Origin of the sequence: Streptococcus sp. HMSC065E03, from assembly GCF_001815045.1 — a bacterium.
Lineage (GTDB): Bacteria > Bacillota > Bacilli > Lactobacillales > Streptococcaceae > Streptococcus > Streptococcus parasanguinis_AD.
In genome coordinates this window covers 484918-530081 of the sequence record NZ_KV818853.1, presented here as the reverse complement: position 1 = coordinate 530081, position 45164 = coordinate 484918, and the positions used below count along the sequence as shown (strand labels likewise).

Below are 45164 nucleotides of genomic sequence, written 5' to 3'. Positions count from 1 at the left end.
ATGAGCCAACAGGGGCGCTGGATTCCAAGTCTTCGGCAGCTTTGCTAGATGTCTTTGAAGATATCAATACCATGGGGCAAACCATTCTCATGGTGACCCACTCGACAGCAGCAGCAGCTCGGGCCAAGCGCGTGCTCTTTATCAAGGATGGGATCCTTTACAACCAGATCTTCCGCGGGGAAAAAACAGAGCGTCAGATGTTCCAAGAAATCTCGGATACTCTGACGGTCATGGCAAGTGAGGTGGAGTAGATGTTTCGATTAACCACTAAATTAGCTTGCTCTAATCTGATCAAGAACCGCAAGCTCTATTATCCCTTTGCGATTGCGGTCATTCTTGCAGTGACCATCGCCTACCTCTTTGACTCCCTGACCTTTAATCCCCACATTTCCGAGCTTCGAGGGGGCGATTCCATGATCTTTACCCTCGTCTTGGGACTGTTCGTGGTCAATGCGGCGGGAGCTATCATCGTGCTCTATGCCAATAGCTTCGTCATGAAAAACCGCTCTAAGGAGCTGGGAATCTACAGCATGCTCGGCCTTGAGAAACGCCATCTCATCAGCATGATCTTCAAGGAACTCTTGCTTTTTGGCTTGCTGACTATCTCAGCCGGAGTCTTGATTGGAGCCCTCTTTGACAAGCTGATCTTTGCCTTTCTCTTGAAACTCATGAAGATGAAGGTCCAGCTAGTATCCACCTTCCAACCTGGAATTGTCATCTTGGTCTTTGTCACCTTTGGTCTCATCTTTGGACTTTTGATTCTTCTCAATGCTTGGCGCATTCTCCGTTTGAATGCCTTGCAGTTGACGCGTGAGAAGGCCAGTGGTGAAAAGAAAGCCCGCTTCTTATGGCCTCAAACCATCCTGGGCTTAGCCTCTCTTGGTTTTGGCTACTACCTAGCTCAGTCTGTTAAAGACCCCATCATTGCACTTGTGACCTTCTTTCTAGCGGTTATCTTGGTCATGATCGGGACCTACCTGCTCTTTAATGCGGGGATCACCGTCTTCTTGCATCTGCTTAAGAAAAAGAAGAGCTACTATTACCAGCCCAACAACATGATCTCGGTCTCTAACCTCATCTATCGTATGAAGAAAAATGCAGTGGGGCTTGCGACCATTGCCATCCTCTCGACCATGGTGCTGGTGACCATCTCTGCAGCCACCAACATCTATGTCGGTAGCGAAATGGTCAAGAAAATCATGGCGCCTCATGATTTCTCTGTCCAAGGAAAAGGGGTCGATCTGGAGCAGATCAATCAGAAATTTGATGAATTTGCCTCTGAGCACCATCTCGAGATCAAGAATCGCGACCTGATGACCTATGCCAACTTTGGAGTTAAATCACAAAAGGGGACAGACTTCACCGTCTATCCAGCTGATGAACGCAGCGTCACTCCTAAAACTGTCTTTATGGTCTTTGATGTAGCTAGTTATGAACACATGACAGGCGAACAAGTCGATCTGACAGGCAACCAAGTCATCCTCTTTGCCCATAACGAGGCTCTTAAGGGGCAAAAGCAGTTTACTATCAACGGGCATGACTTCCAAGTCAAGGAAGAAGTGAGCAAGGATTTTATCACCGATCACGTGCCCAATCAGTTTAATATGCTGACGGAGGATTTCAACTACCTGATCGTGCCGGACCTCTCAGTATTTGTCGCTCAGTTTCCGGATCTTGCCATCAATACCAATATCTATGGTGGCTTCAATGTCAATGTTGACGAAGACCAGCAACTCAAGCTGGCAGCCAGCTATGACAAGATGATCGATGAATTGAGTAGCCAACAGGCCCAAGGAACATTTGTCTATGGGGGGAACCGTGCCAATGATGTGGCAGAGTTGAATAGCCTCTTTGGCGGCATCTTCTTTATCGGAATTTTCTTGTCACTGATCTTTATGGTCGGAACGGTCATCGTCATCTACTACAAGCAAATCTCAGAAGGCTATGAAGACCGTGACCGCTTCGTCATCCTCCAAAAGGTGGGGCTCGATGAACACGAGGTCAAACGGACCATCAACCGTCAAGTGCGGACCGTCTTCTTCCTCCCCCTCATCTTTGCCTTTGTCCACCTGGCCTTTGCCTACCATATGATCCGCCTCATTCTCAAAGTGCTCGGTGTCATCAATAGTGGCCAAGTCCTCGTCGTCACCCTCAGCGTCTGTGCTGTCTTTCTCATCACCTACCTAATCGTCTTTTGGATCACCTCTCGGAGTTATCGTAAGATTGTGCAGATTTAGGAAAAGAAACTCAAATTAAATTAGAAACTTTCCTTAGGTGAGTACGGACGTCAGCGAACTTCGAAGAAGTTCCATGACTAATTATTGAGCCTAAGGTCTCAATAATTCCGAGTGCCTGAAACATAATTTTTTCAGGCACTTTTCTCACAGCGGAAAGTTTCAATATACTCTAATAATAATCAGATATTATTTGGATATTTTTGCACAATAATCCAGCATAGGTTATTCAAAGAAAAGAATTGTCAATTTTTTTAGCTTGCTCATAGCGGGCTTTTTTGTACGAAAACCGACTGCGATTGTTTTTGTTTTTCAAAGGGATACACAAAAAAGACTGAACCCGTAGAGTTCAGTCTTTGTTCACTTTCTATTAAAGTGATGTAAGGAAAGTCAATCCCCCTAGGATGACACCTGCCGAATTCGGAATGATCAAAATCCAGTCTTTTTTAGGTTCCTTTGTCCAACCATAAATGACCCAGATCAAGCAAGAAATAGCAGCTGACAAGGGTTGGAAAGGTTGGGCCTTATTTCCCTGTAAATTAGCAATAATTTGTGGGATGTAGGCAATGAAAACGATAATCCCAATAAAGGCACCGATCGAGCCAACGATTTTGTTGATTTTTTGTTTATTCATAAAATTTTACCTCTGTGTATTAAAATAGCATAAGTAGGAAGAAAATGCAATTAATTTGCATGCTACGCAAAATGAAAACGATCACATTTGCAAAAGAATTAGACAATGTGTCAAAAAATGGCAACTAGAGAGAAGATCCCCTTGAGAAGAAATCCATCTTCCTGCAAAATCACAAGATTGTGACACTTTACAGTTCGGTAACATTTGAAAAAAAGACTTGAATTTTAAGAGGGCAAGCGTTAGAATAGTGCGTACTTAAAAAACGAAAGGTATCATGAAAATGAATGAAAAACAAATGAAAATTCTTGGTTGGGTTGCGACCTTTATGTCTGTGATGATGTATGTCTCTTACTTCCCACAAATTATAGATAATCTCGCTGGTCACAAAGGAAACTTTATTCAACCTCTTGTCGCAGCCATCAACTGTAGTCTTTGGGTCTATTATGGACTTTTCAAAAAAGAACGCGATATCCCACTTGCTGCAGCTAATGCACCAGGGATCATCTTTGGTTTGATCACAGCGATCACAGCCTTGTAATTAATTAAAAAAGCTGGACAAAAGTCTGGCTTCTTTTTTTATGACTTCACTCATTTCCATGGTATAATGGGAGGACTATTCATAGAGAAGATCAAAAGGAGACACGAGTGGATCAAAAACATCACTGCCAAGTCCTATGGGCGAAAAATAAATACCTGGTGCTGAGTCATTCCAGCAACATCTATAAGGAGATCCGGGAATACCTCAAGCAAGACCAGGTGGAGGTCAGCCACGTCGAGGACCTAATCCAGCAAGCGCTAGCCCTGCCGGAAAATCGTGGCCAAGTCTCCAATGCCTTTCAGCATATTTGGGGCTATTTCAAAAAGCAGGCGACTGCAGAGGAAAAGGCGGACTTTATGTTGCTACTTGAGAAATACCAGCATGGGCAAGCTAGCCAAGAGGATCTCATCAAGGGGATCCAAACCCTCCTTGAGCGCTATCCCAATCGCTACTTGCAAGACTCGACACTACTAGGAGGTCAATAAATGAGACTGTGGCACCAAGACTTGATTCGCAAACTCCCTCGTCCCCAGCTCCTCGGCCAACACCGGGAATGCTGCGCCCTTCGAGGCAATGGCTGGGGCAAGAAGCACGCGACGGTCAACTATGTCTTTGACTACTCGCCCTATCGCCTCTATGCCTATCACCGCCTGATCATGGAGGAGATGACCGCTCGTGGCTACAAGGTCAGCCCAGAGTGGTGGGAGCCAACCTACCGAGGCAAGACCTGCCTAGCCTATCCAGGACTGAAAGAGGAAGCCTTGAGAACCCCTATCTATCCAGAGCATCAGGACACTTACCTCCAAGAATGCCTAGACAATCTAGCAGAAAAAGGGATTCAACTAGACTAAGAAAAAACGGACCAGACCAGGTTCGTTTTTTTGCGCGAAAAACCAACAAAATGCTTTGAAAGCGTTAATTTCTTTCCCAAACATGCTATAATAATAGGAGATTATGTACAGGAAAAGGATAGACGGATGAAGGCAGTAGCAACTCCAGAACTTGAGATTGAAAGACAGTTGATCCAGCAGTTGACATCAGGGGAGAGTCAGTGGACCTACCGAGAGGATCTCAAGAATGAAGACCAGTTGTGGGATAATTTCTTTGATAAGCTAGCGCAAAATAATGTCGCCGTGCTGGCGGACCATCCCTTGACTGACCAAGAAAAGCGTCAGATCAAGAACCAGCTTAACTTTGTCAGCTATTATGAAGCAGCTAAGTGGCTTGCTGGTGAAAATGGCATCGCCAAGGTTGAAGTCCAGCGTGAAGATGCTAGTCTAGGCACTATCCGTCTCGCGGTCATTTGGCGGGACAATATCGCTGCTGGTAAGTCGAGCTATGAAGTGGTCAACCAAGTTGAACGCGACATGGCCTATCCGCTAGACCAGGATCGGCGACTCGATACGACCCTTCTGATCAATGGCCTGCCTCTCATCCATATCGAACTCAAGAGTCCACGAGTGGCCTTTCTGGATGCCTTTCACCAGATCAAAAAGTATGACCGCGAAGGCAAGTTCCGGGGCATTTACTCCAGCTTGCAGATGTTTGTCGTGACCAATAAGGTCGACACACGCTATATTGCTGCAGCGCGGGAAAGCAAGCTAAACAAGCAATTCCTGACCAAGTGGGTGGACAAGAACAACCAGCCCATGATCGATCTCAATAGCTTTGCCCATGAGGTCCTCTCCATCCCTCGGGCCCACCAAATGGTCATGCAGTACTCGGTCATCGACGATAGTAAGAAAGCCCTCATCCTCCTGCGTCCCTACCAGATCCATGCCATTGAGGCTGTACAGGAAGCCTCTCGCCGTCAAGAGTCAGGCTATATCTGGCATACGACCGGTTCAGGCAAGACCCTGACCTCTTACAAGGTAGCGCGCAATCTCTTACAGATTCCAGCGATCCAAAAGACCATCTTTGTCGTCGACCGCAGAGATCTGGACCAGCAGACGACTTCATCCTTCCTCTCTTATGCGGCCAATGATGTCATCGACATCGACGAGACCGACAATACCCATGAGCTGGTCAAACGCCTAGGGGGAAATGATAAGCGCGTGGTGGTCACGACCATTCAGAAAATCACGACCATGATGCGTAAGTTCGAAGAAGGGAAGTACCAGCGGGATGCTGGGAAGATCAAGGACCTGCGCGTGGCCTTTGTCGTGGATGAGTGCCACCGGGCGGTCACCCCACAGACGCAAAAGGAGATCAAGGCCTACTTCAAGAACTCTCTCTGGTATGGCTTTACAGGGACTCCGATCTTTAAGGAAAACAAACGCAAACAAGTGGGAGATCTGGCTCAGACCACCCACCAACAGTACGGTGATCGCCTACATGAATACACCGTCAAGGAAGCCATCCATGATGGAGCGGTTCTAGGCTTTAAGGTAGACTACCGCAATACCATCATCTCAGATCTGCTAGAAGAAGAGATCCCAGACCAGGCCTATGAGGACAAGGAGCATATGCTAGAAGTCCTGGATGCCATCCTCAATAAGAGTCAGCAACAGCTCAATATCCCTAAAGGGGTCGGAAAGAGCTATGAAGCTATCTTGACAGTCAAGTCCATCCCACGAGCACAAGCCTATTACAATCTGCTCAAGAGCATACTCGCTGGCAAGGAGCGGGTCAAAGTTTCCGAGCGGGTCAAACAATACCTACCAGATTTTCCAAAGTTTACCATCACCTACTCAGTGTCTGAAAATGAGGAAGAGTCTATCGGCTACCAAGACCACATGAAGCAGGTCATGGAGGACTACAACCAAGAGTTTGGAACGCATTTTAGCCTAGCGGATCTGCGGGGCTTTAACACCGATGTCAACAATCGCCTGGCTAGAAAGCAGGATAAGTACCTCTACCGCAATGAGCAGTTGGATTTGGTCATCGTGGTTGACCGTCTCTTGACTGGCTTTGATGCTCCTTGTCTTTCTACACTCTTTATCGATCGCAAGCCCATGCGCCCACAGGACTTGATCCAGGCCTTCAGCCGGACCAATCGGATCTTTGATGACAAGAAGCACTTCGGCCATATCATCACCTTCCAGCGTCCTCAAGCCTTCAAGGAAGCTGTCGACAATGCCCTCAAACTCTACTCTAATGGGGGAGAAAATGAGGTCCTAGCACCAAGCTGGGAAGAAGAGAAGCGCAACTTCTTAAAAGCCTGGGCAGAGTTTAAAGGCCAAGTCACAGACTTCGAAGAAGAAGGAGTCGCCCTCGAGCAGGCCCCGACAGCCCAGCTCCGCAAGGTTGCTAAAGCCTATCAGGTCTTTGACAAGTACCAAGCCTCGATCCGCGTCTACTCAGAGTATGATAAGGAAGAGATCTATCGGGAAACAGGCCTCAGCGACAGTCAGCTCGAAGACTATCTGGGCCTCTATCAAAATATCCTAGCGGAGATCAAGAGCAGGGATCCAGAAGTGGACAGCCAAGATGAGCTGGATATCCACTATGAACTGGAGTCTGTCCAAGTCGATGAGATCAACTATGCCTATATTCTGATGCTGATCCAAAGTATGATCCAGCAGGAGGAAAATGACGAGCAAGCCCTCAGTGACAAGGATATCGCAACCGTGGATAGCTATATCGAAAGCCTGAATCGGACCAATCCAAGCCTCGCTGAGATCATCCAAAACCTTTGGACCCAAGTCCAAGAAGAGCCCGAACGCTACCGAGGACAATCCATCACCGGAGTCTTGGACCAGATGATAGAATCCGTCATCGATAGCCATATCGTAAGCTTTGCCAAACGCTGGTATATCGGAGCTGACGAACTCCGCTACTATATCCAACACTACCGCAAGGGTGCCAAAAAACAAGCCGGCGAAAGCCAGCTGACCAAGAGCCAACGCTACAAAGACTACAAGGCAGAAGTAGCAGATGCCCTCAACCCACTCAGCTACAAAAAACAAATCAAAGAAGCCTATACCCAACTGATCGAAGAGGTGATTGAACCACTGAGAGTGGGGAGGTAAGAAAAAGGAGTATTATAAGATGAATAAAATAACTATTTATTTTCAATTAATTAACAATAAGGTAATTGCTTTACATACAGAACAAATTAACGAATTATATAGTGAGTGCCTTGAATCAGAGAGTCTGGATGGAATTATTCAAGAATTTCAAAATAAAGGATACGAATTAACTGATGAACAAAAAGAAGAATTATCTGAAATTTTTAACGATGATATTTCGTCTGCTAATGAAAGTGATGTATTTCAAGCTGATGGATTTATAATAAAGCACTGGGTAAGTAATAGGTCTTACGGAGAATTAATTGATATGTATGATTTAGGAGAAATAAAAAAACCAGAGATGCAACGAGAATTTGTCTGGAATTCTGCAAAAAGTTCAAGATTTATCGAATCTATCATATTAGGTCTACCAATACCACCGTTATTCTTATTGGAAGTGAAAGATAACGAATACGAAATAATTGATGGATTTCAACGGTTAACAACATTATTTAACTATATAAAAGGTTATCCTTGGTCAGGAAAAAAAGATTCGGGAAGAAATTTGCCTGCTAGGTTGTCTAATAGAAATATTAAAGAGAGCATCGCAGGAAAGAAATTTGATGATTTAGAGCCTATTTATCAAAGAAAAATTAGAAGAAGTACAGTACCTCTAATGGAGTTTAAACAGATCTCACCTGGAGATTTCACATCAAAATATTTAATATTCGAAAGAATTAATACAGGTTCAGAAAAATTAAATTCAATGCAAATCCGTAAATCGTTAGCATATGGTGAATTTATGAACGACTTATATGATTATGCAAACTCTGATGAAGTTTTTATATCTCTATTTTCTGCTACTCAAGTAAAAAAGGATATTCATGTTGAGGCACTTCTACGCACTTTAGCAATCAGTGATGCATACTATAAAAAATATAAATTTTCAAAAAGAGGTATAAAAAATATGCTGGATGAATATTGTGAAATTTATCGCAATAACAAAATTGATGTTAACCGAATAAATTCAATTTTCAGTGTTATAAAAGAACTTTGGGATTTGTTTGGAGAAGATATTTTTAAAAGAGTAAATTCTGAAGGTAAATTTGAAGGTATATTAAATATTGCAATATTAGAATCTTTAGTTGGAGTTATTGTTGAGAATGATTATGCTATAAATCAAGAATTATTCCAGAAATATAAACAAAAAATGCAAAAAGTCTATGAAGATGATGTACTGGATACTGAGAAAAGTCCGTTTTCAGCAAATACAGGAACGTATAGATCAATTGAAAAAAGGTATGAAATTTGTGAATCTATATTTGGAGTATAAAGATGTTTAAAAACAGAGATTACCTAGATTATTTTGAGAGGTTAGAAAAAATTAAGAAAGAAATTGAATATGCTGAAATGATGCAGGCTAGTCTTTCAGAATTTCGTTCGGAACATAGAGAATTTGCAATGAGTATAGATTTAGATTTTAAGGTGTTACAAACGGCGTATGATTTCTATAAACCTAGCTTACTAATCTCCTCTTATACATTTTCGGAACAATTAGTTAAATATTTTATATATTCAATTTTGAATATGCAAGATGAAGATTTTATTGAAAACCAACATCTTGCTAAATTTGTTGAGAAAAAAATTCCAAAAAAAAGGTTTGTACCAAATATAAAGGTGAAAGATATATCTAACTTATTCAGTGAATTTATTCAATTTGATGAAGGTCAAATTATAAAATTACTAAAAATTAAGGAATTTGAAGATAATTATAAGTCTTATGATCTTATGATTGAAAATAGACATTTGTTTGCTCACAGTGGTGAAAATCAAGGATATGACTTGGATACTATTAAAGAATCATTTCCTGTTTTAGAGTTATTAATGGATGAAATCTATAATATAAATAATAGATTCGAAGCGAGAGTAAGTTTAGAGAATGAACTGATTCAAATAAAAAATTTGATAAATAGTTTTTTTGAAAAAAAAACAAGGAAAAATGGTAAAAAAGTGAAGGCTTTGTTAAAGGTTTTAAAGAAACATTCTAAGAAATCGTTGAAAATTTTGAAAAGTTTACGAAAGGAATCGGAGATTTATATCTTTTTATATGATACATTGGAATGTATTTTAAATATAGATGGAAGAAAAAATTACGAAGTACTATTATGTAATATAGAAAAGTTGAATTTATAGTGGGTAGTAAGATGTCAAAAATGATTACGTTTATTCCTAAAATAAGATTTAAAGATTATTTAAATGATTGGCTATATACAGAATTAAAAGAAGTTAAAGATGTTAGAGATGGTACTCATGCTTCTCCCAACTATTTTTTTTCAGGTTATCCTTTAGTAACTTCAAAAAATTTAACAGATTCTGGATTAAATTTAAACGATGTATCATTGATTTCTGAGTCGGATTATAATGAAATTAATAAACGTTCAAAAGTAGAAATAGGTGATATTTTACTTGGGCTTATTGGTACAATAGGAAAGCCGGTTTTAATTGAAGAAGCCGGATTTGCAATTAAGAATGTAGGATTAATAAAAAAGGATGGACAATTACAAAATCAATTTTTATTACAATATTTAAAAACTGACTTGTTCAATAAATACATTCAAATTGAGATGGCTGGGAATACTCAGAAATTTTTGGGGTTAGAAACACTTCGAAAAACAAAAGTACCTGTTCCTAGTCAGAAAGAACAATCCGCTATCGGCACCCTCTTCCGTACCCTCGATGATCTTCTGGCTAGTTACAAGGATAATCTTGCTAACTACCAATCCCTCAAGGCGACCATGCTCTCCAAGATGTTTCCAAAAGCTGGACAGACGGTGCCTGAGATTCGTTTAGATGGATTTGAAGGAGAGTGGAGAATTATAAAATTAGGTGATGTATTATCTGAGTTAAAAAGTGGCTTGTCGCGAGAATTATCAAATGATGATATTGGCCTTCCAGTTATTAGAGCTAACAATATTAGTGACGGAAATTTGAATTTGGATAGAGATATAAAATACTGGTTTAAGGTAGATCCTAAAGGGGCTAATACAGCAAATTATTTTGTAAAAGAGAATGACATATTGGTTAATTTTATAAATAGTGAGGCAAAAATGGGAACTGCTGCAATTGTGTCAAGAGAACCAAATAGAGAGACAATATATACAACAAATATATTGAAATTAACCGTAAAAGAAGACTACTATCCTTATTTTATATATTTAATGACTTTCGTGCAAAGTTATCAAAATTATATAAAATCTATTACTAAACCTGCGGTAAATCAGGCAAGTTTTACGACTGTAGACTTTAAAAAATACGAATTTCTGTGTCCAGCATTTCAAGAACAAAAAGCTATCGGAACCTATTTCTCTAACCTCGAAAACCTCATCGCTGCTCATCAAGAAAAAATTTCTCAGCTTGAAACACTCAAAAAGAAACTCTTACAAGATATGTTTATCTAAACTTCAAAAATGATCCTTATCTGCATCCATGTGCCCATCATTTTTCGAATAGTATAAGTGAGCCTCTTTGATCTTTTCAAAGGGTGCTCCTTAGTATTTAATAACTTAAAAGTATTTACTTTTAATAACTTTAGAGTTATAATAAATTCGAAAAGGGGTTGCTTTGTGCACGCTATTTATTTTTATAAGGACAAACAGGGGAATCAACCGGTCCTAGACTACATGAGGGAGCTAGCTCGTCGCGATAATAAGGACAGCCGGATCAAACTCAACAAGCTCAACGACTACATCGAGCTTTTAAGTCAGCATGGAACACGTGCTGGCCAACCCTACATCAAGCATCTGGATGCGGAGATTTGGGAGTTGAGACCCTTGCGAGATCGGATTTTATTCGTGGCTTGGCTGGATGGGAGTTTTGTCTTACTGCATCATTTTGTCAAAAAGACGCAAAAAACACCCAGACGAGAGATAGAGAAAGCCAAGCGGGAGTTGCAAGATTTGAAGAAAAGAGGGCTAAGAGATGAAGAATAGTGCCATCGGCAGCAATTGGAAAGATGTGAGAGCAGAGCTCTTCACCAAGGAAGAAATTCTGGAAAGTGACCTGCGGGTCGCGATTATGACAGAGTTGATCGAGGCTCGACATGAAAAGGGCATTAGCCAAAAGAAACTAGAAGAACTCAGTGGGGTTAGTCAACCGGTCATCGCTCGAATGGAGACAGGCAAGACCAGTCCTCAATTGGACACGGTCTTGAAAGTCTTAGCCAGTCTGGGCAAGACCCTCGCCGTCGTCCCACTGGAACAAGAAAAGGTCTAAAAGAAATCAGAAAGAATAACTATGGAAACAACACAAACCTCCCAGTCGCTCTACCAAGCCCTGTGGAACTCAGCGGATGTGCTCCGCTCTAAGATGGATGCCAATGACTACAAGTCTTACCTTTTGGGAATGATCTTTTACAAGTACCTCTCAGATAAGTTGCTCTTCTTCGTGGTGGAGACCATGGAGGAGGAGACAGAGAGTCTGGATGAAGCCTTGGCGCTTTACCGATCTTACTATGAGGATCCCGATTCTCAAGAGGACTTGATCTCCGTCATCACCGATGAGCTCAACTATGTCATCAAGCCCGACTTGACCTTTACGGCCTTGGTGGATCGGGTCAATGAAGGGACCTTCCAGCTGGAAGATCTAGCTCAGGGCTTCCGAGACATCGAGCAATGTGATGATCTCTATGAGAACCTCTTTGAGGACATTGATCTCTACTCCAAAAAGCTAGGGGCGACACCTCAAAAGCAAAACCAGCTAGTGGCTGCCGTTATGAAAGAATTAGCAGTGCTGGACGTGGCAGGTCATGCGGGTGATATGCTTGGGGATGCCTATGAGTACTTGATCGGTCAGTTTGCGACCGACTCTGGTAAGAAAGCAGGAGAGTTCTATACGCCCCAGCCTGTAGCCAAGCTCATGACCCAGATTGCCTTTTTAGGGCGTGAAGACGAGCAAGGCTTTACTATCTACGATGCCACCATGGGATCAGGATCCCTCTTGCTCAATGCCAAGAAATTTTCTCACCAGCCTCAAACGGTCCAGTACTTTGGTCAGGAGCTCAATACCTCTACCTATAACCTGGCTCGGATGAACATGATCCTACACGGGGTTCCGGTGGAAAACCAGTTCTTGCACAATGCCGATACGCTGGACGAAGACTGGCCGACCCAAGAACCGACCAACTTTGATGGGGTCCTTATGAACCCTCCATACTCAGCTAAGTGGTCTGCAAGCTCTGGCTTCCTTCAAGATCCACGCTTCTCCCCATTTGGTAAGCTCGCCCCTCAATCCAAGGCAGACTTCGCCTTCCTCTTGCACGGTTATTACCATCTCAAGCAGGACAAGGGAATCATGGCTATCGTCCTTCCTCACGGGGTCCTTTTCCGTGGCAATGCTGAAGGAACCATTCGCAAGGCCTTGCTGGAAGAAGGGGCTATTGATACGGTGATCGGTCTACCTGCCAATATCTTCTTCAATACCAGCATCCCAACGACGGTCATCATTCTCAAAAAGAACCGAACCAATCGGGACGTTTACTTTATCGATGCTTCTAAGGAATTTGACAAGGGCAAGAACCAGAATATCATGACAGATGCTCATATCGAGAAGATCCTCAAGGCCTATAAGAGCAGAGAGGATATGGATAAGTTCGCCCATCTGGCTAGTTTTGAGGAGATCGTCGAGAATGACTACAACCTCAATATCCCACGCTATGTGGACACCTTTGAGGAAGAAGAAGTAGAGCCACTGACAGAGATCGTGGCTAAGATTAACCAAACCAATGCGACGATTGAAACCCAGACAGCTTCTCTTCTAGACATGCTCAGCCAGCTTCATGGAACGACTCCAGAAGCAGATGCCGAACTCAAGAAATTTGTCCAAGAGTTTAAGGGCTAGGGTGCGAGGAGATAGGGATTAGGTAAAGGGTACTTTATTCGCTATTTCCCAAATTTTTTTTGAATTATAGAAGTAGAGGGACCTTCCCTCTATTTTTTATCGAAAAGGAGCAGGGATGCAAAAGAGACACGCGCATGTATCGCCGACCTTGGACATCATGGCCAAGAAGATTTTTAGTTTGCCGGAGGTGACGGCAGCATTTATTCGGGATATTTTAGAGCTGGATGTAGCGGATGCTCAGATTGTGGAGGGAAGCCAGCCCCACAGCATGGCCTATGAGGAGGATGACTTGTTCTCCACTGCGGTGGATGTGAGAGCCAAGCTCCATGACGGGACCGAGGTGATCATCGAGATCCAGATTCGCAAGCAGCAGTATTTCTTGAATCGGTTCCATTACTATTTGGCCAATCAGCTGGTGGAAAATGTGCAAAAACTGCGCCAGCAAGGTCAGACACATAAGATGTACGAGCAGATGGAGCCCGTCTATGGGATTGCAATTTTGGAGAAGTCGCTCTTGCTAGACGAAGAGGCTGCCATCAACAAATACTGGCTGACCAATAGCCGGTCCGGCAAGCAACTTAAGGCCTATTATAAAAATGGCAAGCACCAAAATCTTCTGCAGGTTGCCTTTTTAGAGCTAGACAAGTATAATAAAGATGAGAATCTGACAGATGCAGGCAGACAGTGGCTGGAATTTTTTGGGAATCTTCCCTTCACAAAAGCTCCCAGTCAGGCTGTAGCCCACGCAGATTCATTATTAGATTCATCTAGCTGGACCAAGGAGGAGAAGACCATGATAGACGAGCGAATTCGTATTCAAGAAAATTATGATATGACCCTGGAGACGGCTATAGACGAAGCGCGTGAAGAAGGTCTGGAACAAGGTCTGGAACAAGGTTTGGAACAAGGCCGTAAACAGTTGGTATGCGAGATGATCTCGCGAGGAATGACGCCTGATCTTATATCGGAGATGACGGGTTTGTCGCTTGAAGAGATTGAGACTCTTCTTTCTTGAGTCGTTAAAAGAGGCACTGCCTCTTTTTTTTGAAAAAAACTTGAAAATTTTCCCATTTTTTCAATCCGCCTTTCTAGAATTGTGGTAGAATAGAGTCAACAAAGAGCTATCCTCACCAACAGTGTGATCGATACTAGAAAAGAGGATTCTGATGACAAGAAAAATTGGTATTATTGGTTTGGGGCATGTGGGTGCCACCTTGGCCCACAGCATGATTTTGAAACACACCTGTGATCACTTGGTCTTGATTGATACCAATGAGAAAAAGGTCAAGGCAGATGCCTTGGATTTCTGTGATACGGTTGCCAATACAGGGTATCCGGTGCATATCACGGTCAATGACTATGCTGCTCTAAAAGACGCGGATGTCGTGGTGTCGACTCTTGGAAATATCGAGTTGCAGGCTAATAACACAGATGACCGTTTTGCGGAGCTTCCCTTTTCCAGCAAGCAAGTGGTACAAGTAGCGCGTGATTTGAAGGCTTCTGGCTTTAGCGGGGTCTTATTGGTAGTGACCAATCCAGTCGATGCCGTCACTCAACTCTATCAACAATATACCGGCCTTCCAAAAGAGCAGGTGATTGGGACAGGGACCTTGCTGGATACAGCTCGGATGAAGCGTGCAGTCGCTGATCGTTTGCAGGTTTCACCTGCTAGTGTATCAGGTTACAACCTCGGTGAGCATGGAAATTCTCAATTTGTTGCTTGGAGTCAGGTCCGTGTTAAGGGACACGCCATTACCGATCTCTTCTCTCAAGAAGAGCTTGACGCCATCAACTACGAGTCCTTGCGCGGTGGCCACACGGTTTTCTTTGGCAAATTCTATACCAATTTTGGGATTGCAGCAGCAGCCCAACGCTTGGCAGAAGCTGTGATCAATGATAGCCACGAGGAAATGCCAGTGTCTAACTATCGTCCAGAATATGGAACCTATCTTGGCTACCCAGCGATCGTGGGTCGAAAAGGAATTCTTGAACGATTGGACTTGCATTTGACAGAAGAAGAAAAAGAAAAATTACTCCATTCAGCCGAAACCATCAAGGAAAACACACGAAAAGGATTGGAGCATGCATAAAAGTGAGGGGGCTGGGACAAAAGTCCTAGCCTCTCAATTGTCTTAGCCCTTGCTTAGTGAATTTAATAAAGCTTAGTAAATTCCAAGTTGTAATCCTTGACATTACATTTTGATTCTGTATAATAACTATTGTAATAAATGATCTTACAACAGAAAGAAAAAGCAACTATGAAAAACATTTTATTTATCGTCGGATCCCTTCGTCAAGGATCTTTCAACCACCAAATGGCTCAGAAAGCAGAAAGTCTTCTTGAAGGAAAAGCAATGGTGACTTACTTGGACTACAAGGACATCCCTATGATGAACCAAGATTTGGAAACACCGACTTTGCCAGCTGTGCAGGCAGCGCGTGATGCGGTTCTTGCTGCGGATGCCATCTGGATTTTCTCGCCAGTCTATAACTTTGCGATTCCAGGTGTAGTGAAAAACCTGATCGACTGGCTTAGCCGTGCCCTTGACCTGTCAGAAACTCGTGGTCCATCTGCCCTTCAAGACAAGATCGTAACGGTTTCTTCAGTTGCCAATGCTGGACACGAACCAATGTTTGCGGCATACCAAGCGCTTTTGCCATTCGTTCGAACTCAAGTAGTTGGAGAGTTCACTGGAACAACCGTAAACCCAGAAGCCTGGGGAACAGGTGAATTAATCTTGACGGACGAAGCAGTGGAAGGACTGAAAAAACAAGCACAAGATCTATTAGAAGCATAAGAAAAAGCTGAGACAGAAGTCTCAGCTTTTTAGATACTAAAGAGTTGCCCGAAGAAGTAGGTCACACCCATGGTGAGAAGTCCAATGATGAGGTTGCGAAGCATGGCTTGCTTGGTTGGTGCTTTTCCCAGTTTCGCACTGGTATAGCCAGTGAAGATTAAGGATAGTCCAACAACGAAGACCGTCACCGGAATGCGATAGGCAGTTGGAAAGAGAATGATCGAGAGCATTGGAGGAAGGGAACCAACAGAAAAAGCAAGGAAGCTAGATGCAGCAGCATGCCAAGGATTGGTAAACTCCTCGTATTCGATACCATATTTCTCTTCGACCAGGGCTTTGAGGGGATATTTCAGAAAGGCCCGTTCTGTCAAAATCTTTGCGGAAGTTTCGCATTCTCCATTTTGAAGATAAGCATTGTAGAGAGAGTCTCTTGCTAACTTTGGATCGCGATCCAACAAGGCTTGTTCGCGGTTCACAGCGGCTTCTTCCGTGTCTTTTTGTGTGGAAACAGAGACATACTCACCGCCTGCCATCGAAAAGGCACCTGCCAGAATCGCCGATAAGCCAGATAGGAAAATGATCCAGATGTTTGGTGTGGCACTGGCCACCCCGATCACCACTCCAGCGATAGAAATGATTCCATCATTGGCCCCGAGAACAGCAGCTCTCAAGATATTCAATCGGTCGTTAAATGATTCATCTACTCCATGTTTTATTTCAGTCATACAATATCTCCTTTGTCTTATTTAGAATGATTATAAATAAAATACAAAAAGAAAGCAAGGATTTTAACTCAAATGATAAAAGTTCGACAATTTAATGAAATTTAAGTTATAATCTTTGACATTGCAAGCAAAAAAGAAAGAATAGGGCATACGCCTATTCTAGCAAGGTTTATTTAGCGGAAGTGGTCTTACCTTTGAAGATCCTGATGGCATTGTCACACGGGTCAGAAAAGGATAATAAAAAGGGAGTGGGAAAGAACTCCAACTAATTTAGAAGAGTTCGTTTTCCCACCCCCGCAAAGTTGATTAGGTCTTCTTTGGAGCTTAATTAAGCGAACAACTACTTAGGAAACTTGCTTCGCAAGTCCTATCTACCACCTCAAAGCAGTGCTTTGAGCAATCAACCACTGCGTCATACAGTTATTTCTATCAAAGATCGAAGGCTGGACAGTTTATTCCCAGCTCCTTTCTGATGAGAAAAATTAATTCGTATCTTGTTCTTTCCCAACAACCCAAAATAAGAGAAGGAGTTGGAAAATACCTAAGGCAAATAAGGTCATGAAACCATTGCGACTGCCTTTAGCTGTGGCTTGGGTGAAATCCAGCTTTTGATTGGCTTGGCTCATGGCAACGATCAAGGAAGCCAGGGTTGTTCCAACAGCACCTGCAAATTGTTGCAAGGTGTTAAAGATCGCGTTCGCATCGGGTTGCTCTTCCAGAGACAGTTGTTTTTGTCCGTTGGTCATAATATTGCCAAAGGCAAGTCCCATACCGGTCATGAAGATCATGTAAAAGACAAGAATCAAGACATTTGATAACTTCAAGCCAAAGAGTGTGAAGAAGAAATGAGCCAGAAGGATCAAAACAGCTCCAAGGAGAATTGGTCTGCGGGCGCCTAGTTTATCTAGAATGAGACCGGAGAAAGGAGCAAAGCCAGCTCCAATGATGGCTCCTGGAAGCAGCATCAAGGCTGCAAGCGTAGTGCTTGAGTGGTTGACCAACTGGATATAATTGGGCAAGAGGAAACTCATGGCCAGAGAACCTAATTGGAAAGTGAAAAAGGCAAGAACATGGCCAGTGAGGAGATGGTTCTTTAAGATGGCAAGGTTGATAATGGGATTCTCCAACTGATTGGACCGCCAGACTAAGAGAACCAGTCCCAAGATTCCGATCATCAGCCAGCCAAGGACAGAAAAACTAAAGAAAGCATGATCAGAAAGACCGTGAATCCCTAAAATCAAGCCTAAAAATGAAGCAATAATAGCGAGAAGGCTCATGATATCAAGGGTTTCTCGCTTGACTATACTGATTTGTTCAATGGAGCGAAGTCCTGCAACTAGCGAAGCTAGAAGGATCGGGAATTGAACCAAGAAGATGGAACGCCAACCGAAGCTAGCTGTTAAGAGCCCCCCGACAGTAGGCCCAATAGCGGGTGCAATGGCTGTAATCAAGGTCCCCACTCCCATCATGAGACCGATCTTACGTTTTGGGACTTGTTCTAAAATGATATTAAACATCAGAGGGAGGGCAAAACCAACCCCCATTCCTTGGACCAATCGCCCCAGGACCACAAAGCCAAAATTTGGTGCTAAGAAGTCGATAAGAACACCTAAAACAGATAGGAGATTTCCAACTAAAAAGATGGACTTCATTTTAAAGGAACGCTTGAGATAAGCAGATAAGGGGACCACACAGGCAACCACTAGGAGATAGATGGTGGTAACCCACTGGACTGTTGCGGTGTTGATCTCAAATTCCTTCATCAATATTGGAAAGGTGATGTTCATGGCAGTTTCTCCAGCCACCCCGCAAAAGGACAGGATCCCTGTCGCAAAGATCGCGAACAAGACCTTGGCTGAAATTTTTTCTTGTGACATCGGTGTCTGATTCCTCCTAAATCTTCCTATAGACATGGACTATGGTATAAAAAATCATGGTTACGATCTGATTTTCCGTCAGCTCCAATCGCTATGAGCATAGCAAGACCAACGGTAACCTGATCCATCGTTTTGTTAGCTAACAAATAGTATAGAGGAAATGAAGACCCCTGTCAAAGAGTTTTTGAAAAGTTTTGAAAATATTAACAGCATTCTCAACTGATGACATCTCTCCAAACGAAAGGAAAGGCTCGCCAGTATGATATAATAAGAAGAAAGTAAGCAACGTGAATAAGTCAATCAACTCGAACAGGAGGCCCCATGACCAAGTATTTAGTCCAGAAGTTTTTCTGGTTACGAGAAAAAAGTTTGATTCAAATTTCCCAGAAAACCCTGGTTTCCTTATTTCCTTTTTTCCTATTTTCTGGAATCATTCGGGTGATCGCTCTATCGGTCTTCTCCGATCGAGGCTATATCCATCAGCTCTTTTCGATGGATAGCTGGTTGCCATGGGATCAGGCCATCAGCCAGGTCCTCGGTAATTTTTCCAACTTTCTAGGAGGGCTAGCTGGGCCTTTAGTGACCTACTTCGCTGGAAAATATACAGCTGGGCACTATGGTAGAAGTACAGGGACAGCTGGAGTGACAGCTCTTTTGGTCAGTCTAATAGTAGGCTCTCAGGAATTGTTGGTGGGCCCCCTCCATGACGGGCAACTGACGCGTATCAACTTACCTGCGACGACCAATATCGTCTTAGCGATTTTTTTAGGCTATCTAATCGGGCAAATCTTTCGTCTATCCAAGGCTAGTGACGACCAGATTGTAGACAAGGATTTCATCTATCAACCCAAGACGGTGCGTCCCATTTTCTTATCCTTAGTTCTAGGGGTCAGCCTCAATCTTCTTTTGGTTCTTGGGAACAAATTTAATATTTTTCAGACTATCCGACAGTTCTTGGCTTCTCTCACGGTAAGCAATCATCATCTCTTGTCCACCTTTGTCATGGGACTATTTAGTGGGCTATCTGCTTGGTTTGGTAATAGTCAATCCTTTGCCTTGAACTCAATTACGGATGATAACTTTGCTTTGGAAAATCTCACCTACGCTGTGACGCATCATACAACGACAGGCATTCCTCATCTCTATACCTTGACCAATTTGTACCGCAGTTTTGGTCTGGTAGCTGGTGTCGGCGCTGTCCTAGCGCTTTTGGTTGCAATCTTATTGGTTTCACGAAGTCAAAAGGACAAGAAAGTCAGTTTTCTCAGTCTGTTTCCAAGTCTCTTTAACAACGGGGCGTCTTTCATGGTAGGGATACCGGTCCTTCTCAACCTCCTATATGTGATTCCCTTTTTATTGATCCCTTTGGTGAATATGGCGATAGCAGCTCTAGCTTTGTGCCTCAAACTGATGCCAGCAGCCGTCTATCCGGTGCCAGATGGGACACCTAGTCTTCTCTATGCTTTTATTGGAACCGGAGGAAGTCTGAGGGCTTTAGCCGTCAGTATACTTTGTTTTGCCGTCGATGTGCTCCTTTATCTACCATTTGTCCGTATGGGAAATCGTATTCGAAAAGACTTAAAAGTGAAAGGAGAAAGCGATGAAACAATCTAAAAAAACAGCAATCGTCCTCACTTTGGTCAGTCTTTTCTTGATCGCTTTAGCCATTCCTTCTTATAGCTGGACTCGGACCAATGTTTCAAAAATTGAGAAATTTTATAATTCAAAATTGTCTCCCATCATCATGATACCGGGAAGCTCAGCAACAGAGAACCGCTTCGATGGCTTGGTGACCAAGCTCAACCAAGGACGCCAAGGAACCAAACACAGTCTGCTTAAGGTTAAGGTTTGGAATGATGGGCATATCACCTATAGTGGTAGTATTGATGCCAAGGACAATGAGCCGGTAATTGTGGTTGGTTTTGAAAACAACAAAGATGGCTATAGCAACATTAAAAAGCAAGCCAAACTCTTTAATCAAGCCTTTGAAGCCCTTCAAGAAAAATACAATTTTAATAATTTTAAGGGCTTGGGTCATTCCAACGGTGGTTTGATTTATACAGCCTTTATTGAAAATTATCTGGGGGATTATGATATAGATCTCAAGACCCTCATGACCATCGGGACTCCTTACAATTTCACGGAGACCAATATCAAAAATAAATCTGAGATGTTGGCCGATTTTATCAAGGGAAAAGAAGCCATCCCGACAACCCTTCATATGTATTCAGTAGCAGGGACCATTACCTATGATTCAGATGAGTTAGTCCCGGATGCCAGTGTCTCTGCTGGGAAATATATCTACCAAAACCAAGCAGCTAGCTATACGGAGATTACGGTGACGGGGGAAGATGCCCAGCACTCGGACCTTCCAACCAATGATGAGGTGGTTGCCTTGGTGAAAGAGCATATTGAAAGTCAAACGGATCGTCGAGCCAAACCGAATAAAATAAACTAAATGTGAAGAAGGGATTCCTTCCTCACCTTTTTTTTAGTATAATGAAGATCAGTATGAAAATAAGGGAGACTATAGGAAATAAGATGAAAATAAAAAAATGGATTCAATTGGGCTTAGTGGCTTCGAGTATGGTCATGTTAACAGGATGTTACCAGAGATACCAACGCCAGTCCAGTCCCAAAAAAGAGGCTGCAACGAGCCAGACTTCAGCAAAGAAACAAGCGAAAAAAGCAGATAACAAACAATTATACCAGTATGTTTTTTCAGACTACCAAAAGATTTTTGCCACTTCAAAAGATTTAGATGCCATTTCCAAATTGAATGATGCATTAGCTAAAGAAGATCGGATGATCAATAGCTGGGTGATCGAGACTATCATCAATCAGCCAGAAGCTGTTCGCTATGCCTTTAAGGACTTAAATAACGATGGGGTAGATGAGATGATCATCGCCAATCAGCAGACCGATGGAAGCTACTTTGTGACAGGAGTTTATTACCTCAAGGACCAAAAACCGACTCTGCTAGCTGAAGGTTTCGTCGCTGGACACGGTGGAGCGCGCAATGCGACGACCCTCTATCAGGGAGGAGAAGTCTTAGAAGTCAGCTGGATGTCAGGAACTGGCCGTGGGGTAGCTGTGCTTTCACGGATAGAAAAGACGCCTCAAGCTGCGACCAAAGTCCAGGAAGAAGAAGTCCAAGTACCTGGTTCAGATCTGAATAGCCTCTTTGGAAAATCGGATGAGAATAAACTGGATCTCAAGGCTTTTGACTGGCAAACTTTTGACAGCGCATCATCAGCGGGAAATAGCCAAAGCCAGGAAAAAACGCCTTGGAATGCTGAAAAATCAGCAAAATTAGCAGAATTTATGAAGACCTGGGGCGAAAAGATGGGCCAACCCAACTATCAAAAAGGCATCGCTGGCGGTGATGTAGGACCAGACAACCTCTATACTCTAGGGGAAAATAGTAAGATGGATGCCATTTATACAGATACCGGTCAGGGAAATGCAAAATACCGCATCGTGGAACGCTATAGCAATTGGGACAAGTATCCAGATGTGCATAGTTATTTCTTTGCTATTACAGATACAGGAGAAGGCATTGTCTTTCATTCTCCAACGACCAATGGAGGAAAGATGTATCTAAAACCAACGGACAACAAGGAACTTCAAGAAGAATTTACACAGTTACTTCATCAATAAAAAGAAGAATAAACCAGAAAAGGACTGTTTTTCTGGTTTTGTTTATTCAAAGAATGAATAAAAATGCAACAAAAGAAGTAATTTTTAGGATATAAAAAATGTTAAAAGCTAGTGATAATTAGCAGTATATAGGCATTTAAAAACAGAAAATGTTTGACAATTGAAGGAAAATCATTTAAAATATATTCATTCTTTATTTATAGGAGAAAAAATATGAAAAAACTTCTTACAGCCGGTGTGGCTCTCTTGTCAGTTGCAACGTTAGCAGCTTGTTCTGGTAAAACTGCTTCAGAATCATCAAGCAAAGATGCAAAAGCTTCTTCTAGCAAAGTAGAAAAATCATCTACTTCAGAAAGCAAATCAAGCAGTTCATCAAAATCATCTAAATCAGCAACCTCTTCTGTTAAAATTCCAGAAATTGTCTTGTTGACCGATGAAGAAATCGATAACGCCAAAACAATTGGTGATATGAAAACTCTTTATAGTAAATTAGTGGATAACTATAAAAAATATGCTCAAGATCTTGGCGATCAAATTCCAGAATCACATAGATCTATATATACTCAACAAGTAGAGCCAGCTCTCAAGACATTGGACGAATCAAAAACTCAATTTGATACGGCGCTTTCAACTGGTGGTTCAGATGATACAGTTGTTCCTGAACAAGGACGTACTGCTTTTGCACAACAATTGAAATCTGGACGTGACACTATGAAACAAGCTCTTGAAAGTGCATATAAGATGATTTCACCTTATATCTCTTCATCTTCATCAGCTGAATAATTCATAAATGAAAAAGAGAGTGGGACAGAAATCGGTAATTCGTTAGAATTCGATTTCGTCGTCCCTCCTTCGCACAGTTGAGTAGGGCTGTAAAAGCTGATGAAATCAGCGTAGTAGAGCCCTCAACCACTGCGTCTTGCTCGACAATCCCAAAACAATTAATAGGTTAGGACCTCAAGTCCTAGCCTATTTTTGCTTTCTTACAAAAATGTAAGAAATAAAGGGGAAAATGTAAGGTTATGTTATGGTGAAAGCGCTTCAGTTTTAGTACAATAGATTTGTAAAAAACGATTGAAGCTTTTATCGAGCTAGAAAGGAATGGACCATGACCCTACTAGACGTTCAACATATCAAAAAAATCTACAAAACCCGCTTTCAAGGAACGCAGGTCGAAGCCCTAAAAGATATTCACTTCACTGTTGAGAAGGGCGAATATGTGGCCATCATGGGGGAATCAGGATCTGGGAAATCAACCCTCCTCAACATCCTGGCCATGCTGGATCAGCCGACGGAAGGGCAGGTTTACCTCAATGGCACAGATACCTCAACCATCAAGAACAAGGACGCCTCCAGCTTCCGCCGGGAAAAACTAGGCTTCGTCTTTCAAGATTTCAACCTGCTCGACACCTTGTCTGTCAAGGACAATATCCTTCTCCCTCTGGTCCTTTCTCGCAGACCGGTCAAGGAAATGATGAGCAAGGTGGATAGCGTCAGTCGAGAGTTGGGCATTCACCAACTGCTTGAAAAATACCCTTACGAAATCTCTGGTGGACAAAAGCAACGGGTAGCCGTAGCGCGGGCCATCATTACCTCGCCAGAAATCCTCCTGGCCGATGAGCCAACAGGGGCGCTGGATTCCAAGTCTTCAGCTGCGTTACTAGATGTCTTTGAAGATATCAATACCATGGGTCAAACCATTCTCATGGTGACCCACTCGACCGCAGCCGCAGCACGGGCCAAGCGCGTGCTCTTTATCAAGGATGGGATCCTTTACAACCAGATCTTCCGCGGGGAAAAAACAGAGCGTCAGATGTTCCAAGAAATCTCGGATACCCTGACGGTCATGGCGGGAAAGGAGGATTGTGATGTTTAAATTAACAAGTAAATTGGCTCTTTCCAACCTCAAACAAAATCGCAAATTGTATTACCCTTTCGCTATAGCTGTCATTTTAACGACCATGATCCTCTATAGCTTTATTGCCCTGGCAACGACCCCTCATTTAGAAACTTCTTACGGAGGACGAACGGCGAGAGCTGTCCTTGGTTTTGGTTGTTTCGTCGTCCAGCTGGTCGTCGTCATTTTAGTGGCTTATGCCAATGGCTATGTTATGAAAAATCGTTCCAAAGAATTGGGATTATACAGTGTTTTGGGGATGGAGAAGAAGCATCTCCTCGTCATGACCTTATGGGAATTGCTTATCTTCTATATCCTCACAGTTGGAGTAGGACTGGGCTTGGGGCTCTTGTTTGATCCCTTGATTTTTGCCCTCCTCTTAAAATGTATGGGGCTTCCAGTCGTCATTCAATCGACCTTCCAGATAGGGGCTGTTCTTAACACTTTATTTGGGCTAGCCTTAGCTTTTGCCCTCATTCTCTTGTTGAATTCTTTCCGTCTCTTGCGCTACAGTTCCCTCCACCTCATGCAACAGAAAAAGGCAGGAGAGAAGAAAGGACGCTTCTTGCTGGTCCAAACTCTTTTAGGACTAGGACTCTTAGGAATTGCTTTCTATTTAGCGCTAACAGCAGAGCGTCCGGTTGCGGCGGTTCAAGGATTCTTTATTGCCGTTATCTTGGTCATTCTTGCGACTTATCTCTTATTCAACGCAGGCACCATTACCTTTTTAAGATTTCTCAAAGGTCGGAAATCCTACTATTACAAGCCAGAGAATTTTATATCCGTCTCCAACTTAATAGCACGGATGCGAAAAAATGCAGCGGGCCTTGCGACCATTAGTATTCTTTCCACCATGGTCTTGGTCACCTTAACAGGGTCGCTCAATCTCTTTATTGGAGGGCAGAATTACCTAGATACTATGTACCCTTCGGACTACAATATTAGTGTGGGGCATATGACTTCAGAAGCTGAAACAGAACCGGTTATTGAGGAGGTTCAAGCCCAAATTAAGAAAGTGGCCGATGCGACACATCTGTCCGATTATCAGGTGGCACAGACAACATACTGGTCAGCTAGCATTCGAAGGATTGGTGGAAAGGTGTTAGAGGTTTATGACCAGTCCGATCAAGAAACTGGTCAGGAATTGAAGACAGAAGGAGTAGTCTACTTTTTTGATCAGGCAACTTATGAGCAACTGACGGGTCAAAAAGTTGAGCTTGGGGAAAATGAAATCCTAGCCTATGGGTATCAGTATCCTGGAAGACTAGACTCGCAATTAGAAATCAATGGAAAGAGCTTCGCGATTAAGCAAAAACTAGACTCCAATTTTATCCAAGGGAAACTCCCTCAAGCCGACCTGTTTCAACACCAAATGGGCTTGTATCTTGTCCTCCCTGACTTGAACCAACTGGGATTAAAAATTGATAAAAATTTGGAATTCTCTATTAGTGCTAAAAATAAAGAAAACCAAGATTTTATAGCTGGAATGGCCAAAGAGCTTTATTCGACAGACAAAATGAGTCAATATGGTGCGACTTTGTTTGGTGGGGTTGATCGATACAGCATGGAGAAGGAGTGGCGTGAATCAGCAGGGACAATCCTCTTTATTGGTGTTTTCCTATCTGTGATCTTTCTATTGGCTACGGTTCTCGTCATTTACTACAAACAGATTTCAGAAGGCTATGAGGACCGGGAAAATTTTGTGATCTTGCAACAAGTAGGATTGGACCAAAAGCAAACCGGCACCACCATACGCAAACAGATTCTCACCGTCTTTTTCCTTCCATTATTCTTCTCCTTCCTCTACCTAGGAGTGGCCTATAAGATGATTGCAAAAATCGTTGCTCTCTTAGGAGCGAACAATGCGGGCTTGGTCCTTCAAACAACCTTAGCCATCTGCGCTGTCTTTTTCATCTCTTATATCCTCGTCTTTCTTCTGACTTCTAGAAGTTATCGGAAGATTGTCGTGAGGTAGCGCTGAGTCTATAAAAGATTGAGAAATGAAAAATCCAATAAATAGACAAACTGTTTTTTACATAGGACAAGCCAAGTGTTGCGGAAAGAATTATAATAATCTAATTTATTAAGCTTATTTAAACAAATACCGAAACTTTCCGCCGTTAGAAAAGTGCTAGAAATACTAGTATTTCTAGCACTCGGGAGTTTTGGAACCTTAGGTCCAAAACTAAGTTATGGAACTTCCTGGATTGCTGAAATCATCCACTGGATAATTTCACCTAACGTCCGTACTCACCTAAGGAAAGTTTCAAAGATAGGTATTTCCTTAATCAAAAACACCGAGGATTTTATCCTCGGTGTTTTCTATCACGATTATTTCACGTGTTTTGCAAGTTCTTCTTGCGCTTTTTTGTTTGATTCTTCTTTTTCTTTCAACCAATTCTTATAAGCTTTTTCGTAGTCAGCAGTTGTGACTGTCTTATCTTGAAGTTTTTGGTATTTGAAGAAGCTTGTTTCACCTTTAATACCAATTGCAGAATTTGCTGCTGAGAATGGCGTTACCTTCGTGATAGATGGAACTCCACCCTTAGAGTAGATTGGAAGTACCATTGCGTTTTCAGTCAACCAAGCTTGGGCAGCAGCGTATTTTTCATAACGCGCATTGGTATCCAATTTTTCAGCATTAGCAGCATCCAACAATTCTTTGTATTGGTTCAAACCAATTTTTTCGATGAGCGCTTGGTCTTTCTTAGGATCAAGTCCCATACCAGTCAAGGTTGAACCATCTGTTGGGTTCAAGATATCCAAGTAAGTAGATGGATCTTGGAAGTCAGGTCCCCAACCTGTGATATCCATATCAAAGTCTTTTTGATCTGGTGATTGGGCGAAGTAAGTAGCGTTGTCTGCATCGTCTGTAGACAATTTTTGTACATCGATCACGACATTGTCTTTACCAAGAGCTGTTTCAATAGAACTCTTCATAGAGTCTGCTTGTTGGACAAGAGCATTAGAAGATTGGTCTACGACATAGTCGATATGGATTGGGAATTGAACACCTTGTGATTGCAATTCAGATTTTGCTTTTTCAAGTTCTGCTTTTGCTTTATCCGCATTATGCAAGCTATCTTGAGCATCAGCAAAGCTCACACCTTTCCACTCATCTCCTGTTGCGGCAAGTTTTTCTTCAACGAGCGTACCGAAGTCTTTTCCGTTGGCTTGCACAAATGTAGGTGGAACTAGTAGGGTACGTAGAGTTTTTGATGCTCCGTCTTTCCCATTCACTTGAGCGCTGTAGGAAGTTCTGTCTAAAGCAAAGTTCAAAGCTTGACGGAAGTTTTTGTTTTGAAGAGCTGTCTTCGTGTTGTTCTTTTGCTCATCAGACGTCTTCTTCGTATGGCCGTAGTTTTGACGGTTAACGTTGAAGTAAGCGTAGTAGACAGTAGAATCTTGTGGGGAATAAACGATGTTATCCTTGAATTTCTTCTCAATCGTACTGTAGGTTGAGCTTGTTGGGAAGAGACGAGCAGAAGTTAAGTTACCGTCTGAGAAGTTACGAGCAAGATAGTCTTGGTCAGATCCATCGAAGTAAGTCAATTTAACCGTATCGATGTGAACATTTTTCTTGTCGTAGTAATCAGGGTTTTTATCCAACTCGATTTGTGATTTTGAAGTGAAGGATTTCAAAATGTATGGACCATTGTAGAGGATACCATTTGGTTTCACGCTACCAAAGTCTTTCCCAGCTGATTCCAAGAATTTTTCATTAACTGGCATCATGGTAGCAGTCGTCAATTTAGAATTCCAGAAAGATTCTGGTTGGTTCAAAGTGTATTGAAGAGTGTGATCATCAACAGCTTTTACCCCAACGGTTGAGAAGTCTTTGGTTTTCCCGTTTACATAGTCATCCAAGCCTTTGACTGAGTTTTGAACCAAGTAAAGAGCATCCGATTTTTTATCTGCTACGTATTTTAGAGATGTCACGAAATCTTGTGCAGTGACGTCAGCGTATTCATTTCCTTCTGAATCATACCACTTCGCATCTTTTCGAAGCTTGTAAGTATAAGTCAGACCATCTTTTGAAACGGACCAGTCCTCAGCAAGAGCAGGCACTAAGTTACCGTATTGATCGTTTTCAAACAAACCATCGACCAAGTTGGTTGTAATGTCGCTTGTAGTTGAACGATTTGAAGTCAAATAGTTCAAGGAATCAGGGTCTGTACCATACACGTAGTTGTAGGTAGTCCCTTTTGACGCATTAGAAGATGAGCCACATGCAGCAAGGAAAAGCGTTGAAGCCGCGGCGACACCTGCTAAAAGAGCAAGCTTCGATTTTTTCATATTCGTGTCTCCTTTTGAATAATTTTAATTATTATACTCCAATCAATCTACAAAATAAAGTGTTTTTTGAACTTTTTTTGTATATTTAAACACCCGTATACAGTAAAACCCCTGATTTTAAGGGGTTTTTAAGGAATAAAAATTTTTAAAAAATAAGTTACTATTTTGCTTTACATACTAGTCGAGAAAGAGTATACTGATAGTGAAAAGGCTAGTATGTAAAACAAACTAGTTAAAATGTGAAGAAAGAGGTGAGAAGGATGAAAGAGTCCCAATTACTAAAGGGAGTCTTGGAAGGCTGTGTGCTGGAGATTATTTCCAAAAAGCCTATCTATGGCTACGAATTGATCCAAAGTCTCAAAGAGATGGGATTTGATAAGATTGTCGCTGGGACCATTTATCCCCTGCTTCAAAAGTTAGAAAAACAAGGGGTTATTCATGGGGAAATGAGGCCGTCTCCAGATGGTCCTGATCGTAAGTATTTTTCACTCAGTGATGCTGGAAAAGAGCGTTTAGGGGAATTTTGGGACCAGTGGCAGGAGCTAGTCACAAAAGTAGAACGTATCAAGAAGGAGGGGGACGAATGGTAGAAAGTTATACAGAAAAAATGTCAGATGAGTTGATTCATTTAAATAAAGAGGATCAAGCCTATGTGAAAACAATGGTCGCTTATATTGGGGCTAAGTCCTATTTTTATGATGATGAAGCACTCGGTGAACAACTCTACAATATGGTTTGCGACCTAAAAGTTGCTGAGAAAGAAGGCATTCGGGCAGTGGATTATTTTGGAAAGGATCCACGGGCTATGGTGGACCAAGTTCTTTCAGATTTGCCTAAACGCTCTCTAGGATCTTATGTGGGACTCGTCTTCCTACTTGGAGTGATCTTGGTTGGCATGCGTTATTTAATGGATTTTACCTGGATGACACCACTGAAAATCGAACCTTTGACCTATGTTGTCATTCTCCTCAATTTCTTGGTGTTCAGCCAGTTTATCACGTGGCTTTGGTCCAAACAGAGCTATGGAGAAATGAAGTGGCCTTGGGCTACTTTTATCAGTGTGATCAGCCTGATGGTGTTTCTGAACATCGTACGACTATTTTCGATCTATTTTGGCCACATTGGGAGTCTCTTCTTATCAGATGGTTGGGCGATTGTTCTCTCTGTCCTAGTCTTACTTGGGTTTGCAGTTATGGCCTATAGAAGCAGGGAGCGTTTGATGACGAGTCTACTAGTCATGGGCCTGACTTTCCTAGTTACTGGATGCTGGATGCGTCTCGTGAATCAGGAAACTGCTCATTTAATAGGCTGGCTCCTTCCTCTCATGGGACTAGTCCTGACCCTTGTTGTATTTTGTCTCCAAAGAAAGAAGGAAGAAGCATGAAATCAGCAATGTATTTTGAAGAAACGCAGGCCTTGATGAAAACTTTTAGCCAAGAGGATCAAGTTTATTTCCAAGATCTCTGGGATTATTTCAATCTTGCAGGTTTCTTATATGAGGAGAAAGCCTTAAGAGAGCAGGTCTATAATCTAGCACTTGACTTTTCGCAAGCAGGAGCGGATGGCCTCACGGCAAAGGATTATTTTGGCCTTGATCCAAAGGGAATGGCAGACCAAATCATCGAAAATATGCCCAAAGAATCGACACGGTCTGTTTTGAAATATGGGGCTATCTTTTCAGGTATTGTGATTTTTTATCGCCTCCTAAGTGATTTTGCTTCTCAAGCGGTCCTTGTGCTCAAGCCACTAGTCTATTTAACCGACATCATTTTGGGACTCCTAGCTGTTGGGATAATCTTCTATCTCCTTCGTCGCCTCATTTTTGCGGAAGAAAAAGCGAAAAAAGCAATTTATGTAGCATTTGTTCTAGTTCTAGGATTCTATTTTGTTGGTGAAATAGTGGGGGTCCGTTTCTTGCCAGCTCTTGCATGGTTTGTAGTCCCTAGTCCTTGGGATGCTCTTCTCATGACAGGGTCTAGCGGAGCTCTCATTCTTTGGCAATGGAAAGAAGAGTTTGGACGAGCTTTCATCTTTCCTATCGTCGCCTTTTTAGTGGTTGGATTCTTACATCGCTGGACCTTGGCACAAGGAGTTCAGAATCTTGGTATGACGGTTCTTCTGCCCACAGTGATCATCGTCTTTGGGTTGGTTATTTATTATTGGTTTACGATTCGTGCTTTGAAAAAGAATAGGACGGAAAGTGATAAATAGTAAGAAAAGGGGGGCTGGGACAAAAGTCCTAGCCTCTCAATTGTTTTTGGATGTCGAGCAAGATGCAGTGGTTGAGTGGGCTCTAATACGCTGATTTCATCAGCTTTTACAGCCCTACTCAACTGTGCGGAGGTGGGACGATGAAATCGAATTCTGACGAATTACCGATTTCTGTCCCACTCTCTTTCTTGTCCAAGTATGATAGAATAAACTCATTAGATGGGAGAATATGCATGAATCTATTTCGAAAAAAGGGACTTGGGCAAGTACACCCGGGTCTAAATCGCCATTTACGATTGTGGGATTTGATTATTTTAGGAATCGGTGCCATGGTGGGGACAGGAATCTTCACAATTACGGGAACAGCAGCAGCGAATTTAGCTGGTCCAGCCTTGATTATTTCGATTGTGATTGCTGCTTTTTGCGTTGGCTTATCTGCCCTCTTCTTTGCTGAGTTTGCGTCTCGCATCCCTTCAACCGGTGGAGCCTATAGTTACCTCTATGCCATCTTTGGAGAGTTTCCAGCCTGGATTGCTGGTTGGTTGACCGTGATGGAATTCATGACCGCCGTATCAGGGGTGGCTTCAGGTTGGGCCGCGTATTTCAAGGGCTTGTTGGCCAATCTTGGCTGGAGCCTGCCGACAGCTTTAAACGGGACTTTTGATCCAGCTAAGGGAACTTATGTGGATCTCTTGCCTATTTTGGTCATGGTCCTCGTCACAGCCTTAGTCCTTATGAATGCAAAAGCGGTCTTACGCTTTAATTCCTTGTTGGTCTTACTCAAGTTTTCCGCTCTTGCCTTGTTTATTCTTGTCGGGATTTTTCACCTAAATCCTGGCAACTGGGCAAACTTTGCTCCGTATGGATTTGGCGAAATCTATGGTGGTCAGACAGGGATTATAGCTGGAGCTTCGCTCATGTTCTTTGCCTTTCTTGGTTTTGAGTCCATTTCCATGGCGGTCGATGAAATCAAGGAACCACAAAAGAACGTCCCTCGAGGCATTGTCCTTAGTCTTTTGATCACAACGGTTCTTTATATTTTGGTCACCCTGGTTTTGACAGGTATGGTTCCTTTTAAGAACTTAAATGTAGAAGATGCGGTTGCCTTTGCTCTTCGTCAGGTCGGAGCCGGCTGGGCTGGAAATTATGTATCGCTGGTAGCGATTTTGACCCTAATTACCGTCTGCATTTCCATGACCTTTGCCCTCTCACGGATGATTTACAGTTTGGCGCGGGATGGTCTCCTGCCAAAAGCTATGAAACAACTTGATCCAAAAACTAGAATTCCCAAAAATGCAACACTAGTAGCTGGATCGATGGCTGCTATTGCTGGTGGAGTCTTTCCACTAGCCAGTATCGCTTCCTTCTTAAATATTTGTACCTTGGCTTACCTAGTTATGTTGGCCTTTGCCCTCTTGAAATTGCGCAAGGAACACGGGGCTCCTGGACCTGGTGAATTTAAAACGCCATTGGTTCCAGTCTTGCCAATCCTGTCGATTGTGGTCTGTCTGTCCTTTATGACCCAGTATTCCCTATCGACCTGGCTGGCCTTCGGAGTTGCTCTCTTGATCGGGGTCGGAATTTATTTCGGTTATGGGTATCGCCATTCAGAAGAAAATCAATAAAAGATGAAAGCTAGAGTAGAAGAACTCTGGCTTTTTACATAGAGAAAGCTCTTTTTTTGGTATAATAAAGGGAGAAAGTTAACTAGATAACAAAGGAGAAAAAACATGACATTTGAAGAGATTTTACCAGGCTTAAAGGCTAAGAAAAAATATGTGCGAACAGGATGGGGTGGAGCAGAAAACTACGTCCAACTCTTTGATACCATTGAGCAAAATGGGGTGGCTCTGGAAGTGACCCCTTATTTCCTCATCAACGTGTCTGGTGAGGGTGAAGGTTTCTCCATGTGGAGTCCAACACCTTGTGATGTTTTAGCGACAGATTGGGTGGAAGTCCATGACTAAAAGAGTCTTGATTACAGGTGTTAGCTCAGGGATTGGCCTAGCTCAAGCTCGACTCTTTCTAGAAAAGGGCTACCAGGTCTATGGAGTGGACCAGGGAGCGGATCCCCAGTTAGCAGGTGATTTTCACTTCTTACAGAGGGACTTAACTCTTGATTTGACGCCGATTTTTGATTGGTGTCCTGAGGTAGAAGTCTTGTGCAATACAGCCGGAGTTTTGGATGATTACAAACCGCTTCTGGAGCAAAGCGCTCAGGAGATTCAGGAGATCTTTGAGATCAACTATGTGACCCCGGTGGAGCTGACGCGGCATTATCTGACTCAAATGTTGGAGAAGAAGCAAGGTATCATCATCAATATGTGCTCCATTGCTTCTAGCCTGGCAGGAGGCGGCGGTCACGCTTATACCTCGTCCAAGCATGCCTTAGCAGGATTTACCAAACAGTTGGCCCTGGATTATGCAGAAGCTGGTATTCAGGTCTTTGGGATTGCTCCTGGGGCTGTCAAAACAGGCATGACCGCAGCGGATTTTGAACCAGGTGGATTGGCTGACTGGGTAGCCAGTGAGACGCCGATCAAGCGCTGGATTAATCCAGAAGAAGTAGCAGAAGTCAGCCTCTTTTTGGCTAGCGGGAAGGCATCTGCCATGCAAGGACAAATCCTTACCATTGATGGTGGTTGGAGTTTGAAGTAGGAGGATGAAAAAGCAAGAGTTGAAATCTTGCTAAGAAATGTAATTGTTTTTTCCTTACTGAAAGAGGATCAAACCTAGGTGAACAATTAAGTTAGGACAGTGGTGAGACAGGTATTTACCTCTATGCTAAAGAAGATCTTACTGAACGAAATTAAACCTACCAGAGTGATCAGGATGAATCAGATTTCTTTATGATTGGTCACGATGGAGATCTAGCCTTTTTCACCAAAAAAAGACAGGGATAATAACAATTATGAAGATAACTGAGGGTAAGTTCAGAAGAACTTTTTGAATGGGCTCTACCTGAAACCTTAAGAGATTGTTTTAGAAGAAACGAATAGTATAACTGATTTGCTAAGTTATTGTGGAATGAAGGTGAAGTCATGATTAAATTAGTGAATGTTACTAAATGTTTTAGTGATGGATCGAATGTCAGATATATTTTCAAAAATTGTAATTTTGAATTTAAAAAAGGTAGCACGACTGCAATAGTTGGCCGTTCTGGATTAGGAAAAACTACTCTTGTTAAATTAATATTAGGGATTACCAGTTTAAATGAGGGGGATATCTTAGTCTGTGGTAGTTCCATTTTAGATATGAAAAATTTGAGTAAGGTAAGGCGTAGGAATATTGGCTGTGTCTTCCAAAACTTTAATTTGATTTCAGGTTTCACGGTGAAAGAGAATATTCTACTTCCAAGATATTTTTTTGAAAATGGAGAGAATAACATTAACGAAATTTGTAACACTCTAGGTCTTTCAAAGGAAATGTTAAGCAAGAGTATTGATAAGATTAGTGGAGGTGAAAAACAAAGAGTTGCCTTGGCAAGAGCTCTTATTAATAATCCAGAAATATTGATAGCAGATGAACCTACTGGTAATTTAGACGCTGCTAACGAACAAAATATAATAGAATTGTTGAAGCGGATCAATGAGGAGTTAGGTATCACGATTATAATAGTAACTCATAGTGATAAGGTGGCGAATAGTATGCAGTCTATTTGCACAGTTGTTGATGGCAAAATTGAGTACGTAAGGAGATGATAAAATGAATCATTCCATATTATTCATTGCTAAAAGAGATTTAGAAGTTAACAAACGAAGATATAGATTAGTTCGACTGTCAATAGCGATCTCTGTTTTGCTAATTGTTTTAGTGATGCTCATTTCTAATTCTTTCAATAATAAAATGATTAAAGAAATGACTGTAGCAAATAAAAATGTTGTTACTGTTGCCTTTGGTAATAAAGAAAATTCTCTGAATTATAAAGCTTTACCTTTATTTTCTAGTGATGATATTGATCGAGTTAAAAAAATTGATGAAGTAAAAAATATTACAGGTGTGAAACTACTATTTACGGATGATATCAAATTCCAAAATGGCAAAACATCGGTTTCCAATACCATCCATTGTTTAGAAGAAAAGTATTTAAAAAACCTGAATATTAGAATTGCTGAAGGGAAATTTCCAGAGAAGGACAATGAAATATTAATCGGAGATTCCGTACACAAGGCTACATCAATGAATGTCGGAGATACGGTGACTATTAAGATTGATAATCATTATGAAAAGTTTGTAATTTCTGGCATTATAGACAAGCAAGAAGCGCAGTTATTTTCTACCTTGCCAACAGAAATAAATCAAATGATGGCAATCAATGTAAAAAGTAGTAGCGTTTCATCAAATAAGTATTACTATCTGAATGCTACTGTAAAAAATGGAACCGATTTAAATGAAGTAGCAAACAAGATAGAAAAGACTGTTTTAAAAAATGAAAATTTAAAACAATCTTTATCAGGAACAGGATTAGATGTTGTTGTAGCAACACAACAGGATGTTATCAATATGCTATCCAGATGGTTTTCCTACATCGACCTTTTTATCCTCTTAATCATAGTTCTTATCTCTATTGTAGCGATTATTAATATCATCAATATTCTAGCTATTACCATTCAGGAGAATCATAAACAGATCGCAACTTTTAAAATCATCGGTGCATCTGATCGACAGATAAAAAGAATATATTTATTTGAAAGCTTTATGATGGGAGTACGAGGTACAAGCGCGGGATTGGTGATAGGAATTGCTATTTCTTATTTGATCATCTTTTTGAGTGGATTACCACTAGATATTGAACTTACCAGATTGTTGTTCCCGGTATTAATAGGGATACTCACTTCAGTTTTTGCAGGATTATTGGTATCTAGAAAAATTACTAAAATTGATATTGAAAAGGTATTAAATCAATAGAGAAGAAATGATTAGGGTCAATAAGAGATGGTGTTGCAAAAAGAATAGCTATACTGGTTTCACTATCGACTGAGCTTTGAATGAAAGTAGAGGATTTGATGGAAATCAAAAAACACTTTGGTGTATACGGAATCTGTCTTCAAGACGGGAAATTACTTTGCATTGAAAAAACAAGAGGCCCCTATCAACAGCGTTTTGATCTACCGGGTGGTAGCCAGGAACTAGGGGAAGGGCTGACTGAAACACTCAAGCGAGAAGTTCTGGAAGAGACGGGCTATACGATTAGCAGATACGCTAATCCTAGGATGTATGACGTGATGGTTCAAGAAGAGGGCAAAGATTTCGCTGTACACCATATCATGGCCTTTTATGATATCGTACTCGATTTCGAAGGCCCTCAACAATCCCTTCCTCAGGAGGTTCTTGATGGAAGCAATGATTCAGCAAATGCAGTTTGGTTGAATGTGGAAGAAATTACTGAAGACAATGCTTCTCCTTTAGTATTGAAGGTGAAGGCAGAGTTAGGAGGATTTCCAGAATTAGAACTGACAAGCTATAGAAATTGGAAGGTAAAATAGAGGGAGAATGGAACTATTTAAAACATGGAAGAAATATATGGTTCTCTATGGTCTTAAATCTCAAATTGGAACTGTTTATCGAAACAGTGATTGGACAACGAGCTTTTATGATATTGGGAATTTTCTATACCTAGCAGGGGAGTTGGATCCCAGATTTTGGGAAGACTTTGTTAGGCAATATGGTTTAGATTATAAGATTATTATTTCAGAAGACACTAAATGGCAAGATTTTCTGCATCGGCAAGTGGGGTTAATTTCTTTTACTCGCTATTCTTTTAAGGATAAGGCAAATTTTCAAGTTGAATTTCTAAATGATCTAGTTACTCATTTAGAGGAAGGTTACAATATTGTACCTATTGACAATCGTATTTATAACTATCTTTCTGAGGAAGAATGGTCACAAGATTTACAGGGGGATTTTGAGTCCTACCAGGATTTTGCTTTAAAAGGTGGATTTGGCTTTGTTATTCTTAAAAATAATGAACTGATTGCTGGGATTTCCTCAGGGTTAGTTTACCACGGAGCAGTTGAAGTGGAAGTTGCAACTAGACCAGACAAACAAGGAAATGGATTTGCTAAAAAACTTGGTGCTGCAATGATTCTAGAGGCTTTAAATAGAGAAATGTTCCCACTTTGGGATGCTCATAACGAGGCTTCTAAAAAAGTAGCAGAATTTTTAGGATACGAATTAGTTGAACCTTATGAAGCTTTTGAACTAGAGGAAAGTATCATATAATGATATCTGATATTGTATCTTTTAAGACGAGGTGAATGAACATGCAAAATCAACTAGGTCTTAGTGGCGAAAAAATTGTTGAAAAAGTTTATCCCCATTTATTGCACCACGTCGGCTTGATTCGTGGGGAATACTTGTTGAGAGAACTAAACCAAAACATACTATTACCAAATTGTCAGCAATTTGTGAAAGATTATCTAGACACTATTTGTCATTTGTACTCAGATGAAGAAGTCTGGTATCGCTTTTCAGAGTTAACAAATGCAGAAGCAAATATTCTAGACGGGACTAAAGAGTATTTTGACGAACGCCACCCCTTATTTGGATACAGAGGTATCAGGCATTTGTTGGCGTGTCCAGATGAATTTCAGGCTGAGACAAATGTTGTTACCGAAGTTTTTCAAACCAATCCCAATCTGTCTGTTATTTTTCCTTTTGTCAATGATGCCGAACAATTAAAACAAGCTATTACAGTATTGCGCCAGCATGGTTTTACTGGAAAAGTTGGAACAATGATTGAATTACCATCAGCTTATTTTGACTTGGACAGGATACTGGAAACTGGTATTTCAAAGATTGTAGTGGGAATGAATGATTTGACTTCTTTTGTTTTTGCGACTGTGAGAAATAGTCAATGGCATGATATAGAAAGTCCAATTATGTTAGATATGTTGAGACAGATGCAGGATAAAGCAAGGAAGAACAAGATTGATTTTGCTGTAGCAGGCTATCTGAATACTTCTTTCATACAAAAAATGAATCAGATGGGTATCGAATGTATTCTCCATTACAGCTCTATTCCAGAGATTTTTGATTTAGAAATTGACCATCCAGACCATCTTAAACATATAAAAGAAGAAAGTAAAAAATTACAAAGGAGAACCCATGACACCGCAAGAAATGTGGAATGCCTACAAGCAAATCAACCCCTCTATCGGAGATGAGATAGATGCCTGGGCTTTTGGAGTGGACCCAGACCTTTTAGCGGAACTGGTCTTTAAAGGCGAAAAAACAGCAACAGCCTCAGCCTACGATCTTTACGCAGTAGAGGACGAATCCCTTCCCCAAGAAGGGACCTTTGATGTCATTTTAGAGAGTCAAGATCAGGCTGTTTGCATTGTCGAAATTACAAAGGTTTCCGTTCAGCCTTTTCATCAAGTGTCAGCTGACCATGCCTATAAGGAAGGTGAAGGAGACAAATCTCTGGCTTATTGGCGTCAGGTTCATGAGGAGTTTTTCACGGAGTGGCTGGAGGAAGCAGGTTTGACGTTTACACCTGACAGCAAGGTGGTTTTAGAAGAATTTCGCAAGGTTTATCCATTATAGAACTAGGCTGGGCAAAAACTGTCCAGCCTTCGATGTTTAATAGGAATAACTGTATGACGCAGTGGTTGATTGCTCAAAGCACTGCTTTTAGGTGGTGGATATGACTTGCGAAGCAAGGTTCCTAAGTCTTTGTTCGCTATTTAGCTCCAAAGATGACCTATGAAGATGGAAAACAATGTTTTCTTTATCTGCAACCTCCAACAGTCTCCCAGACTGTTGGAGCTGTGCGGGGGTGGGAAAATTGAGAAGGTTTGGGGAACCTTTTCAACTTTTATTTAATTAGTCGAAGTTCTTTCCCACTCCCTTGGATTTGGGTCTTATTTTCCAAAAGGGCTAAAAAATGGTATAATGTAAGCGATATTGTACAGAAAAGAGAAATGTTATGCCAAATTATGCCATTATTTTAGCGGCGGGGAAAGGTACCCGTATGAAGTCAGATTTGCCTAAGGTTCTTCACAAGGTTGCTGGGATCTCTATGTTGGAGCATGTCTTCCGTAGTGTTGGAGCCATCTCACCTGAGAAGACTGTAACGGTTGTGGGCCACAAGGCGGAATTGGTGGAGCAAGTCTTAGCGGGACAAACAGAGTTTGTTAAGCAAACAGAGCAATTAGGAACTGGTCATGCGGTCATGATGGCAGAGCCAGTCTTGGAAGGTCTTGAAGGCCATACTCTTGTCATTGCAGGGGATACTCCTTTGATTACGGGTGAAAGCCTCAAACACTTGATTGACTTTCATATCAACCACAAGAATGTGGCAACGATTCTGACAGCAGAAGCAGCCAATCCATTTGGCTATGGTCGGATTGTCCGCAATGATAATGCGGAAGTGCTTCGAATTGTTGAGCAAAAAGATGCGACAGATTTTGAAAAACAAATTAAAGAAATCAATACAGGGACTTATATCTTTGACAATGCGCGCCTCTTTGAAGCATTGAAAAATATCAATACCAACAATGCCCAAGGTGAATACTATATCACGGATGTCATCGGTATTTTCCGTGAAGCTGGTGAAAAAGTTGGGGCCTATACGCTCAAAGATTTTGATGAAAGTCTCGGGGTTAACGACCGCGTGGCCCTTGCAACAGCAGAAGGCATCATGCGTCGTCGCATTAACCAAGCCCACATGGTCAATGGAGTGAGCTTTGTTAATCCAGATGCGGCCTATATCGATGTCGATGTTGAGATCGCACCAGAAGTGCAAATCGAAGCCAATGTTACCCTAAAAGGGCACACAAAAATTGGGGCTGAGACCGTTTTAACCAATGGCACCTATATCGTGGACAGTGAAATTGGTGCAGGTGCTGTCATCACCAACTCTATGATTGAAGAGAGCACGGTAGCCGATGGCGTAACGGTAGGACCATTTGCTCATATTCGTCCAGGTTCTAGCCTCGCCAAAGATGTCCATATTGGAAACTTTGTCGAAGTCAAAGGTTCGTCTATTGGCGAAAATACCAAAGCAGGTCATTTGACATACATCGGCAACTGTGAAATCGGCAGCAACGTTAATTTTGGTGCAGGAACCATCACAGTGAATTATGATGGCCAACACAAGTTTAAAACGACGATTGGAAACAATGTCTTTGTCGGATCCAATTCGACGATTATTGCGCCAGTTGAATTAGGCGACAATTCCTTAGTCGGTGCTGGATCAACCATTACCAAGGATGTACCAGCTGATGCGATTGCGATTGGTCGTGGCCGTCAAGTGAATAAAGAAGAGTATGCCCTTCGCTTGCCACACCATCCTAAAAATAAATAGGAGATTCTCATGCAATTTGAAGAAAAAACCATTGAGCGCAAGGAGATTTATCAGGGACCTATTTTCCAAGTGGTCACTGATCAAGTAGAACTACCCGCTGGAAAAGGCCAAGCGCAGCGTGATTTAATCTTCCATAATGGAGCAGTAGCGATTTTGCCGATCACAGAAGATGGGAAAACGATCTTGGTCAAGCAGTACCGCAAGGCGATTGAAAGGACTTCAGTGGAGATTCCAGCAGGGAAGTTAGAAAAGGGAGAAAATGCAGATCCCCAAGCAGCTGCTCTGCGTGAATTGGAAGAAGAAATTGGCTACACAGCGGATCTAGAGTTATTGTATGATTTTTATTCTGCCATTGGATTTTGTAATGAGCGGATCAAACTTTATGGTGCGACCAACTTGAAAAAGGTGGAAAATCCACGTCCACAAGATGCGGATGAGACCTTAGAGTTATTAGAAGTGACCTTGAAGGAAGCGAAAGATTTGATCCAAACTGGCGAAATCTGTGATGCCAAAACCATCATGGCCATCCAATATTGGGACTTAATCAATAAATAGAGGAGGATCCGATGGGAAAACCTTTATTAACCGATGAAATGATTGAACGAGCAAGGCGAGGCGAGGACATCACCGGTCCTAAAATGGTCGATGCTGAAGAGACGAAAATTATTCGAACAGACCACAGGGGATTTGGCTATGAACGTCCTATGAGAGAGAGTCGTATGGAGCGTCCACAAGAGCGTTATTCTCAGGATACTGTGCAGATCCAAGTGGAGCCCACAGTGACCAAGAGTCGTCGGATTGAAGAGCGCAAACAAAGTGTGGTCCAATCCAAACTCAATAAGATTTTGTTCTGGATCATTGTGCTCCTCATTGCCTTGATTATTGCTATTTGGCGTCTATAAGGTCGTCACAAGGAGAGAAATGACATGAAAATTGGAATTATTGCAGCCATGCCCCAGGAGTTGAAGATCTTGGTTGAAGCCCTTGAAAATGGGGAAAAGCATCTGCGTCTTGGAAAAGTCTACTATACAGGATCAATTGGACGCCATGAGGTCGTTTTGGTTGAAAGTGGTATCGGAAAAGTCATGTCTGCTATGAGTGTAGCAGTCTTGGCCAATGATTTTAAGGTGGAAGCCATTATCAACACGGGTTCTGCAGGTGCCGTTGCCCCAGGGATGGCTGTTGGAGATATCGTCCTTGCGGACAAATTGGCCTATCATGATGTGGATGTGACAGCCTTTGGTTATAAGTATGGTCAAATGGCAGGTCAACCACTTTACTTTGAATCCAGTCGCTATTTCGTATCAGAAATGAAAAAAGTTCTGGAAGAAGAAGCTGCAACCACACATGTAGGCTTGATTACAACAGGAGATAGCTTTATCGCGAGTGAAGAAAAAGTCGCAGCAATTCGGGAGCATTTCCCAGAAGTCTTGGCAGTTGAGATGGAAGGGGCAGCCATTGCCCAAGCCGCTCACGCAGCTGGACGTCCCTTCATGGTCATTCGAGCTATGAGTGATACGGCAGATCACGCAGCCAATATCTCTTTTGATGAATTTATCGTAGAGGCTGGCGAACGCTCTGCTCAAACCCTGATTACCTTCTTGAAGAGATTGGTGTAGAAAAAATATAGGGAGATTGAACATGTACCGTGAATCGTATTTTGATGGAGGCCTATTTTCATATATTGGCCATGTTTTATTAGCAACCTTCATTACAGTATTGACTTTTGGGATTTGTGCTCCTTGGGGCGTGTGCATTATGTATAACTGGAAGGTCAAGCATACCGTGATTGATGGTCGTCGTCAGTACTTTGACGGCACGGCTATGCAGTTATTTGGAAATTGGATCAAATGGTGGTTCTTTACCATCATTACATTTGGGATCTATGTGTTCTGGTTAAATATCAAGGTCACTCAATGGATTACCAAGCATACTCATTTTATAGACTAATTGAAAAGGACTCGTCTACGGACTAGTCCTTTTTTGAAGCTGAATCTTTCAGAAATAGGGAACTTTCATGCTATAATAAAGACTAGTAATGTAAAGGAGAGAATATGGTTTTATCAAAGAAACGGGCACGTCATGTGATTGAAGAAATTATCGCCCTCTTTCCAGATGCCAAGCCAAGTCTGGATTTTCGTAATCATTTTGAATTATTAGTGGCAGTCATGCTCTCAGCTCAGACGACAGACGCGGCTGTTAACAAGGCGACACCAGGTTTGTTTGCGGCTTTTCCAACCCCACAAGCCATGGCAGCAGCCAGTGAAGCCGATATCGCCAAGCATATTTCTAAATTAGGCCTCTATCGAAATAAGGCCAAATTTCTAAAAAAATGTGCCCAACAATTGTTAGACAACTTTGATGGGCAAGTGCCTCAGACTCGTGAAGAGTTAGAAAGTCTAGCAGGGGTAGGGCGCAAGACAGCTAATGTGGTTATGAGTGTAGGATTTGGGATTCCAGCTTTTGCTGTCGATACCCATGTGGAGCGGATCTGCAAGCACCATGATATCGTCAAGAAATCAGCGACGCCATTGGAAGTTGAAAAGCGGGTCATGGATGTTCTGCCAAAGAGCGAATGGCTAGCGGCCCATCAAGCCATGATTTATTTTGGACGGGCCATCTGCCATCCTAAAAAACCTGAATGTGACCAGTATCCACAACTCTATCATTTTGATTAGGAATCAGTTCCTCTGCTCGAAAGAGCAGAGGTTCTTTTTTTGTAATGAAACGTATATTTATTAAAAGGATTGAAAGGTGATATCTATGTTGGATCTGGTGGTAGGTGCCTAGACTCCTCTATCCGGCTTCTTTGAGATCGATTTTAAGATGCTTTTTCTTTATATCTTATTATATTCATTCAGAAATAACGAACTTTTTTTAAATAAATTTGGTTTTTTTTAAGAAATAGTGTATAATGGTAGAAAATCTAACATAAGGAGATAGTGATGAAAGCAAAAAAACTGTTAGCTCTTGCAGGAGTTTCTGTTGCAGGTGCCTTTCTTTTAGCAGCATGTGGCGGTGGTAGTAGCAATCAAGCAACCTACTCATTCGTCTATTCAGCAGATCCAAATACCTTGGATTACATCGCTGCAACTCGTACAACAACTTCAGATGTCACAAGTAACCTTGTAGATGGTCTTCTTGAAAACGACCGATACGGAAACTTTGTGCCAAGTCTAGCAGAAGATTGGACTGTCTCTGAAGATGGATTAACCTATACTTACAAACTTCGTAAGGATGCCAAATGGTATACGAGTGAAGGAGAAGAATATGGTGCTGTAACGGCTCAAGACTTTGTTACAGGGATCAAACACGCGGTTGAGTCTAAATCAGAAGGTCTCTTCTTGATTCAAAATTCGATCAAAGGTTTGGATGCCTACGTAAAAGGGGAAACCAAAGACTTTAACACAGTTGGAGTCAAAGCCTTAGACGACCACACCATCCAATATACTTTGGTTCGTCCAGAAAGCTTCTGGAACTCAAAAACAACCTCAGGTGTTCTTTTCCCAGTTAATGCGGATTTCTTGAAATCTCAAGGAAAAGATTTTGGTTCTTTGAAACCTAGCAGCATCTTATACAATGGTCCATATTACCTGAAATCATTGACTTCAAAATCTGAGATTGAATTGGTCAAGAACAAAGACTATTACGATGCGAAAAATGTTCATATCGACAATGTCAAATTGACCTTTAACGATGGATCAAACCCAGATTCTATCATTAAGAACTTTGAAAAAGGTCAATATTCCTTTGCATCTGTTATGCCAAACAGTTCGACTTATAAGAGTGTTAAGAAAAACTTTGGCGACAACATTGTCTACGGTTTGCAATTGGGAACATCCTACTATCTTGGATTCAACTTGGACCGTCAAAAGTATGACCACACAGCCAAAACAACGGATGAACAAAAAGCTTCTACCAAGAAAGCAATCTTGAACAAGGACTTCCGTCAAGCAGTGAACTTTGGCTTTGACCGCAAATCATATGCGGCACAAGTATCTGGATCTGATGCGGCTGAAAATACCCTTCGTAGCACTTTGGTGCCACCAACTTATGTCCAAGTCAATGGAGAAGATTTTGGCAAAGTCGTTGAAAAACAATTGGTTACCTATGGGGATCAATGGAAGGGTGTGAGCCTGGCCGATGGTCAAACGAGCCTTTACAACCCAGAAAAAGCCAAGGCTTCATTCGCGAAAGCCAAAGCTGAATTGCAAAAACAAGGAGTTCAATTCCCAATTCATTTGGACTACATTGTCAGCCAAGTGGACAACAGCATGGTCCAACAAGCTAGTTCCTTCAAACAATCTGTAGAGTCAGCGCTTGGTGCAGACAATGTCGTTGTGGACCTTCAAAAGGTATCGGATGATGATTTCCAAAATATCACCTACTTCAGCGATACAGCGGCTGCGAGAGATTACGACATCTCAGGCGGTGGTTGGGCTCCTGACTACCAAGACCCATCAACTTACCTCGAAAGTATCAGCCCAGTAAATGGTTCTGTCTTCTACTATCTTGGTATTGATGCAGGTTCAAACAATCCAGCCATTGCAACAGTTGGTTTGGATCAATACGCTAACATGTTGAAAGACGCCGATGCTGAATTGTTGGATCAAGGAAAACGCTATGAAAAATATGCAGCAGCGCAAGCATGGTTGACAGATAGCTCGATTACGCTTCCAACTGTTTCAAATGGTGGTTCTCCAATGCTTCAACGGACCGTACCATACAGCCGTGCTGCTTCATGGGTTGGTACAAAAGGAACAGGAACATTCTACAAATACCTTGAAATGTCTAAAGATGTTGTCACAACAAAAGACTTTAACAAGGCCAAAGAAGAATGGTTGAAGAAAAAAGCAGAATCCAATAAAAAAGCTCAAGAAGATCTCAAAGATCACATTGAGAAGAAAAAATAAAATAATCAATCATTGGTCTATCAATGAAGATAAAAAAGTCGGAGCCGTCATGTGAAGGCTCCGGTTTTTTTATGTCTCGAAAGTCAGTCTGTCTCATTCTTTAAGATGAAAGATAAATAAATCACCCGCTATTGAACTGTACTCACAAAAATAGATTTTTGGGTATGGCTCATAGACGGGTGATGATCATTCTATTCACTAAATCTTAAAAAATAGCCATCTGGAT

General features: G+C 41.9%; 43 protein-coding genes and 1 pseudogene. 40 read left to right on the top strand and 4 right to left on the bottom strand.

Going from position 1 to position 45164, the window contains the following annotated elements:
• Both HMPREF3002_RS09310 and HMPREF3002_RS09305 read left to right on the top strand, forming a co-directional pair.
• Positions 1-251, top strand: a pseudogene (locus tag HMPREF3002_RS09310) (ABC transporter ATP-binding protein); the annotation flags it as partial.
• Entirely contained in the window at positions 252-2237 is a 1986-nt protein-coding gene (locus HMPREF3002_RS09305; RefSeq protein WP_070666394.1) for an ABC transporter permease, read from the top strand.
• 367 nt (positions 2238-2604) lie between these two features.
• Here the strand turns inward: HMPREF3002_RS09305 and HMPREF3002_RS09300 are convergent, their stop codons facing one another.
• Positions 2605-2868 carry a SemiSWEET family transporter gene (locus HMPREF3002_RS09300; protein ID WP_006596747.1) on the bottom strand — a complete coding sequence of 88 codons (264 nt, stop codon included), beginning with the start codon at positions 2866-2868 and terminating at the stop codon, positions 2605-2607.
• Between the two features lie 280 nt (positions 2869-3148).
• Here HMPREF3002_RS09300 and HMPREF3002_RS09295 point away from each other — a divergent pair, with 280 nt between their 5' ends.
• From HMPREF3002_RS09295 to HMPREF3002_RS09235, 13 genes are all read left to right on the top strand, one after another.
• A complete protein-coding gene (locus HMPREF3002_RS09295) occupies positions 3149-3406 on the top strand; it encodes a SemiSWEET family transporter (RefSeq protein WP_040803284.1) in 258 nt (85 codons plus the stop codon).
• 107 nt (positions 3407-3513) lie between these two features.
• The gene (locus tag HMPREF3002_RS09290) at positions 3514-3891 is read left to right on the top strand and encodes a YbgA family protein (RefSeq protein ID WP_045759191.1); all 378 of its coding nucleotides are present in this window, start codon (positions 3514-3516) and stop codon (positions 3889-3891) included.
• On the top strand, positions 3892-4257 hold the full coding sequence (locus HMPREF3002_RS09285) for a TIGR02328 family protein (protein WP_070666391.1): 366 nt from the start codon (positions 3892-3894) through the stop codon (positions 4255-4257).
• 126 nt (positions 4258-4383) lie between these two features.
• On the top strand, positions 4384-7377 hold the full coding sequence (locus HMPREF3002_RS09280) for a type I restriction endonuclease subunit R (protein ID WP_070666388.1): 2994 nt from the start codon (positions 4384-4386) through the stop codon (positions 7375-7377).
• Between the two features lie 19 nt (positions 7378-7396).
• On the top strand, positions 7397-8689 hold the full coding sequence (locus HMPREF3002_RS09275; RefSeq protein ID WP_083312678.1) for a DUF262 domain-containing protein: 1293 nt from the start codon (positions 7397-7399) through the stop codon (positions 8687-8689).
• Between the two features lie 2 nt (positions 8690-8691).
• Complete coding sequence (locus HMPREF3002_RS09270) at positions 8692-9549, top strand: hypothetical protein (protein WP_070666385.1); 858 nt, start codon at positions 8692-8694, stop codon at positions 9547-9549.
• Positions 9550-9560: 11 nt separating this feature from the next.
• Entirely contained in the window at positions 9561-10814 is a 1254-nt protein-coding gene (locus HMPREF3002_RS09265; RefSeq protein ID WP_070666574.1) for a restriction endonuclease subunit S, read from the top strand.
• A 165-nt stretch (positions 10815-10979) separates the two neighbouring features.
• Complete coding sequence (locus HMPREF3002_RS09260) at positions 10980-11345, top strand: type II toxin-antitoxin system RelE/ParE family toxin (RefSeq protein ID WP_070666382.1); 366 nt, start codon at positions 10980-10982, stop codon at positions 11343-11345.
• A complete protein-coding gene (locus tag HMPREF3002_RS09255; RefSeq protein WP_021144391.1) occupies positions 11335-11628 on the top strand; it encodes a helix-turn-helix domain-containing protein in 294 nt (97 codons plus the stop codon). The genes HMPREF3002_RS09260 and HMPREF3002_RS09255 overlap by 11 nt, the downstream gene beginning before the upstream one ends.
• Before the next feature lie 21 nt (positions 11629-11649).
• On the top strand, positions 11650-13251 hold the full coding sequence (locus HMPREF3002_RS09250) for a type I restriction-modification system subunit M (protein ID WP_070666379.1): 1602 nt from the start codon (positions 11650-11652) through the stop codon (positions 13249-13251).
• A gap of 115 nt (positions 13252-13366) precedes the next feature.
• The gene (locus HMPREF3002_RS09245) at positions 13367-14266 is read left to right on the top strand and encodes an Rpn family recombination-promoting nuclease/putative transposase (RefSeq protein WP_070666375.1); all 900 of its coding nucleotides are present in this window, start codon (positions 13367-13369) and stop codon (positions 14264-14266) included.
• 151 nt (positions 14267-14417) lie between these two features.
• Complete coding sequence (locus HMPREF3002_RS09240) at positions 14418-15341, top strand: L-lactate dehydrogenase (protein WP_003006122.1); 924 nt, start codon at positions 14418-14420, stop codon at positions 15339-15341.
• A gap of 168 nt (positions 15342-15509) precedes the next feature.
• Positions 15510-16049 carry an NADPH-dependent FMN reductase gene (locus HMPREF3002_RS09235; protein ID WP_070666372.1) on the top strand — a complete coding sequence of 180 codons (540 nt, stop codon included), beginning with the start codon at positions 15510-15512 and terminating at the stop codon, positions 16047-16049.
• A gap of 29 nt (positions 16050-16078) precedes the next feature.
• On the opposite strand, the gene HMPREF3002_RS09230 is transcribed toward HMPREF3002_RS09235, so the two are convergent.
• Positions 16079-16774: a VIT1/CCC1 transporter family protein gene (locus tag HMPREF3002_RS09230; protein WP_003002447.1), complete on the bottom strand. Its 696-nt coding sequence runs from the start codon at positions 16772-16774 to the stop codon at positions 16079-16081.
• Between the two features lie 482 nt (positions 16775-17256).
• Positions 17257-18651 (bottom strand): MFS transporter, encoded by a 1395-nt coding sequence (locus HMPREF3002_RS09225; RefSeq protein WP_070666369.1) that lies wholly within the window; start codon positions 18649-18651, stop codon positions 17257-17259.
• A 321-nt stretch (positions 18652-18972) separates the two neighbouring features.
• Between HMPREF3002_RS09225 and HMPREF3002_RS09220 the strand changes: the two genes are divergently transcribed.
• The 6 genes from HMPREF3002_RS09220 to HMPREF3002_RS09195 all read left to right on the top strand — a co-directional run bounded on the left by HMPREF3002_RS09220 (position 18973) and on the right by HMPREF3002_RS09195 (position 26183).
• A complete protein-coding gene (locus HMPREF3002_RS09220; RefSeq protein ID WP_070666366.1) occupies positions 18973-20265 on the top strand; it encodes a PTS transporter subunit EIIC in 1293 nt (430 codons plus the stop codon).
• A complete protein-coding gene (locus HMPREF3002_RS09215) occupies positions 20252-21109 on the top strand; it encodes an alpha/beta hydrolase (RefSeq protein ID WP_021152823.1) in 858 nt (285 codons plus the stop codon). Before HMPREF3002_RS09220 ends, HMPREF3002_RS09215 begins: the two co-directional genes overlap by 14 nt.
• An 83-nt stretch (positions 21110-21192) precedes the next feature.
• A complete protein-coding gene (locus tag HMPREF3002_RS09210; RefSeq protein ID WP_070666363.1) occupies positions 21193-22311 on the top strand; it encodes a DUF4767 domain-containing protein in 1119 nt (372 codons plus the stop codon).
• A 213-nt stretch (positions 22312-22524) separates the two neighbouring features.
• Positions 22525-23094, top strand: coding sequence for a hypothetical protein (locus HMPREF3002_RS09205; protein WP_003006147.1), 570 nt, complete (start codon positions 22525-22527; stop codon positions 23092-23094).
• Between the two features lie 325 nt (positions 23095-23419).
• Entirely contained in the window at positions 23420-24187 is a 768-nt protein-coding gene (locus HMPREF3002_RS09200; RefSeq protein WP_049486379.1) for an ABC transporter ATP-binding protein, read from the top strand.
• Positions 24180-26183: an FtsX-like permease family protein gene (locus HMPREF3002_RS09195; protein ID WP_070666360.1), complete on the top strand. Its 2004-nt coding sequence runs from the start codon at positions 24180-24182 to the stop codon at positions 26181-26183. Before HMPREF3002_RS09200 ends, HMPREF3002_RS09195 begins: the two co-directional genes overlap by 8 nt.
• A gap of 356 nt (positions 26184-26539) precedes the next feature.
• Here HMPREF3002_RS09195 and HMPREF3002_RS09190 read toward each other — a convergent pair whose 3' ends face one another.
• Positions 26540-28504, bottom strand: a complete 1965-nt coding sequence (locus HMPREF3002_RS09190; protein WP_070666357.1) for a peptide ABC transporter substrate-binding protein — start codon at positions 28502-28504, stop codon at positions 26540-26542.
• A 260-nt stretch (positions 28505-28764) separates the two neighbouring features.
• Between HMPREF3002_RS09190 and HMPREF3002_RS09185 the strand changes: the two genes are divergently transcribed.
• The 19 genes from HMPREF3002_RS09185 (at position 28765) to HMPREF3002_RS09095 (ending at position 44938) form a co-directional block, all read left to right on the top strand.
• Positions 28765-29094, top strand: coding sequence for a PadR family transcriptional regulator (locus HMPREF3002_RS09185; RefSeq protein ID WP_070666354.1), 330 nt, complete (start codon positions 28765-28767; stop codon positions 29092-29094).
• The gene (locus tag HMPREF3002_RS09180) at positions 29088-29888 is read left to right on the top strand and encodes a hypothetical protein (RefSeq protein ID WP_070666350.1); all 801 of its coding nucleotides are present in this window, start codon (positions 29088-29090) and stop codon (positions 29886-29888) included. The genes HMPREF3002_RS09185 and HMPREF3002_RS09180 overlap by 7 nt, the downstream gene beginning before the upstream one ends.
• The gene (locus tag HMPREF3002_RS09175; RefSeq protein WP_049506616.1) at positions 29885-30715 is read left to right on the top strand and encodes a hypothetical protein; all 831 of its coding nucleotides are present in this window, start codon (positions 29885-29887) and stop codon (positions 30713-30715) included. Before HMPREF3002_RS09180 ends, HMPREF3002_RS09175 begins: the two co-directional genes overlap by 4 nt.
• Before the next feature lie 233 nt (positions 30716-30948).
• Positions 30949-32340, top strand: coding sequence for an APC family permease (locus HMPREF3002_RS09170; RefSeq protein ID WP_049506617.1), 1392 nt, complete (start codon positions 30949-30951; stop codon positions 32338-32340).
• A 105-nt stretch (positions 32341-32445) separates the two neighbouring features.
• The gene (locus HMPREF3002_RS09165) at positions 32446-32682 is read left to right on the top strand and encodes a DUF2829 domain-containing protein (protein WP_000141913.1); all 237 of its coding nucleotides are present in this window, start codon (positions 32446-32448) and stop codon (positions 32680-32682) included.
• The gene (locus HMPREF3002_RS09160) at positions 32675-33373 is read left to right on the top strand and encodes a 3-oxoacyl-ACP reductase (RefSeq protein ID WP_049474267.1); all 699 of its coding nucleotides are present in this window, start codon (positions 32675-32677) and stop codon (positions 33371-33373) included. The genes HMPREF3002_RS09165 and HMPREF3002_RS09160 overlap by 8 nt, the downstream gene beginning before the upstream one ends.
• A 383-nt stretch (positions 33374-33756) precedes the next feature.
• Positions 33757-34416, top strand: coding sequence for an ABC transporter ATP-binding protein (locus HMPREF3002_RS09155; RefSeq protein WP_024055043.1), 660 nt, complete (start codon positions 33757-33759; stop codon positions 34414-34416).
• 4 nt (positions 34417-34420) lie between these two features.
• A complete protein-coding gene (locus HMPREF3002_RS09150) occupies positions 34421-35623 on the top strand; it encodes an ABC transporter permease (protein WP_070666346.1) in 1203 nt (400 codons plus the stop codon).
• A gap of 98 nt (positions 35624-35721) precedes the next feature.
• Complete coding sequence (locus tag HMPREF3002_RS09145) at positions 35722-36201, top strand: NUDIX hydrolase (protein WP_070666343.1); 480 nt, start codon at positions 35722-35724, stop codon at positions 36199-36201.
• Between the two features lie 7 nt (positions 36202-36208).
• The gene (locus tag HMPREF3002_RS09140; RefSeq protein WP_070666340.1) at positions 36209-36937 is read left to right on the top strand and encodes a GNAT family N-acetyltransferase; all 729 of its coding nucleotides are present in this window, start codon (positions 36209-36211) and stop codon (positions 36935-36937) included.
• Positions 36938-36978: 41 nt separating this feature from the next.
• A complete protein-coding gene (locus tag HMPREF3002_RS09135) occupies positions 36979-37881 on the top strand; it encodes a putative PEP-binding protein (RefSeq protein ID WP_070666337.1) in 903 nt (300 codons plus the stop codon).
• Positions 37823-38263: an ASCH domain-containing protein gene (locus HMPREF3002_RS09130; RefSeq protein ID WP_070666334.1), complete on the top strand. Its 441-nt coding sequence runs from the start codon at positions 37823-37825 to the stop codon at positions 38261-38263. Before HMPREF3002_RS09135 ends, HMPREF3002_RS09130 begins: the two co-directional genes overlap by 59 nt.
• A gap of 382 nt (positions 38264-38645) precedes the next feature.
• Positions 38646-40025, top strand: a complete 1380-nt coding sequence (gene glmU, locus HMPREF3002_RS09125) for a bifunctional UDP-N-acetylglucosamine diphosphorylase/glucosamine-1-phosphate N-acetyltransferase GlmU (RefSeq protein ID WP_070666331.1) — start codon at positions 38646-38648, stop codon at positions 40023-40025.
• 9 nt (positions 40026-40034) lie between these two features.
• Positions 40035-40580 (top strand): NUDIX hydrolase, encoded by a 546-nt coding sequence (locus HMPREF3002_RS09120; RefSeq protein WP_070666328.1) that lies wholly within the window; start codon positions 40035-40037, stop codon positions 40578-40580.
• Positions 40581-40591: 11 nt separating this feature from the next.
• Positions 40592-40927, top strand: a complete 336-nt coding sequence (gene macP, locus HMPREF3002_RS09115) for a cell wall synthase accessory phosphoprotein MacP (RefSeq protein ID WP_003006241.1) — start codon at positions 40592-40594, stop codon at positions 40925-40927.
• 24 nt (positions 40928-40951) lie between these two features.
• Positions 40952-41644, top strand: coding sequence for a 5'-methylthioadenosine/adenosylhomocysteine nucleosidase (locus HMPREF3002_RS09110; RefSeq protein ID WP_021152843.1), 693 nt, complete (start codon positions 40952-40954; stop codon positions 41642-41644).
• Positions 41645-41666: 22 nt separating this feature from the next.
• Positions 41667-41975: a YjgN family protein gene (locus tag HMPREF3002_RS09105; RefSeq protein ID WP_070594428.1), complete on the top strand. Its 309-nt coding sequence runs from the start codon at positions 41667-41669 to the stop codon at positions 41973-41975.
• A gap of 104 nt (positions 41976-42079) precedes the next feature.
• Positions 42080-42703: an endonuclease III gene (nth, locus tag HMPREF3002_RS09100; RefSeq protein WP_070666325.1), complete on the top strand. Its 624-nt coding sequence runs from the start codon at positions 42080-42082 to the stop codon at positions 42701-42703.
• A 267-nt stretch (positions 42704-42970) separates the two neighbouring features.
• Positions 42971-44938 (top strand): peptide ABC transporter substrate-binding protein, encoded by a 1968-nt coding sequence (locus tag HMPREF3002_RS09095; RefSeq protein WP_070666322.1) that lies wholly within the window; start codon positions 42971-42973, stop codon positions 44936-44938.
• The last annotated feature ends 226 nt before the right edge of the window (positions 44939-45164 follow it).

Coding starts and splice junctions, on each gene's coding strand:
- HMPREF3002_RS09305 (WP_070666394.1), top strand. CDS start 252: ATGTTTCGATTAACCACTAAATTAGCTTGCTCTAATCTGATCAAGAAC.
- HMPREF3002_RS09300 (WP_006596747.1), bottom strand. CDS start 2,868: ATGAATAAACAAAAAATCAACAAAATCGTTGGCTCGATCGGTGCCTTT.
- HMPREF3002_RS09295 (WP_040803284.1), top strand. CDS start 3,149: ATGAATGAAAAACAAATGAAAATTCTTGGTTGGGTTGCGACCTTTATG.
- HMPREF3002_RS09285 (WP_070666391.1), top strand. CDS start 3,892: ATGAGACTGTGGCACCAAGACTTGATTCGCAAACTCCCTCGTCCCCAG.
- HMPREF3002_RS09280 (WP_070666388.1), top strand. CDS start 4,384: ATGAAGGCAGTAGCAACTCCAGAACTTGAGATTGAAAGACAGTTGATC.
- HMPREF3002_RS09275 (WP_083312678.1), top strand. CDS start 7,397: ATGAATAAAATAACTATTTATTTTCAATTAATTAACAATAAGGTAATT.
- HMPREF3002_RS09270 (WP_070666385.1), top strand. CDS start 8,692: ATGTTTAAAAACAGAGATTACCTAGATTATTTTGAGAGGTTAGAAAAA.
- HMPREF3002_RS09265 (WP_070666574.1), top strand. CDS start 9,561: ATGTCAAAAATGATTACGTTTATTCCTAAAATAAGATTTAAAGATTAT.
- HMPREF3002_RS09255 (WP_021144391.1), top strand. CDS start 11,335: ATGAAGAATAGTGCCATCGGCAGCAATTGGAAAGATGTGAGAGCAGAG.
- HMPREF3002_RS09250 (WP_070666379.1), top strand. CDS start 11,650: ATGGAAACAACACAAACCTCCCAGTCGCTCTACCAAGCCCTGTGGAAC.
- HMPREF3002_RS09245 (WP_070666375.1), top strand. CDS start 13,367: ATGCAAAAGAGACACGCGCATGTATCGCCGACCTTGGACATCATGGCC.
- HMPREF3002_RS09240 (WP_003006122.1), top strand. CDS start 14,418: ATGACAAGAAAAATTGGTATTATTGGTTTGGGGCATGTGGGTGCCACC.
- HMPREF3002_RS09235 (WP_070666372.1), top strand. CDS start 15,510: ATGAAAAACATTTTATTTATCGTCGGATCCCTTCGTCAAGGATCTTTC.
- HMPREF3002_RS09230 (WP_003002447.1), bottom strand. CDS start 16,774: ATGACTGAAATAAAACATGGAGTAGATGAATCATTTAACGACCGATTG.
- HMPREF3002_RS09225 (WP_070666369.1), bottom strand. CDS start 18,651: ATGTCACAAGAAAAAATTTCAGCCAAGGTCTTGTTCGCGATCTTTGCG.
- HMPREF3002_RS09220 (WP_070666366.1), top strand. CDS start 18,973: ATGACCAAGTATTTAGTCCAGAAGTTTTTCTGGTTACGAGAAAAAAGT.
- HMPREF3002_RS09215 (WP_021152823.1), top strand. CDS start 20,252: ATGAAACAATCTAAAAAAACAGCAATCGTCCTCACTTTGGTCAGTCTT.
- HMPREF3002_RS09210 (WP_070666363.1), top strand. CDS start 21,193: ATGAAAATAAAAAAATGGATTCAATTGGGCTTAGTGGCTTCGAGTATG.
- HMPREF3002_RS09205 (WP_003006147.1), top strand. CDS start 22,525: ATGAAAAAACTTCTTACAGCCGGTGTGGCTCTCTTGTCAGTTGCAACG.
- HMPREF3002_RS09200 (WP_049486379.1), top strand. CDS start 23,420: ATGACCCTACTAGACGTTCAACATATCAAAAAAATCTACAAAACCCGC.
- HMPREF3002_RS09195 (WP_070666360.1), top strand. CDS start 24,180: ATGTTTAAATTAACAAGTAAATTGGCTCTTTCCAACCTCAAACAAAAT.
- HMPREF3002_RS09190 (WP_070666357.1), bottom strand. CDS start 28,504: ATGAAAAAATCGAAGCTTGCTCTTTTAGCAGGTGTCGCCGCGGCTTCA.
- HMPREF3002_RS09185 (WP_070666354.1), top strand. CDS start 28,765: ATGAAAGAGTCCCAATTACTAAAGGGAGTCTTGGAAGGCTGTGTGCTG.
- HMPREF3002_RS09180 (WP_070666350.1), top strand. CDS start 29,088: ATGGTAGAAAGTTATACAGAAAAAATGTCAGATGAGTTGATTCATTTA.
- HMPREF3002_RS09175 (WP_049506616.1), top strand. CDS start 29,885: ATGAAATCAGCAATGTATTTTGAAGAAACGCAGGCCTTGATGAAAACT.
- HMPREF3002_RS09170 (WP_049506617.1), top strand. CDS start 30,949: ATGAATCTATTTCGAAAAAAGGGACTTGGGCAAGTACACCCGGGTCTA.
- HMPREF3002_RS09165 (WP_000141913.1), top strand. CDS start 32,446: ATGACATTTGAAGAGATTTTACCAGGCTTAAAGGCTAAGAAAAAATAT.
- HMPREF3002_RS09160 (WP_049474267.1), top strand. CDS start 32,675: ATGACTAAAAGAGTCTTGATTACAGGTGTTAGCTCAGGGATTGGCCTA.
- HMPREF3002_RS09155 (WP_024055043.1), top strand. CDS start 33,757: ATGATTAAATTAGTGAATGTTACTAAATGTTTTAGTGATGGATCGAAT.
- HMPREF3002_RS09150 (WP_070666346.1), top strand. CDS start 34,421: ATGAATCATTCCATATTATTCATTGCTAAAAGAGATTTAGAAGTTAAC.
- HMPREF3002_RS09145 (WP_070666343.1), top strand. CDS start 35,722: ATGGAAATCAAAAAACACTTTGGTGTATACGGAATCTGTCTTCAAGAC.
- HMPREF3002_RS09140 (WP_070666340.1), top strand. CDS start 36,209: ATGGAACTATTTAAAACATGGAAGAAATATATGGTTCTCTATGGTCTT.
- HMPREF3002_RS09135 (WP_070666337.1), top strand. CDS start 36,979: ATGCAAAATCAACTAGGTCTTAGTGGCGAAAAAATTGTTGAAAAAGTT.
- HMPREF3002_RS09130 (WP_070666334.1), top strand. CDS start 37,823: ATGACACCGCAAGAAATGTGGAATGCCTACAAGCAAATCAACCCCTCT.
- glmU (WP_070666331.1), top strand. CDS start 38,646: ATGCCAAATTATGCCATTATTTTAGCGGCGGGGAAAGGTACCCGTATG.
- HMPREF3002_RS09120 (WP_070666328.1), top strand. CDS start 40,035: ATGCAATTTGAAGAAAAAACCATTGAGCGCAAGGAGATTTATCAGGGA.
- macP (WP_003006241.1), top strand. CDS start 40,592: ATGGGAAAACCTTTATTAACCGATGAAATGATTGAACGAGCAAGGCGA.
- HMPREF3002_RS09110 (WP_021152843.1), top strand. CDS start 40,952: ATGAAAATTGGAATTATTGCAGCCATGCCCCAGGAGTTGAAGATCTTG.
- HMPREF3002_RS09105 (WP_070594428.1), top strand. CDS start 41,667: ATGTACCGTGAATCGTATTTTGATGGAGGCCTATTTTCATATATTGGC.
- nth (WP_070666325.1), top strand. CDS start 42,080: ATGGTTTTATCAAAGAAACGGGCACGTCATGTGATTGAAGAAATTATC.
- HMPREF3002_RS09095 (WP_070666322.1), top strand. CDS start 42,971: ATGAAAGCAAAAAAACTGTTAGCTCTTGCAGGAGTTTCTGTTGCAGGT.